This window comes from Rhodococcus aerolatus (genome assembly GCF_054783215.1).
Genome location: NZ_BAAGQZ010000029.1, coordinates 169,979 through 226,393, shown reverse-complemented (window position 1 = coordinate 226,393; position 56,415 = coordinate 169,979). Strand labels below are relative to the sequence as shown.

At 75.7% G+C, this 56,415-nt stretch carries 55 protein-coding genes and 2 pseudogenes (2 of these 57 only partly in view); 22 read left to right on the top strand and 35 right to left on the bottom strand.

The genetic code is table 11. The features are described 5' to 3' along the window. Window positions 1-490: the beginning of a radical SAM family heme chaperone HemW gene (gene hemW, locus ACYVOF_RS12245; RefSeq protein WP_460866882.1), read on the bottom strand. 707 nt of this gene lie to the left of the window's left edge; only the first 490 of its 1,197 coding nucleotides appear in the window; it begins with the start codon at window positions 488-490; its stop codon lies off the left edge, out of view. A 99-nt stretch (window positions 491-589) separates the two neighbouring features. On the opposite strand from hemW, the gene ACYVOF_RS12240 reads away from it, so the two are divergent. The 6 genes from ACYVOF_RS12240 (at window position 590) to ACYVOF_RS12215 (ending at window position 5,556) form a co-directional block, all read left to right on the top strand. After that, window positions 590-679, top strand: a complete 90-nt coding sequence (locus tag ACYVOF_RS12240; protein ID WP_460866817.1) for a putative leader peptide — start codon at window positions 590-592, stop codon at window positions 677-679. Window positions 680-779: 100 nt separating this feature from the next. Continuing rightward, window positions 780-2,471 (top strand): nitrite/sulfite reductase, encoded by a 1,692-nt coding sequence (locus ACYVOF_RS12235; RefSeq protein WP_460866815.1) that lies wholly within the window; start codon window positions 780-782, stop codon window positions 2,469-2,471. Window positions 2,472-2,481: 10 nt separating this feature from the next. Next, on the top strand, window positions 2,482-2,661 hold the full coding sequence (locus ACYVOF_RS12230; protein WP_460866813.1) for a hypothetical protein: 180 nt from the start codon (window positions 2,482-2,484) through the stop codon (window positions 2,659-2,661). Then, on the top strand, window positions 2,658-3,356 hold the full coding sequence (locus ACYVOF_RS12225) for a phosphoadenylyl-sulfate reductase (protein WP_460866811.1): 699 nt from the start codon (window positions 2,658-2,660) through the stop codon (window positions 3,354-3,356). The genes ACYVOF_RS12230 and ACYVOF_RS12225 overlap by 4 nt, the downstream gene beginning before the upstream one ends. A gap of 26 nt (window positions 3,357-3,382) precedes the next feature. Next, complete coding sequence (cysD, locus tag ACYVOF_RS12220) at window positions 3,383-4,270, top strand: sulfate adenylyltransferase subunit CysD (protein ID WP_460866881.1); 888 nt, start codon at window positions 3,383-3,385, stop codon at window positions 4,268-4,270. Continuing rightward, window positions 4,270-5,556 carry a sulfate adenylyltransferase subunit 1 gene (locus tag ACYVOF_RS12215; protein WP_460866809.1) on the top strand — a complete coding sequence of 429 codons (1,287 nt, stop codon included), beginning with the start codon at window positions 4,270-4,272 and terminating at the stop codon, window positions 5,554-5,556. Before cysD ends, ACYVOF_RS12215 begins: the two co-directional genes overlap by 1 nt. Before the next feature lie 2 nt (window positions 5,557-5,558). On the opposite strand, the gene ACYVOF_RS12210 is transcribed toward ACYVOF_RS12215, so the two are convergent. Continuing rightward, window positions 5,559-6,284 (bottom strand): hypothetical protein, encoded by a 726-nt coding sequence (locus ACYVOF_RS12210; RefSeq protein ID WP_460866807.1) that lies wholly within the window; start codon window positions 6,282-6,284, stop codon window positions 5,559-5,561. Window positions 6,285-6,355: 71 nt separating this feature from the next. Between ACYVOF_RS12210 and ACYVOF_RS12205 the strand changes: the two genes are divergently transcribed. After that, window positions 6,356-7,165 carry an enoyl-CoA hydratase-related protein gene (locus tag ACYVOF_RS12205; protein WP_460866805.1) on the top strand — a complete coding sequence of 270 codons (810 nt, stop codon included), beginning with the start codon at window positions 6,356-6,358 and terminating at the stop codon, window positions 7,163-7,165. 7 nt (window positions 7,166-7,172) lie between these two features. On the opposite strand, the gene ACYVOF_RS12200 is transcribed toward ACYVOF_RS12205, so the two are convergent. Together ACYVOF_RS12200 and ACYVOF_RS12195 are read right to left on the bottom strand one after the other, a co-directional pair. Beyond that, complete coding sequence (locus ACYVOF_RS12200; protein WP_460866803.1) at window positions 7,173-7,646, bottom strand: OsmC family protein; 474 nt, start codon at window positions 7,644-7,646, stop codon at window positions 7,173-7,175. A 44-nt stretch (window positions 7,647-7,690) separates the two neighbouring features. Then, window positions 7,691-8,587, bottom strand: a complete 897-nt coding sequence (locus tag ACYVOF_RS12195; protein ID WP_460866802.1) for a sulfite exporter TauE/SafE family protein — start codon at window positions 8,585-8,587, stop codon at window positions 7,691-7,693. 258 nt (window positions 8,588-8,845) lie between these two features. Between ACYVOF_RS12195 and ACYVOF_RS12190 the strand changes: the two genes are divergently transcribed. Beyond that, window positions 8,846-9,322 (top strand): RrF2 family transcriptional regulator, encoded by a 477-nt coding sequence (locus tag ACYVOF_RS12190; protein WP_460866879.1) that lies wholly within the window; start codon window positions 8,846-8,848, stop codon window positions 9,320-9,322. Between the two features lie 63 nt (window positions 9,323-9,385). On the opposite strand, the gene ACYVOF_RS12185 is transcribed toward ACYVOF_RS12190, so the two are convergent. Then, window positions 9,386-9,691, bottom strand: coding sequence for a hypothetical protein (locus tag ACYVOF_RS12185; protein WP_460866800.1), 306 nt, complete (start codon window positions 9,689-9,691; stop codon window positions 9,386-9,388). Between the two features lie 32 nt (window positions 9,692-9,723). On the opposite strand from ACYVOF_RS12185, the gene ACYVOF_RS12180 reads away from it, so the two are divergent. The 6 genes from ACYVOF_RS12180 to ACYVOF_RS12155 all read left to right on the top strand — a co-directional run bounded on the left by ACYVOF_RS12180 (window position 9,724) and on the right by ACYVOF_RS12155 (window position 17,431). Further along, on the top strand, window positions 9,724-10,689 hold the full coding sequence (locus tag ACYVOF_RS12180; RefSeq protein WP_460866798.1) for a quinone oxidoreductase family protein: 966 nt from the start codon (window positions 9,724-9,726) through the stop codon (window positions 10,687-10,689). A gap of 52 nt (window positions 10,690-10,741) precedes the next feature. Next, a complete protein-coding gene (locus tag ACYVOF_RS12175; protein WP_460866796.1) occupies window positions 10,742-12,718 on the top strand; it encodes a glycoside hydrolase family 15 protein in 1,977 nt (658 codons plus the stop codon). Window positions 12,719-12,773: 55 nt separating this feature from the next. Beyond that, a complete protein-coding gene (locus ACYVOF_RS12170; RefSeq protein ID WP_460866793.1) occupies window positions 12,774-14,030 on the top strand; it encodes a serine hydrolase domain-containing protein in 1,257 nt (418 codons plus the stop codon). Between the two features lie 2 nt (window positions 14,031-14,032). Further along, window positions 14,033-14,959, top strand: a complete 927-nt coding sequence (locus tag ACYVOF_RS12165; RefSeq protein ID WP_460866791.1) for an acetamidase/formamidase family protein — start codon at window positions 14,033-14,035, stop codon at window positions 14,957-14,959. Between the two features lie 72 nt (window positions 14,960-15,031). Further along, window positions 15,032-15,949, top strand: a complete 918-nt coding sequence (locus ACYVOF_RS12160) for a DNA-3-methyladenine glycosylase family protein (protein ID WP_460866789.1) — start codon at window positions 15,032-15,034, stop codon at window positions 15,947-15,949. Between the two features lie 96 nt (window positions 15,950-16,045). Beyond that, window positions 16,046-17,431, top strand: a complete 1,386-nt coding sequence (locus ACYVOF_RS12155; RefSeq protein ID WP_460866786.1) for an HNH endonuclease signature motif containing protein — start codon at window positions 16,046-16,048, stop codon at window positions 17,429-17,431. A 4-nt stretch (window positions 17,432-17,435) separates the two neighbouring features. On the opposite strand, the gene ACYVOF_RS12150 is transcribed toward ACYVOF_RS12155, so the two are convergent. Both ACYVOF_RS12150 and lepA read right to left on the bottom strand, forming a co-directional pair. Further along, the gene (locus ACYVOF_RS12150) at window positions 17,436-18,500 is read right to left on the bottom strand and encodes an NAD(P)H-dependent flavin oxidoreductase (RefSeq protein WP_460866784.1); all 1,065 of its coding nucleotides are present in this window, start codon (window positions 18,498-18,500) and stop codon (window positions 17,436-17,438) included. A 10-nt stretch (window positions 18,501-18,510) separates the two neighbouring features. Beyond that, a complete protein-coding gene (gene lepA / locus ACYVOF_RS12145; protein ID WP_460866782.1) occupies window positions 18,511-20,364 on the bottom strand; it encodes a translation elongation factor 4 in 1,854 nt (617 codons plus the stop codon). Between the two features lie 150 nt (window positions 20,365-20,514). On the opposite strand from lepA, the gene ACYVOF_RS12140 reads away from it, so the two are divergent. Continuing rightward, complete coding sequence (locus tag ACYVOF_RS12140) at window positions 20,515-21,054, top strand: type II toxin-antitoxin system PemK/MazF family toxin (protein ID WP_460866780.1); 540 nt, start codon at window positions 20,515-20,517, stop codon at window positions 21,052-21,054. A gap of 16 nt (window positions 21,055-21,070) precedes the next feature. On the opposite strand, the gene ACYVOF_RS12135 is transcribed toward ACYVOF_RS12140, so the two are convergent. From ACYVOF_RS12135 to ACYVOF_RS12120, 4 genes are all read right to left on the bottom strand, one after another. Next, a complete protein-coding gene (locus tag ACYVOF_RS12135; protein ID WP_460866779.1) occupies window positions 21,071-21,913 on the bottom strand; it encodes a transglutaminase family protein in 843 nt (280 codons plus the stop codon). Beyond that, window positions 21,910-22,881, bottom strand: a complete 972-nt coding sequence (locus tag ACYVOF_RS12130) for an alpha-E domain-containing protein (protein WP_460866777.1) — start codon at window positions 22,879-22,881, stop codon at window positions 21,910-21,912. Before ACYVOF_RS12130 ends, ACYVOF_RS12135 begins: the two co-directional genes overlap by 4 nt. Continuing rightward, window positions 22,881-24,413: a circularly permuted type 2 ATP-grasp protein gene (locus ACYVOF_RS12125; RefSeq protein WP_460866876.1), complete on the bottom strand. Its 1,533-nt coding sequence runs from the start codon at window positions 24,411-24,413 to the stop codon at window positions 22,881-22,883. Before ACYVOF_RS12125 ends, ACYVOF_RS12130 begins: the two co-directional genes overlap by 1 nt. A gap of 214 nt (window positions 24,414-24,627) precedes the next feature. Further along, entirely contained in the window at window positions 24,628-25,434 is an 807-nt protein-coding gene (locus ACYVOF_RS12120; protein WP_460866775.1) for a sulfite exporter TauE/SafE family protein, read from the bottom strand. Window positions 25,435-25,586: 152 nt separating this feature from the next. On the opposite strand from ACYVOF_RS12120, the gene rpsT reads away from it, so the two are divergent. Continuing rightward, window positions 25,587-25,850 carry a 30S ribosomal protein S20 gene (gene rpsT / locus ACYVOF_RS12115; RefSeq protein WP_460866773.1) on the top strand — a complete coding sequence of 88 codons (264 nt, stop codon included), beginning with the start codon at window positions 25,587-25,589 and terminating at the stop codon, window positions 25,848-25,850. A 159-nt stretch (window positions 25,851-26,009) separates the two neighbouring features. Here the strand turns inward: rpsT and holA are convergent, their stop codons facing one another. The 12 genes from holA to ACYVOF_RS12055 all read right to left on the bottom strand — a co-directional run bounded on the left by holA (window position 26,010) and on the right by ACYVOF_RS12055 (window position 38,482). Continuing rightward, window positions 26,010-26,969 (bottom strand): DNA polymerase III subunit delta, encoded by a 960-nt coding sequence (gene holA / locus ACYVOF_RS12110; RefSeq protein WP_460866874.1) that lies wholly within the window; start codon window positions 26,967-26,969, stop codon window positions 26,010-26,012. 91 nt (window positions 26,970-27,060) lie between these two features. Then, window positions 27,061-29,412: a ComEC/Rec2 family competence protein gene (locus ACYVOF_RS12105; RefSeq protein WP_460866771.1), complete on the bottom strand. Its 2,352-nt coding sequence runs from the start codon at window positions 29,410-29,412 to the stop codon at window positions 27,061-27,063. Beyond that, entirely contained in the window at window positions 29,409-30,389 is a 981-nt protein-coding gene (locus ACYVOF_RS12100; protein ID WP_460866769.1) for a helix-hairpin-helix domain-containing protein, read from the bottom strand. The genes ACYVOF_RS12105 and ACYVOF_RS12100 overlap by 4 nt, the downstream gene beginning before the upstream one ends. 87 nt (window positions 30,390-30,476) lie before the next feature. Further along, complete coding sequence (locus ACYVOF_RS12095) at window positions 30,477-31,436, bottom strand: DegV family protein (RefSeq protein WP_460866768.1); 960 nt, start codon at window positions 31,434-31,436, stop codon at window positions 30,477-30,479. Window positions 31,437-31,446: 10 nt separating this feature from the next. Beyond that, window positions 31,447-32,205: a diglucosylglycerate octanoyltransferase gene (octT, locus tag ACYVOF_RS12090; RefSeq protein WP_460866766.1), complete on the bottom strand. Its 759-nt coding sequence runs from the start codon at window positions 32,203-32,205 to the stop codon at window positions 31,447-31,449. Next, window positions 32,198-32,761 (bottom strand): histidine phosphatase family protein, encoded by a 564-nt coding sequence (locus ACYVOF_RS12085; protein ID WP_460866872.1) that lies wholly within the window; start codon window positions 32,759-32,761, stop codon window positions 32,198-32,200. Before ACYVOF_RS12085 ends, octT begins: the two co-directional genes overlap by 8 nt. Window positions 32,762-32,838: 77 nt before the next feature. After that, window positions 32,839-33,273 (bottom strand): ribosome silencing factor, encoded by a 435-nt coding sequence (rsfS, locus tag ACYVOF_RS12080; RefSeq protein WP_460866764.1) that lies wholly within the window; start codon window positions 33,271-33,273, stop codon window positions 32,839-32,841. Beyond that, window positions 33,270-33,938 carry a nicotinate-nucleotide adenylyltransferase gene (gene nadD / locus ACYVOF_RS12075; protein ID WP_460866870.1) on the bottom strand — a complete coding sequence of 223 codons (669 nt, stop codon included), beginning with the start codon at window positions 33,936-33,938 and terminating at the stop codon, window positions 33,270-33,272. The genes rsfS and nadD overlap by 4 nt, the downstream gene beginning before the upstream one ends. A gap of 79 nt (window positions 33,939-34,017) precedes the next feature. Beyond that, window positions 34,018-35,484 carry a vWA domain-containing protein gene (locus tag ACYVOF_RS12070; RefSeq protein WP_460866762.1) on the bottom strand — a complete coding sequence of 489 codons (1,467 nt, stop codon included), beginning with the start codon at window positions 35,482-35,484 and terminating at the stop codon, window positions 34,018-34,020. A gap of 30 nt (window positions 35,485-35,514) precedes the next feature. Continuing rightward, window positions 35,515-36,402: an AAA family ATPase gene (locus ACYVOF_RS12065; RefSeq protein WP_460866760.1), complete on the bottom strand. Its 888-nt coding sequence runs from the start codon at window positions 36,400-36,402 to the stop codon at window positions 35,515-35,517. A 43-nt stretch (window positions 36,403-36,445) separates the two neighbouring features. Further along, the gene (locus tag ACYVOF_RS12060) at window positions 36,446-37,738 is read right to left on the bottom strand and encodes a glutamate-5-semialdehyde dehydrogenase (RefSeq protein WP_460866758.1); all 1,293 of its coding nucleotides are present in this window, start codon (window positions 37,736-37,738) and stop codon (window positions 36,446-36,448) included. Window positions 37,739-37,774: 36 nt separating this feature from the next. Beyond that, the gene (locus ACYVOF_RS12055; protein WP_460866757.1) at window positions 37,775-38,482 is read right to left on the bottom strand and encodes a maleylpyruvate isomerase family mycothiol-dependent enzyme; all 708 of its coding nucleotides are present in this window, start codon (window positions 38,480-38,482) and stop codon (window positions 37,775-37,777) included. Between the two features lie 25 nt (window positions 38,483-38,507). Here ACYVOF_RS12055 and ACYVOF_RS12050 point away from each other — a divergent pair, with 25 nt between their 5' ends. Both ACYVOF_RS12050 and ACYVOF_RS12045 read left to right on the top strand, forming a co-directional pair. Continuing rightward, window positions 38,508-39,212 carry a GNAT family N-acetyltransferase gene (locus ACYVOF_RS12050; protein WP_460866756.1) on the top strand — a complete coding sequence of 235 codons (705 nt, stop codon included), beginning with the start codon at window positions 38,508-38,510 and terminating at the stop codon, window positions 39,210-39,212. Next, window positions 39,209-41,329 carry a RecQ family ATP-dependent DNA helicase gene (locus tag ACYVOF_RS12045; protein WP_460866754.1) on the top strand — a complete coding sequence of 707 codons (2,121 nt, stop codon included), beginning with the start codon at window positions 39,209-39,211 and terminating at the stop codon, window positions 41,327-41,329. The genes ACYVOF_RS12050 and ACYVOF_RS12045 overlap by 4 nt, the downstream gene beginning before the upstream one ends. A gap of 48 nt (window positions 41,330-41,377) precedes the next feature. On the opposite strand, the gene ACYVOF_RS12040 is transcribed toward ACYVOF_RS12045, so the two are convergent. From ACYVOF_RS12040 to rplU, 5 genes are all read right to left on the bottom strand, one after another. Continuing rightward, window positions 41,378-41,602 carry a DUF3072 domain-containing protein gene (locus tag ACYVOF_RS12040; RefSeq protein WP_460866753.1) on the bottom strand — a complete coding sequence of 75 codons (225 nt, stop codon included), beginning with the start codon at window positions 41,600-41,602 and terminating at the stop codon, window positions 41,378-41,380. A gap of 46 nt (window positions 41,603-41,648) precedes the next feature. Beyond that, window positions 41,649-42,749, bottom strand: a complete 1,101-nt coding sequence (gene proB, locus ACYVOF_RS12035) for a glutamate 5-kinase (protein ID WP_460866751.1) — start codon at window positions 42,747-42,749, stop codon at window positions 41,649-41,651. Next, a complete protein-coding gene (gene obgE, locus ACYVOF_RS12030) occupies window positions 42,746-44,200 on the bottom strand; it encodes a GTPase ObgE (protein ID WP_460866749.1) in 1,455 nt (484 codons plus the stop codon). Before obgE ends, proB begins: the two co-directional genes overlap by 4 nt. 111 nt (window positions 44,201-44,311) lie before the next feature. After that, window positions 44,312-44,587, bottom strand: a complete 276-nt coding sequence (gene rpmA / locus ACYVOF_RS12025; RefSeq protein WP_460866747.1) for a 50S ribosomal protein L27 — start codon at window positions 44,585-44,587, stop codon at window positions 44,312-44,314. A gap of 86 nt (window positions 44,588-44,673) precedes the next feature. Then, the gene (rplU, locus tag ACYVOF_RS12020; protein ID WP_460866745.1) at window positions 44,674-44,982 is read right to left on the bottom strand and encodes a 50S ribosomal protein L21; all 309 of its coding nucleotides are present in this window, start codon (window positions 44,980-44,982) and stop codon (window positions 44,674-44,676) included. Between rplU and ACYVOF_RS12015 the strand changes: the two are divergent. Next, a pseudogene (locus ACYVOF_RS12015) lies at window positions 44,927-45,625 on the top strand (hypothetical protein); the annotation flags it as partial. The gene rplU and the pseudogene ACYVOF_RS12015 overlap by 56 nt on opposite strands. A 561-nt stretch (window positions 45,626-46,186) precedes the next feature. On the opposite strand, the pseudogene ACYVOF_RS12010 reads toward ACYVOF_RS12015, so the two are convergent. The 5 genes and pseudogenes from ACYVOF_RS12010 to ACYVOF_RS11990 all read right to left on the bottom strand — a co-directional run. Then, a pseudogene (locus ACYVOF_RS12010) lies at window positions 46,187-48,445 on the bottom strand (Rne/Rng family ribonuclease); the annotation flags it as partial. A 243-nt stretch (window positions 48,446-48,688) separates the two neighbouring features. Then, entirely contained in the window at window positions 48,689-49,540 is an 852-nt protein-coding gene (locus ACYVOF_RS12005) for a TIGR03936 family radical SAM-associated protein (RefSeq protein ID WP_460866743.1), read from the bottom strand. Continuing rightward, window positions 49,537-51,519 carry a TIGR03960 family B12-binding radical SAM protein gene (locus ACYVOF_RS12000; RefSeq protein ID WP_460866741.1) on the bottom strand — a complete coding sequence of 661 codons (1,983 nt, stop codon included), beginning with the start codon at window positions 51,517-51,519 and terminating at the stop codon, window positions 49,537-49,539. Before ACYVOF_RS12000 ends, ACYVOF_RS12005 begins: the two co-directional genes overlap by 4 nt. Window positions 51,520-51,636: 117 nt before the next feature. Beyond that, complete coding sequence (locus ACYVOF_RS11995) at window positions 51,637-52,530, bottom strand: DUF559 domain-containing protein (RefSeq protein ID WP_460866739.1); 894 nt, start codon at window positions 52,528-52,530, stop codon at window positions 51,637-51,639. Window positions 52,531-52,660: 130 nt separating this feature from the next. After that, window positions 52,661-53,455, bottom strand: coding sequence for an alpha/beta fold hydrolase (locus tag ACYVOF_RS11990; protein WP_460866737.1), 795 nt, complete (start codon window positions 53,453-53,455; stop codon window positions 52,661-52,663). A gap of 30 nt (window positions 53,456-53,485) precedes the next feature. On the opposite strand from ACYVOF_RS11990, the gene ACYVOF_RS11985 reads away from it, so the two are divergent. From ACYVOF_RS11985 to ACYVOF_RS11975, 3 genes are all read left to right on the top strand, one after another. Further along, entirely contained in the window at window positions 53,486-54,016 is a 531-nt protein-coding gene (locus tag ACYVOF_RS11985; protein WP_460866736.1) for a hemerythrin domain-containing protein, read from the top strand. Window positions 54,017-54,093: 77 nt separating this feature from the next. After that, the gene (locus tag ACYVOF_RS11980; RefSeq protein ID WP_460866734.1) at window positions 54,094-55,062 is read left to right on the top strand and encodes an ATP-binding cassette domain-containing protein; all 969 of its coding nucleotides are present in this window, start codon (window positions 54,094-54,096) and stop codon (window positions 55,060-55,062) included. Beyond that, the gene (locus ACYVOF_RS11975) at window positions 55,059-55,931 is read left to right on the top strand and encodes an ABC transporter permease (protein ID WP_460866732.1); all 873 of its coding nucleotides are present in this window, start codon (window positions 55,059-55,061) and stop codon (window positions 55,929-55,931) included. Before ACYVOF_RS11980 ends, ACYVOF_RS11975 begins: the two co-directional genes overlap by 4 nt. Before the next feature lie 7 nt (window positions 55,932-55,938). On the opposite strand, the gene ndk is transcribed toward ACYVOF_RS11975, so the two are convergent. Both ndk and ACYVOF_RS11965 read right to left on the bottom strand, forming a co-directional pair. After that, window positions 55,939-56,367: a nucleoside-diphosphate kinase gene (gene ndk / locus ACYVOF_RS11970; RefSeq protein ID WP_460866731.1), complete on the bottom strand. Its 429-nt coding sequence runs from the start codon at window positions 56,365-56,367 to the stop codon at window positions 55,939-55,941. Window positions 56,368-56,393: 26 nt separating this feature from the next. Beyond that, window positions 56,394-56,415, bottom strand: partial view of a GNAT family N-acetyltransferase gene (locus ACYVOF_RS11965; RefSeq protein WP_460866728.1) — the final stretch only. 275 nt of this gene lie beyond the right edge of the window; 22 of the gene's 297 nt are visible here — the last part of the coding sequence; its start codon lies beyond the right edge, outside the window; the stop codon is at window positions 56,394-56,396.

Below are 56,415 nucleotides of genomic sequence, written 5' to 3'. Positions count from 1 at the left end.
CCGCGCGGCCCGGGGTGTGGGTGCGGTCCAGCGTGGCCAGCACGTGCGGGGCGGCGGACTGCATGCCCAGCGAGACCCGGGTGAACCCGGCCGCGCGCAGCCCGGCGAAGAAGGCGGGCGAGGTCGACTCCGGGTTCGACTCGGTGGTGACCTCGGCGCCCGCGGCCAGCCCGAGGGTGCCGCGCACCGCGTCGAGCACCGCGGCCAGCCCGTCGGCCCCGAGCAGCGACGGGGTGCCCCCGCCGACGAAGACGGTGTCCGCGGGGGGCGGGGCGCCGGTGGCCCCCAGGGTCGCCACGGCCAGCGCCAGCTCCGCGCGCACCCCGTCGAGCCAGGACCCGGTCGTCGCGGCACCGCCCAGCTCGGCCGGGGTGTAGGTGTTGAAGTCGCAGTAGCCGCAGCGCGTCGCGCAGAACGGGACGTGGACGTAGACGCCGAAGGGCCGCGTCCCCACCCCGTCCAGCGCGTCCGCGTCGAGCAGGGGGTCCACCGCGGCCGTCGTCACGCCCCCAGTGTCCCCCGCGGTCCCCGCCGCCGTCCCCGGCGGCCGCCGCGAGGCGTCCGTGCGGCGCGGGTCGGGCACCGTGGCATGATGGCGCCCGTGACCGGCAGCGGAGTTCCCCTCGTGGCGCGGCGCCACGTGGACCTGCTGCGCACGTCCAGCGCGCTCTGCCGCTGACCCTCCCCCGCCCGGCCGACGAGCGCTGCCCCGCAGCCCCGGCCTGGTCCTCGCCGCACGTCCCGGGCGCCGCCGCGCGCCCCACCTCGGAGGAACCACCGTGTCCAGCAGCGTCGACACCCGCCCGGCCCGCGCGCCCCGCAACGAGGGCCAGTGGGCCCTGGGCCAGCGCGAGCCGCTCAACAGCAACGAGCAGACCAAGCAGGACGACGACGCCCTGAACGTGCGGGCCCGCATCGAGGACGTCTACTCCAAGCAGGGGTTCGCGAGCATCGACAAGACCGACCTGCGCGGCCGCTTCCGCTGGTGGGGCCTCTACACCCAGCGCGTGCAGGGCCTCGACGGCACCCACACCGGGGACGACAACACCGACGCGCTCGAGGCCGACCGCTTCATGCTGCGGGTCCGCCTGGACGGCGGGGCGCTGACCACCGAGCAGCTCCGCGTCGTCGGCGGCATCGGCACCGAGTTCGCCCGCGACACCGCGGACCTGACCGACCGGCAGAACGTGCAGCACCACTGGATCCGCGTCGAGGACGTGCCGGAGATCTGGCGGCGGCTGGAGTCGGTGGGGCTGTCCACCACCGAGGCGTGCGGCGACTGCCCGCGCGTGGTGCTCGGCTCCCCGCTGGCCGGGGTGGCCGTCGACGAGGTGCTCGACCCCACGCCCGCCGTCGAGGAGATCGTCTCCCGCTTCGTCGGCGACCCCCGGTTCTCCAACCTGCCGCGCAAGTTCAAGACCGCGATCTCCGGGCTGCAGGACGTGGCCCACGAGGTCAACGACGTCTCCTTCGTCGGCGTGGTCCACCCCGAGCACGGCCCCGGCCTCGACGTGTGGGTCGGCGGCGGCCTCTCGACGAACCCGATGATCGCCCAGCGCCTCGGCGCGTGGGTCCCGCTGGCCGAGGTCCCGGAGGTGTGGGAGGGGATCATCTCGGTCTTCCGCGACTACGGCTACCGCCGGCTGCGCGCCCGGGCGCGCATCAAGTTCCTCGTCAAGGACTGGGGCGCAGCGGAGTTCCGCCGCGTGCTCGAGGAGGAGTACCTGCACCGGCCGCTGCTCGACGGCCCCGCCCCCGCGCCGCTGGACCGGCCGCGCGACCACGTCGGTGTGCAGCGCCAGCAGGACGGCCGCAACGCCGTGGGCGTCGCCCCCGTGGCCGGCCGGGTGTCGGGCACCGTGCTCACCGCGGTGGCCGACGCCGCCGAGCGGGCCGGGTCCGCCCGCGTCCGGCTCACCCCGCAGCAGAAGCTCGTGGTCCTCGACGTGCCCGACGACGCGGTGGAGGCACTGGTCACCGAGCTCGACGGCCTCGGCCTGCAGGCCCGGCCCTCGACGTGGCGCCGCCACGTCATGGCCTGCAGCGGGCTGGAGTTCTGCAAGCTCGCCTTCACCGAGACCCGGGTGCGGGCCCAGACGCTGGTGCCCGACCTCGAGGCCCGCCTGGCCGACCTCGACTCCGAGCTCGACGCCCCCGTCAGCGTGCACGTCAACGGCTGCCCCAACTCGTGCGCGCGGATCCAGGTGGCCGACATCGGGTTCAAGGGCCAGCTGGTCCCCGGTCCCGACGGCACCCAGGTCGAGGGGTTCCAGGTCCACCTGGGCGGCAGCCTGGGCCTCGGCGCCGGCGACGGGGCCGGGTTCGGCCGCAAGCTGCGCGGGCACAAGGTCACCACCGACGAGCTCGGCCCCTACGTCGAGCGGGTGGTGCGCGCCTTCGCCGCCGGCCGCGAGCCCGGGGAGCCGTTCGCCCGCTGGGCGGCCCGCGCCGACGACGACCTGCTCAAGTGAGGGAAGCAGCGTGAGGGCCGCGCCGTTGTACTGCCCGTACTGCGGAGAGCAGGACCTGCGGCCCGACGCGGCCGACGGCACCCCGCTGCCCCACGGCGGCTGGCGCTGCGGCGACTGCCGCGCCACCTTCCGCCTCACCACCCCGACCGCCACCACCACCAGCCCGACCACCCGAGAGGTGACCGCGTGAGCCCCACCGCCACCGACGACCTGCAGACCCTGGCGCAGCGCGGCGCCGCCGAGCTCGCCGACGCCCCCGCCGCCGAGGTGCTGCGCTGGACGGCCGAGACCTTCGGCGACCGGTTCGTCGTCGCGTCCAACATGCAGGACGCCGTGCTGGTCCACCTGGCCGCCCAGGCCCGTCCCGGCCTCGACGTGCTGTTCCTCGAGACCGGCTACCACTTCGCCGAGACCCTGGGCACCCGGGACGCCGTCGCCCAGGTCTACGGCGTGAACGTGGTCGAGGCCAAGGCCGAGCTCAGCGTCGCCCAGCAGGACGAGGCGTACGGCAAGGACCTCTTCGCCCGCGAGCCCGACCGCTGCTGCGCGATGCGCAAGGTGGCCCCGCTGACCACCTCGCTGGCCGGCTACGACGCCTGGGTCACCGGGGTCCGCCGCGTCGAGGCCCCCACCCGCGCGGGCACGCCGACCGTCACGTGGGACGACAAGTTCGGCCTGGTCAAGGTCAACCCCATCGCCGCCTGGACCGACGAGGACATGGACGCCTACATCGCCGAGCACTCGATCCTGGTCAACCCGCTCGTCGACGCCGGGTACCCCTCGATCGGCTGCGCGCCGTGCACGGTGAAGCCGCTGCCCGGCGCCGACCCACGCAGCGGCCGCTGGGCGGGGAAGAACAAGATCGAGTGCGGGCTGCACCAGTGACCGCCACGCTGCCCGCCGCGTCCACGATGGACGCCCTCGACGCGCTGGAGTCCGAGGCCGTCCACGTGATGCGGGAGGTCGCCGGGGAGTTCGAGCGGCCCGTCATCCTCTTCTCCGGCGGCAAGGACTCCACCCTGCTGCTGCACCTCGCGCTCAAGGCGTTCGCGCCCGCGCCCGTGCCGTTCGCCCTGCTGCACGTCGACACCGGGCACAACCTGCCCGAGGTCATCGAGTTCCGGGACCGGGTCGTGGCGCGGCACGGCCTGCGGCTGCACGTCGCCAAGGTCGAGGACTACCTCGCCGACGGCCGGCTGACCGAGCGGCCCGACGGCATCCGCAACCCCCTGCAGACCGTGCCGCTGCTCGACGCCATCACCGAGCACCGCTTCGACGCGGTGTTCGGGGGCGGGCGCCGCGACGAGGAGCGCGCCCGGGCCAAGGAGCGCATCTTCAGCCTGCGCAACGCCTTCGGCCAGTGGGACCCCAAGCGGCAGCGGCCCGAGCTGTGGAACCTCTACAACGGCCGCCACGCCCCCGGCGAGCACGTCCGGGTGTTCCCCATCTCCAACTTCACCGAGATGGACGTGTGGCGCTACATCGCCCGCGAGCAGATCGAGCTGCCCGACATCTACTACTCCCACGAGCGCGAGGTGTTCTCCCGCGACGGGATGTGGCTGACGCCGGGGCCGTGGTTCGGCCCGCGCGCCTCGGAGACCCTGGTGCGCAAGGCGGTGCGCTACCGCACGGTGGGCGACGGCTCCTGCACGGGCGCCGTGGAGTCGGACGCCGCGGACGTCGAGGCGGTGCTGGCCGAGGTGGCCGCGTCCCGGGTCACCGAGCGGGGCGCCACCCGCGCCGACGACCGCGTGTCGGAGGCCGCCATGGAGGACCGCAAGCGCGAGGGGTACTTCTGATGCTGGACCTGCTGCGCCTCGCCACCGCGGGCAGCGTGGACGACGGGAAGTCGACCCTGGTGGGTCGGCTGCTCTACGACACCAAGTCCGTGCTGGTCGACCAGATCGACGCCGTCACCCGTGCGTCCGTCGACAGGGGACTGTCCACGCCGGACCTGTCACTGCTCGTGGACGGCCTGCGGGCCGAGCGCGAGCAGGGCATCACCATCGACGTCGCCTACCGCTACTTCGCCACCCCGCGGCGCAGCTTCGTGCTGGCCGACACCCCGGGGCACGTGCAGTACACCCGCAACACCGTCTCGGGCGCCTCCACCGCGCAGCTGGTGGTCCTGCTCGTCGACGCGCGCAAGGGCGTCATCACCCAGGCCCGCCGCCACGCCGCCGTGCTGGCGCTGCTCGGGGTGCCGCGGCTCGTGCTGGCCGTCAACAAGATCGACCTCGTCGACGACCCGGCCGCCACCTACGCCGCCATCGTCGCCGAGTTCACCGCCATGTCCCGGGCGCTGGGGTGGTCCGACGACGCCGTGCAGGCCATCCCCGTCTCGGCGCTGCACGGGGACAACGTGGTCACCCCGTCGGAGCGCACCCCGTACTACGACGGCCCGACCCTGGTCGAGCACCTCGAGCAGGTGCCCACCGACGCCGAGCCGCACCGCGTGGGCCTGCGCTTCCCGGTGCAGTACGTCATCCGGCCGCGTACCGCCGAGCACCCGGACTACCGGGGCTTCGCGGGGCAGGTGGCCGCGGGCTCCGTCTCCCCCGGCGACGAGGTCGTGGTGCTGCCCTCGGGCACCCGCACCACCGTGGCCCGGGTCGACACCGCCGACGGGGAGCTCGACGCCGCGGGCACCGGGCGCAGCGTCACCCTGGTGCTCGCCGACGACGTCGACGTCTCCCGCGGCGACCTCATCGCCAGCCCCACCGACGCGCCCACCCCGCTCGCCGAGCTCGAGGCCACCGTGTGCTGGCTGGCCGAGGCACCGCTGCGCCCGGGCGCACGGCTGCTCGTCAAGCACGGCACCCGCACCACCCAAGCGATCGTCACCGCGATCACCGAGCGGTTCGACGAGCAGGAGCTCGTCGGGGTCGACTCCCCCGACACGCTGGGCCTCAACGACATCGGCCGCATCGGGCTGCGCACGGCGGAGCCGCTGGCGGTGGACGACTACGCCCTGAGCCGGCGCACCGGCAGCTTCCTGCTCATCGACCCCGTCCAGGGGAACACCCTGGCCGCCGGCCTCGTCGGCGACGCCCTCTCCGCGGTGGAGCGCAGCGTCGCCGGCTGAGGTCAGCCGGCGAGCCGGGTCACCGCGGTGGTGAACGCGGCCCGCACCAGCTCGGTGTCGAGCGGGTCCCGGGTGCCGCTGAGGCCCACCACGGAGACCAGGGCGCCCCGCACCTCGGCGAGCAGCTCGAGGCGCTCCAACGTCAGCGTCGTGCCCTGGTAGGTCGTGGTGCTGCGCTGCCGCACCCCCAGGCTCCGCCCGGACGGGGACGCCGGCGCGTCGACCACCTCGGTGGTCACGGTCTGCGGCTCCGGCGTGGACGGGTCGGTCTGGGTGAAGGTGGCGCACTGCCGCGCCCGCGCCTGCACCCCGTCCAGCGTGGGGTTGCCGGTGGGCGCGACGTACTCGAACAGGCTGTTGAAAGGGTCCACCCGGCTGAAGGCGACCAGGTAGGCGTTGCCGGCCGTGTCGGCCCGGGTCGCGCCGATCTCGGCGCAGGCCGGTGGGTCCACCACCGTGGTGCGCGGCGCCTGCGCGACCTCGGTCGCGGTGACGGTCGCGCCCATCCACCCCGCGGGCAGGTCGGTCAGGGTGAGCGCCAGCGGCTGGTAGGCGGTGCCCCCCGCGGTGACGGGCAGGGTGTCCTCGACCGCGGGTGCGCCCGGGGCGGGCGTCGACGGCGCCTCGGTGGCCGCGGTCCCCGCCACCGTGCTCGTCGCGCACCCCGCGGCGAGGGCGAAGGCCAGCACCGCCGCCGCCCACGCCCCGGCTCGTGATCCCTGCTGCACCGCGCTGCCCGCCCTCCGTCGACCCGGTCCGTCACCGTCTGCGACGCGTCACGGACGCCTAGGGTTCCCCCATGAGCGATGCACCGCAGCACGACCCGGCCGAGCTGGTCCACCTCGACGTCGCCGACGGGGTCGCCACCCTCACGCTCGACTCGCCCCGCAACCGCAACGCGCTCTCGGCCCGGCTGCGCCGCGAGCTGCTGGCCCACCTGAAGGCCACCGAGGCCGACGAGGACGTCCGGGTGGTCGTCCTGACCCACACCGGGACGGTGTTCTGCTCCGGCATGGACCTGCGCGAGACGGCCGGGGCCGGGGCGGACGAGCAGGGCGTCACCGAGTTCCCGCGGATCCTCACCCGCCTGCTGCGCCACCGGTGCCCGGTGCTGGCCGTGCTGCGCGGGCCCGCCCGGGCCGGCGGGGTGGGCCTCGTCGCCGCGTGCGACATCGCCGTCGCCGCCCGCGGCGCCACCTTCGCGTTCAGCGAGGTCCGCATCGGCGTGGTGCCCGCGGTCATCTCGGTGCCGCTGCTGCCGCTGCTCGACCCGCGCGCGGCGCAGGAGCTGTTCCTCACCGGGGACGTGTTCGACGCCGACCGGGCCGTGGCGGTCGGCCTGCTCACCGCCACCGCCGACCCCGAGGACCTCGACGCGCTCGTCGCCCGGTACACGGCCTCCCTGGCCCGGGGCGGGCCGACGGCGCTGGCCGCGACCAAGGCGATGCTGGCCGCCCGGGCCACGGCCGGCTCGGAGGAGCGGTTCGCCGAGATGCTCGAGCTCTCCGCCGGCTTCTTCGCCGCGGACGAGGCCCAGGAGGGGATGCGCGCCTTCGCCGAGAAGCGCCCCGCCGCCTGGGTCCCCGCCCCGCCCGCCGGGCCGGCCTGACCCCGGCTCAGCCCAGGGGCTCGGACGTCCAGGTGTTGCTGAACTCCAGGCCGCTGCGGATGAACAGCTGGCTGACGGGGCAGCGGCGCTCGGTCTCGCTGCGCAGCTGCTCGAACTGCTCGGCGGTGGCGTCGTTCTCGAGGTGGACCGTCAGCCGCACCGCGTCGAAGTTCGCGTTGCCCTGCGCCCCGCCGCCGATGACGGCGGTGTCGAGGTCACCGGTGGCCTCGGCGGTGATCCGGCCGAGGGTGATGCCGAGGTCCTTGGCGACGACGGCGGAGACGACCTGGGTGCAGGAGGTCAGCGCGGCCAGCGCGTAGGACAGCGGGCTGGGCGCGGAGTCCTCGCCGCCGAAGGACGGGTAGGTGTCGACGGCGATGGTGTGCTTGCCGTCGACGTCGACCTGCTGGGCGACGCCGGTGCCCGTGCCGGACACGTGGAACGGGACGACGGTCTGCTTCGGGCGGGTGGCGCTGGTCACGGGTGCCTCCGGGGCGGGGTCGGGGTGGGGAGCTGGGGGACGGGTCAGGACGTGGTGAGCGGGACGCGGTCGTCCTCGGCGGGACGGCGGCCGGGACGGGTGAGCAGCACGGTGACCAGGGCCGCGGCCAGCGCACCGGAGACGACCAGGGACGTGGGGGCCTTGAGCAGCGCCAGCGCGGAGGCCAGCAGCACGGCGGAGACCACCGGGCGGATGACGGTCGACGGCGCCTGGGCCGAGAGGCGGGCCCCGACGTAGATGGCGGGCAGGGCCCCGACGAGCAGGGACGCGGTGACGGCGAGCTGGACGTCACCGAAGAGCAGGTGGCCGAGCGCGGCCGCCCCGACGAGCGGGATGGCCTGCACGATGTCGGTGCCGACGAGCTTCGACGGGGTGAGACCGGGGTAGGCCAGCAGCAGCAGCGCGATGATGAGCGAGCCCGCCCCGACCGAGGTGATGCCGACGGCCAGCCCGCCGACCACGCCGATGGCCACGGTCACGCCCGGGCGCACCACGAGCGGACCGTGGTCCCGGGTGCCGCCGCGGCGGTCGAGCACCAGCCGGGTGAGCGTGGCGAGCAGCGAGACCACCAGCGCCGCACCGATCACCGTCTTCAGGGTGGACTGCACCCCGCTAGAGCGGCCCAGCGTGCCGACGAGGACGGCCCCGACGAACCCCGACGGCACGGCGCCGAGGACGAGCCACTTCACCAGCCCCGTCTGCACCGTGCCGCGGCGCAGGTGCACCGCGGCCCCGACGGGCTTCATGACCAGGCTGGTGACCAGGTCGGAGGAGATCGCGGCCAGCGGGGCCACGCCGAAGACGAGCACCAGGATCGGGGTGAGCAGCGCGCCGCCCCCCATCCCGGTGAGCCCGACGAGCAGGCCGACGAGCAGGCCGGCGACGACGAGCGAGGGGTCGATCGAGAGGAACGAGGACACGGCGAGCACCTGTCGTGAGGGGCGCGGCGCAGCGGCGCGCGCGAGGGGTCCGAGCGGGGCGGGACGGGGAGGGTCAGCTCTCCCGCGGACAGCAGCCGCTGGCGGACAGGCGCATCAGGTCCAGGTGCAGGCGTCGCACGAGCACGCCGGCGGCGGGCGCGAGCACGGTCCTGGACACGGCGGCCATCGTGGCATTGTCGACCGGACCGGTCAACTTGATCGGGAACGATGCTGGACGGGTGCGGCATGCTGGCCCGCGTGCAGATCTCGGCGAAGGCGGACTACGCGGTGCGGGCCGTGTGCGTGCTGGCCGCGGCCGAGCCGGGGTGCGCGATCAAGGCCGACGAGGTGGCGGCCGCGCAGGACATCCCGCGCACGTTCCTCGACGCGATCCTGGCCGAGCTGCGCCGCGGCGGCCTCGTGGTCAGCCGGCGCGGCCCCGAGGGCGGGCACCGGCTCGCCCGCCCGGCCGCCGAGATCAGCGTCGCCGACGTGGTCCGCGTCGTCGACGGGCCGTTGGCGCTGATCCACGGCCACCGCCCCGAGGCGGTCGACTACGGCGCACCGGCGACCCACCTGCGCGACGTGTGGGTGGCGGTGCGGGCCTCGCTGCGCGCGATCATGGAGGGAACCACCATCGCCGACGTCGTCGCCGGCGAGCTCCCGCCCGCGGTGAGCGGGCACACCGAGCAGCAGCGCTCCTGGTCCTCGGTGTGGCCGCCCCCGGCCCCGTGACACCCGCCCCGTGACACCCGCCCCGTGACACCGGCCCCGTGACACCGCCGCCGCGGTCCCCGCTCAGACGGCGCGCAGCAGCGACGCGAGGACGACGAGCACCAGCAGCCCGACCAGGGTCGCGGTGATCCGGAAGCGGGGCGAGGCGAGGCGAGCCCGCAGGGCGTCCGGGACGGACCGGCGGCGGGTGCTCACCGCGCCCAGGGTAGGCAGCCGGGCCGCGACCACGTCCGCCCCCCGGTCGAGGCCCACCGCGACCGCCCCGCAGAGCGGGACCACCACCCCGAGCACGACGGGGACCTGCAGCACGAAGGGCAGGCCGACGAGCCACAGCTCGACGGAGTCCCACCACGTGCCCAGCCAGCCCACACCGGCGAGGCTAGCCCGCTAGGTTCAGGCCCATGTTTGCCGTGCACGCAGCCGAGCCCAACGCCGACGACCCGATCGCGTCCCTGCGCGTCGGGGAGCGCGACGCCCCCACCGCCCCCGAGGGGTGGGTGACGGTGGACGTGGCGGCGGCCAGCCTGAACATGCACGACCTGTGGACGCTGCGGGGCGTGGGCATCAAGCCCGAGCAGTTCCCCATGACGCTGGGCTGCGACGGCGCCGGCACCCTGCCCGACGGCTCGCCCGTCGTCATCCACTCCGTGATCCCCAGCGACGGGTGGGTGGGGGACGAGACCCTGGACCCCCGGCGGACGCTGCTCACCGAGCTGCACCAGGGGACCATGGCCGAGCAGGTCGTCGTCCCGGCCCGCAACGTCGTCCCGCTGCCGGAGGCGATGACGCTCACCCAGGGCGCGGTCATGGGCACCGCCTGGCTCACCGCCTACCGCATGCTCTTCGTCAAGTCCGGCCTGCGCCCGGGGCAGACCATCCTGGTGCAGGGCGCCTCCGGCGGCGTCTCCACCGCCCTGGTGCAGCTGGCGTCGGCGGCCGGGTTCCGGGTGTGGGTCACCGGCCGCACCGAGGAGAAGCGCGCGCTCGCCTCCCGGCTGGGCGCCGACGCCACCTTCGAGTCCGGGGCGCGGCTGCCGGGCAAGGTCGACGGCGTGTTCGAGACCGTCGGCAAGGCGACCTGGGGCCACTCCGTGCGCTCGCTCAAGCCGGGCGGCGTCATCGTGGTGTCCGGGTCGACCTCCGGGCCCGACGCGGGCGCCGAGCTGCAGCGGGTCTTCTTCCTGCAGCTGCGCGTCGTCGGCTCCACCATGGGCACCCGCGACGAGCTGGCCGACCTGCTCTCCTTCTGCGCCCAGCGCGGCATCACCCCCGAGATCGGCTCGGAGGTCCCCATGACCGAGGCCGAGGACGCGTTCCGCGCCATGCTCGAGGGCCGCACCGCGGGCAAGATCGTGCTGACCCGGTAGGACCGGCGGCGGTGTTCACCGGGCCGTGACCTGGCCCGGGCATGATGCGCGGATGGACCAGTCCGCGCCCCTGGCCGCCGCCGTCCCCGTCCCGCGGCGCGTGTCGCCGGGCGGGGTCGGTCGCAGCGCGTTCCCGCCCATCGCGGACTACGCGTTCCTCTCCGACTGCGAGACCACCTGCCTGGTGGCGCCGAACGGCTCGGTGGAGTGGATGTGCGTGCCGCGGCCGGACTCCCCCAGCGTCTTCGGCGCGATGCTGGACCGGGGCGCGGGGCACTCCCGGCTCGCGCCCTACGGCGTCGCCGTGCCCGCGTCGCGGCGCTACATGCCGGGCAGCCTCATGGTGGAGACCACGTGGCAGACCGACACCGGCTGGCTCATCGTCCGCGACGCCCTGGTCATGGGCAGCTGGCACAACACCGACGAGCGCTCCAAGACCCACCGGCGCACCCCCACCGACTGGGACGCCGAGCACGTCCTGCTGCGCACCGTGCGCTGCGTGTCGGGCACCGTGGAGCTGGCGCTGAGCTGCGAGCCCGCCTTCGACTACCACCGGCGCGGAGCCACGTGGGCCTACACCGGGCCCGCCTACGGGGAGGCAGTGGCCACCTGCACCCCGGAGGTGGTCGAGGGCGAGCCGGCGATGCCCACCCTGAAGCTGACCACCGACCTGCGGCTGGGCCTGGAGGGCCGCGAGGCCCGCGCCCGCACCCGGCTCACCGAGGGCGACGACGTCTTCGTGGCCCTGAGCTGGTCAGACCTGCCCGCCCCGCAGACCTACGCCGAGGCCGCGGAGAAGATGTGGCGGACCCAGGAGTCGTGGCGCCAGTGGATCGCCGCGGGCCGGTTCCCCGACCACCCCTGGCGGAGCTTCCTGCAGCAGAGCGCGCTGGCCCTCAAGGGCCTGACCTACTCCCCCACCGGCGCGCTGCTCGCCGCGGCCACGACCTCGCTGCCGGAGACCCCGGGCGGGGAGCGCAACTGGGACTACCGCTACGCCTGGGTGCGGGACTCCACATTCGCCCTGTGGGGGCTCTACACCCTGGGCCTGGACCGGGAGGCGAACGACTTCTTCTCCTTCATCGCCGACGTGTCCGGCTCGGGCAACGGCAAGCCGCACCCGCTGCAGGTGATGTACGGCGTCGGCGGGGAGCGCTCGTTGACCGAGCTGGAGCTCGAGCACCTCTCCGGCTACGAGGGCGCGGCCCCCGTCCGCATCGGCAACGGGGCCTACGACCAGGAGCAGCACGACATCTGGGGCACCATGCTGGACTCGGTGTACCTGCACACCCGCTCCCGCGAGCAGGTGCCCGAGCAGCTGTGGCCGCTGCTCAAGGCGCAGGTCGAGGAGGCCATCGCGCACTGGCGGGAGCCCGACCGCGGCATCTGGGAGGTCCGCGGCGAGCCGCAGCACTTCACGTCGTCGAAGGTCATGTGCTGGGTCGCGCTGGACCGCGGCGCCAAGCTGGCCCGGCTGCACGGCGAGGCCGGCTTCGCCGAGGACTGGCAGAAGATCGCCGACGAGATCCACGCCGACGTCCTCGCCCACGGCGTCGACGAGCGCGGCGTGCTGGTGCAGCGCTACGGGTCGACGGCCCTCGACGCCTCGCTGCTGCTGGTGCCGCTGCTGCGCTTCCTGCCCGCCGACGACGAGCGGGTGCGGGCCACGGTGCTGGCGATCGCCGACGAGCTGACCGTGGACGGGCTGGTGCTCCGCTACCAGGTCGAGGAGACCGACGACGGGCTGACCGGCGAGGAGGGCACGTTCACCATCTGCTCGTTCTGGCTGGTCTCCGCCCTGGTCGAGATCGGGGAGACCCGCCGGGCCCGCCACCTCTGCGAGCGGCTGCTCTCCTTCGCCAGCCCGCTGCAGCTCTACGCCGAGGAGATCGACCCCGCCACGGGCCGGCACTGGGGCAACTTCCCGCAGGCCTTCACCCACCTCGCGCTGATCAACGCGGTGGTGCACGTCATCCGCAGCGAGGCCGACGAGCTGGGCTCGTTCCAGCCCGCGCACGGCGGCGCGTGACCGCCGGCGGGTCCGTGAGCCGCGCGCACGACCTCGCGGTGCTTGACTGGGGGACGTGACGGACACCACGGCGACGACGACCACGGCGAACGACCTGCAGGTGAGCACCGACCCCGCGGCGGTGGGTCTCGACGCGGCGCGGCTGCGCCGCCTCGACGCCCGCTGCCAGCGGTGGGTCGACGAGGGGCAGCTGCCCGGATTCCTCGTCACCGTGGCCCGCCACGGCGAGCTCGTCCACGTGGGCACCGGCGGGCAGCGCGACGTCGAGGCCGGCCTGCCCGTCACCCCGGACACCCTCTGGCGCATCTTCTCCATGACCAAGCCGGTGACGTCGGTGGCGGCGATGTCGCTGTACGAGGAGGGCGCGTTCGAGCTGACCGACCCGATCAGCCGCTGGATCCCCGAGTTCGCCGACACCCGCGTCTACGTCGCCGGGTCCGACCAGAAGCCCGTCACCGAGCCGGCCACCGAGCCGATCCGGGTGTGGCACCTGCTCTCCCACACCTCGGGGCTGACCTACGGGTTCCACCGCACCCACCCCGTCGACGCGATGTACCGCGCGGCCGGCCACGAGTGGGGCACCCCGCCGGGCGCGGACTCCGCCGAGGTGTGCCGGCAGTGGGCGGCGGTGCCGCTGGTGTTCCAGCCGGGCCGGGAGTGGAACTACGGCGTCTCCACCGACGTGCTCGGCCGCCTCGTCGAGCTGTGGGCGGGCAAGCCCCTCGACGAGGTCTTCGCCGAGCGCATCTACGCGCCGCTGGGCATGACGGAGACGTCGTTCGGCCTCGCCTCGCCGGACGACGCCGGCCGCCTCGCCCAGCTCTACGGCGCCGGCGTCACCCCGCTGACCGCATTCGCGGCCGCCGCGCACCAGAAGCCCGCGTTCCTCTCCGGCGGGGGTGGGCTGGTGTCCTCGGCCGGGGACTACCTGAGCTTCGTGGAGATGCTGCGCGCCGGTGGGTCCACACCGGACGGGGGACGTGTCCTGGGGCCCCGCACCCTGGCGCACATGGTCCGCAACCACCTCCCCGGCGGGGCCGACCTCGAGACCTACGGCCGCCCCCTGTTCGCCGAGACCCCGCTGCGCGGAGTCGGTTTCGGCCTCGGGTTCTCGATGGTGCTCGACCCGGCCGCGTACGGGGTGGTCAGCTCGGTGGGCGACTACTCCTGGGGCGGCGCGGCGTCGACCGCGTTCTACGTCGACCCCGTCGAGGATCTCACCGTCACCTTCTACACCCAGCTGCTGCCCAGCTCGACGCTGCCGATCCGGCCCTTCCTGCGCCAGCTGGTCCACCAGTCGATCGTGGACTGACGGTGCCCCGGCTGCCCGCGGACGAGCGCACCCTGCACGGCTGGTTCGACCCCGCGCTGGCGCCGGTGCTCACCGTCGACCCCGGCGCGACCGTCGTCGTGGACTGCCTCGACTCGGGCTGGTCGGCCGGGCCGTGGGACGGCACCGGGGACGTGCTGGCCCGGCCGCGCCACCCCGCGTGGCGGCCGGGCCACGGCCACGCGCTGACCGGGCCGGTCGCGGTGCGCGGCGCCCGTCCCGGTGACGTGCTGGCCGTCCGGGTCGACGCAGTGGTGCCGGGGACGTTCGGCACCACCTACGCGGGGATGCGCGACACCCCGGTCAACCGCCGCCTGGGCGTGGTCGACGACCGCGCGGTGCTGCGCTGGACCATCGACGGGGCCACGGCCACCACCCAGCACGGGCACACCGTGGCCACCCGGCCGTTCCTCGGCGTCGTCGGGCTGCCCCCGGCGGAGCCCGGCAGGCACTCGACCGTCCCGCCGCGGTGGCACGGCGGCAACCTCGACTGCCGCGACGTCGTCGCCGGGTCCACCCTGTACCTGCCCGTCACCGTGCCGGGCGCCCTGCTCTCCGTCGGGGACGCGCACGCCGCGCAGGGGCACGGGGAGGTCTCCGGGACGGCGATCGAGTGCCCGGCCACCGCGACGCTCACCCTCGACGTGCTGCCCGAGCTGCACGGCCTCGCGCTGCGCACCCCCGTCGCCGACACCCCCGCCGGCTGGGTCGTCCTGGGCGTCGCGGACGACCTCGACACCGCCACGGGCCACGCCCTGGACGGGGTGCTCGACCTGTTGGGCGCGCTGCACGGGCTGGGCCGGGCCGAGGCGCTCGCGCTGGCGTCGGTGGTCGTCGACCTGCACGTCACCCAGGTGGTCAACCAGGTCGTCGGCGTGCACGCGCTGCTGCCCCACGACGCGCTGCGCTGACCGGGCCCGGACCTGTCGGGGGTCGGTGCCACGGTGGGCCCGACCCGTCCGGACGACCCACCGAGGTGCCCCGTGCCCACCACCCTCGCCGCTCCCGCCACCCGCACACACACCCTGCGCGGCGCGTTCGACCTGACCCGCAGCGCCGCCTTCGGCTTCGGCCAGCGCGACGCCGCCGCCGACCCGTCGGTGATGCGGCTGGGCTTCCTGCTCGAGCCCGGCTGGACCCCCGTCGGGGTGCAGGTCCGCCAGCCGGACCCGGGGACCCTGCACCTGGAGGTGACCGGCGCAGGCGCGGACCCCGACGGCGCCACGGTGGATGCCGCGGTCGCCCAGGCGCTGCGGGTGCTCTCGGCCGACGTCGACGCCCGGCCCTGGGACGCCCTCGCCGCGGCCGACCCGGTGCTGGCGCGCTTCGTCGCGGCCGTGCCCGGGCTGCGGCCGCCGCTGTTCCACTCCGCCTACGAGGCACTGGCCTGGTGCATCCTGTCCGCCCGTCGGCCGGCCGCCCAGGGCGCGGCGCTGCGGGAGCGGCTGTCGCGGGCCCACGGCACGGTGCTGACCGTCGGGGGTGAGGTGGTGCCCGTGCTGCCGACGCCGGAGCAGCTGCTGGCGGTCGACGCGTTCCCCTCGCTGCCCGAGGTCAAGCTGCGCCGGCTGCACGGTCTGGCCCGTGCGGCGCTCGACGGCCGGCTCGACACCGCCGCGCTGCGTGCCCTGGACCCGGCCGAGGCCGCGGCCCGGCTGCGCGAGCTGGAGGGGATCGGGCCGTACTACGCCGAGCTCGTCGTGGTCCGTGCGCTCGGCGACCCCGACGTGGTGCCCGTCCTGGAGCCCGCAGTGCTGGCCGTCACCGGGGCGCTGCTGACCGGCAACGGCCCGCTCACCCCCGACGGTCTCGCCGAGCATCTGGCCCCGTGGGCACCCTGGCGCGCGTGGGCCTGCGTGACGATGCGCTCCGCGGCGCCTGCGCTGCTCGGCCCCGCCTGAGCCGCCGGTTCCTGTCGGTCCCCCCGGGGATGCTCCCGGTCAAACGACACCGCGCTCGCACGACACCCCGCTCGAACGACATCCCCGGGGGACGCCATGACCACCGCCGCCGCACGGCCGGACCACACACCCGACGACGCGCCGCAGGGCGCACCCGGCACGAGCACGGGGCCCGGGTCGGTCACGGCGCTGCGCTCGGTCGAGCAGGTCGGGGACGAGGTGGTCACGCTCGCGGGTCAGATCGCCGCCGCCACCGGCCGTTTCCTGCGGCTGCTGGCGGACTTCGACGCCCGCGAGGGCTGGGCCGGACCCGGGTTGGCGTCCTGCGCGCACTGGTTGTCCTGGCGGTGCGGCACCGACCTGCGGACCGCCCGGGAGCACGTCCGGGTCGCCCGCGCGCTCACCGCCCTGCCCCGCACCGCCGCCGAGCTCGACCACGGCCGGCTCAGCTACTCGAAGGTGCGCGCGCTCGCCCGGGTCGCGACGCCGGGCACCGAGGACGACCTGGTCGACGTCGCGCTCGCCGCACCGGCCGCCCACGTGGAGCGCCTCGTCCGGGGGCTGCGGACCGCCGCGGCGCAGCAGGACGGCCCCGCGGCGGAGCAGCAGCGACGCGAGCAGGACCGGGAGGACCGCCGACGGGTCCAGTGGCGGTGGGACCCCGAGACCGGCGACCTGGTCGTGTGGGGTCGGCTCGCCGCCCAGGACGGCGCCGCGGTGCTCGCCGCGCTGACGCGGGCCGAGCACGAGCGCACCCGCACCGACGGTTCCGCGGAACCGCCCGACCTCATCGCGCCGCCGCCGTCCGACCTCGGCCCGGCGCTGGTCGCGGCCGCGTCGGTGGTCTGCGACGCCGTGGCCGCACCGGCGCACGCCGTCGCCGCCGAGGTCCTCCTCCGCGTCGACGAGCTCGGGTCGCACCTGCAGGACGGGCCGCCGCTCGAGCCCGCCGCCGCGGCCGAGCTGCAGTGCGGCGCGACCCGGCGCGCGGTCGTCGTCGACGCCGCCGGACGCCCGCTCGGTGCCCGGGGCGGGCCGGTGCTGGCCTTCGGCCGCGCCCGCCGGGTGCCGTCCCCGGCCCAGTTGCGGGCCCTGCTGCTGCGCGACGGCGGGTGCCGCGCCCCGGGGTGCGGCCGCACCCGCTTCCTGCACGCCCACCACGTCGTCCCGTGCAGCCGCGGCGGCCGCACCGACCTCGACAACCTGCTGCTGCTCTGCGGCGGCTGCCACCGCTCGCTGCACCTCGGCCGGTTCACCGTGACCGCGCTCGGCGGGCAACGCTTCGAGCTGCACCGCGACGGGCGACCGTGGTTGGCCGCACCCGGCCCCGACGGTCCCGCGGAACACCTCGCGGACGACCGCGTGCGACCGGACGCGACGGCGCCCGCCTGGCACGGCGAGCCCTTGGACGTCGGCTACGCCACCGAGGTGCTGCGACGCGCGTGGTCGGCCCCCCGCACCCCCGGGCCCGGAGCCGCGTGAGCGGTCAGCGCAGCCGGGAGGTGGCCGCCGACAGCGCGTCCCGGGCCTCGGCCACCAGCAGCGCCACCACCTCGGCCGCGGGCAGCACCCGCGCGAGGTGGTGGGTCTGGCCGGCCCACAGCGCCACGGCCGAGTCGTCCTCGCGCTGCGCGGCCGCCGCCCGCACGGGGCCCGACGCGCGGTTGAGGTGCGGGTAGGCCGCGGGCGCACGGTCGGTCAGCTCGTCGAGCAGCGCGTTGCGGACCCCGCGCGCGGGGCGACCGGAGAACGCCCGGGTGGTGGCGGTGGGGCGGTCGGCGGCGGCCGCGGCGCGGTGCACTGACGACGTCCCCGCCTCGGGGCAGCCCAGGAACGCGCTGCCGCACTGGGCCGCTGAGGCCCCGGCCACGAGCACGGCCGCGACGTCGGCGCCGTGCACCAGCCCGCCGGCGGCGACCAGCGGCAGCTCCGTCACCGAGGACACCAGCCGCAGCAGCGCCAGCAGGCCGGGCTCGTCGTCGGGGTCGACCGCGCCGGCGTCGTTGCCGTGGGTGCCGCGGTGCCCGCCGGCCTCGCGGCCCTGCACCACCAGCGCGTCCACCCCGCCCGCGGTCGCGGTGCGGGCCTCGGCGCGCGAGGTCACGGTCGTCCACACCTCGGAGCCGACGCCGTGCAGCGCGTCGACCACGTCGCGCGGCGGGCAGCCGAAGTGGAACCCGACCACGGGCACCGGGTCCGCCAGCAGCACGTCGACCTTGGCCCGCCAGGCGTCGTCGTCCCAGGTGGCCGCCCCGCGGCGAACGTCGTACCGGGCCGCCCAGCGGTCCAGCGCGGCGAGGTGCGCCGCCAGGTCGAGCAGCGGCGGCTCCGCGGTCGGCAGGAACAGGTTCACCCCGAACGGCCGCTCCCCCAGCACGTCCCGCAGCTCGCGCACCCGTCCGGCCAGCGCGTCCACCGCCAGGTTCGCCCCGGCCAGGAAGCCCAGACCACCCGCGCCGGACACCGCCGCGGCCAGCGCCACCGTGCTCGGCCCACCGGCCATCGGCGCCCCCACCACGGGCGCGGCCAGGCCGGCCAGGACGGCGCTCACGCCGGGCTCCTCACTTCTTCGGCTTGTCCCCGGCCTCGGAGCTCAGCGCGGCCACGAAGGCCTCCTGCGGCACCTCGACGCGACCGATCGTCTTCATGCGCTTCTTGCCCTCCTTCTGCTTCTCCAGCAGCTTGCGCTTGCGGCTGATGTCACCGCCGTAGCACTTGGCGAGCACGTCCTTGCGGATGGCGCGGATGTTCTCGCGCGCGATGATCTTGGCGCCGATCGCGGCCTGGATAGGCACCTCGAAGCTCTGCCGCGGGATGAGCTCGCGGAGCTTCGAGGTCATCTTGTTGCCGTAGGCGCCCGCGTCGTCGCGGTGCACGATCGAGGAGAACGCGTCGACGGGCTCGCCCTGCAGCAGGATGTCGACCTTCACCAGGTCCGCCTCCTGCTCGCCGGACTCCTCGTAGTCCAGGCTGGCGTAGCCCTTGGTGCGCGACTTCAGGGCGTCGAAGAAGTCGAACATGATCTCGCCCATGGGCATCTGGTAGCGCAGCTCCACCCGGGACTCGGAGAGGTAGTCCATGCCACCGAGCTCGCCGCGCCGCGACTGGCACAGCTCCATGATCGCCCCGATGTACTCGCTCGGGGAGATCACCGTGCACTTGACCACGGGCTCGTGGACCTCGCGCAGCTTGCCCGGCGGCCAGTACGACGGGTTGGTGACGTCGAGGGAGCTGCCGTCCTCGGTGACGACGCGGTAGACCACGTTGGGCGCGGTGGAGATCAGGTCGAGGCCGAACTCGCGCTCGAGGCGGTCGCGGGTGATCTCCATGTGCAGCAGGCCGAGGAAGCCGCAGCGGAAGCCGAAGCCCAGCGCCACCGAGGTCTCCGGCTCGTAGGCCAGCGCCGCGTCGTTGAGCCGCAGCTTCTCCAGCGCGTCGCGCAGCACCGGGTAGTCCGAGCCGTCCATCGGGTAGAGCCCGGAGTAGACCATCGGCTTGGGGTCGCGGTAGCCGACCAGCGGCTCCGTCGCGCCCTTCTTCGTCGTGGTCACCGTGTCCCCGACGCGGGACTGGCGGACGTCCTTGACCCCGGTGATGAGGTAGCCGACCTCGCCCACCCCGAGCCCGGTCGTGGCCTTGGGCTCCGGGGAGATGATGCCGACCTCGAGCAGCTCGTGGGTGCTGCCGGTCGACATCATGGTGACCTTCTCGCGCGGCCGGATCTCGCCGTCGACCACGCGCACGTAGGTGACCACGCCGCGGTAGGCGTCGTAGACGGAGTCGAAGATCATCGCGCGGGCGGGGCCGTCGGCGTCCCCGACGGGCGGTGGCACCTTGCGGACGACCTCGTCGAGCAGCTCGGCCACCCCGGCGCCGGTCTTGCCCGAGACCCGCAGCACGTCGGATGCCTCGCAGCCGACGATGTGGGCGATCTCCTCGGCGTAGCGGTCGGGGTCGGCCGCGGGCAGGTCGATCTTGTTCAGGACCGGGATGATCGTGAGGTCCTTGTCCATGGCCAGGTACAGGTTGGCCAGGGTCTGCGCCTCGATGCCCTGCGCGGCGTCGACAAGGAGGATCGCGCCCTCGCACGCCTCGAGCGCCCGGGACACCTCGTAGGTGAAGTCGACGTGGCCGGGGGTGTCGATGAGGTGCAGCACGATCTCCTCGCCCGCACCCTCGCCCTCCTCGATGACCCAGGGCAGCCGCACGTTCTGGGCCTTGATGGTGATGCCGCGCTCGCGCTCGATGTCCATCCGGTCGAGGTACTGCGCGCGCATCTGGCGCGGGTCGACGACCCCGGTCAGCTGCAGCATCCGGTCGGCCAGCGTCGACTTGCCGTGGTCGATGTGGGCGATGATGGAGAAGTTCCGGATCCGCGCGGGCGGGGTGAACGTCGTCTCGGCAAAGCTGGGCACTGAGCTCCCTGGTCGGGCTGGGGTCGCGGCGCAGGTCGGAGGACCTGCGCCGGGGACCTGGTCGGTGCGCCGGGCCGGCCCACCTCGTCGAGGTCCATCGTCTCACGGCGGCGGGTGGTCCCGACGTCCCCGCAGGTAGGGTGCCCGCTCGTGGCAGGTTTCCTCTCCCAGGTCGGCGCGCTGGCCCGTCGCTACGGTCCGACCGCGCTGCGCCTGGCCCAGCGCGAGGGCCCCCGGGCGCTGCGCGCCATCCAGTCCTCCCGCAGCGGCTCCACCGGCACCGGCCGGCCGACGACGACGCGGAGCCGTCCGTCGGTGCAGCGGGCCCGGCGCCTGGAGTACTCCCCGCAGCTCGACGGCCGGGCCGACCCCGGCGAGGTCGTGTGGACGTGGGTGACCTACGAGGAGGACGCCAGCCAGGGCAAGGACCGCCCCGTGCTCGTCGTGGGCCGCGAGGGCGACACCCTGCTGGGGCTGATGCTCAGCTCGAACGCCCGCCGCGGCGATCAGGCGGGCTGGCTGGCGCTGGGCACCGGACCGTGGGACGCCGAGCGCCGACCCAGCTTCCTGCGCCTCGACCGGGTGCTCGACGTCCCCGAGGCGGGCATCCGCCGCGAGGGCGCCGTGCTGGACCGGGCGCGCTTCGACACCGTCGCCGAGCGGCTGCGCCGCGACTACGGCTGGAGCTGACGCCCGGCCCCGGGGCTCAGGCCAGCCGGGTGATCTCCACGACGACGTCGAGCTCGGTGGACCCGCCGCCGGAGTAGATGCCCTTGAGCGGGGTGACGTCGGCGTAGTCCCGGCCCAGCGCGACGGTGACGTGCTGCTCGGTCACCTCGACGTCGTTCGTCGGGTCCCAGCCCCACCAGCCGCCCGTCCAGACCTCGACCCAGGCGTGGCTCTGGCCCTGCACGGTGTCGCCCACCTCCGCGGTCCGCACGGGGTGCAGGTAGCCGGAGACGTAGCGCGCGGGGATCCCCATGGCGCGCAGCAGGACCAGCGACAGGTGGACGTAGTCCTGGCAGACGCCCTTGCGCTCCTGCCACGCCTCGACCGCGGAGGTGTGCACCCCGGTGGTGCCCGGCACGTAGGCCATCTCGCCGTGCACCCAGGCCAGCGCGGCCCGCGCGGCCTCGACCGGGGAGCGGCCCTTGGCCAGGCCGCGGGCGACCTTGCGCAGCTCGCGGTTCGCGGGGACGAACCCGGTGGCGCTGAGCATCTCGGTGAAGCGGTCGAGGACGTCCTCGGAGGCCAGGCGCTCGAAGTCGACCTGCTCCTCGGGCATCACCGTGGCGTCGGTCTCCACGACGGACGACCCGACCACCTCGAGGCCCGTGTGGGGGGCGTGCAGGTCGAACGCGGTGACGACCGTGCCCCAGTAGTCGGTGTAGCGGTAGGACCGGGTCGACGGCGAGGTCTCGACGCGGTTGAGGATGACGTTCTGCCTGCTGTCGTTGCGCGGGGTGAGCCGGGCCTCGTTGTAGGACGACGTCACCGGGGTCGCGTAGTCGAACCCGGTGGTGTGCACCACCCGCATGCGCCAGCTCACAGCTCTCCCTGGTCGTCGTTGAGGACCTCGCCCGCGCGGGCGTCGGTCCAGGCCACCCACGGCGCGGCGTGGAAGTACTGCAGCGAGATCGCCTCGCCGAGGTCGCGGCAGATGGTCTGCAGCGCCATCAGCCGCTCCGGCAGGTCGTCGAGCAGCTCGCCCGGGCGCAGGTACTCCAGCTCGCTGCGCGCCCGGCCCAGCAGCCGCAACGACTCCGAGCGCTCCCCGACCCGGCTCGACGGGTGCGGGTCGAGCTCCTCGAGGCACTGCTCGGCCTGGCGCAGCGCGGAGAAGATGGACCGCGGGAAGAGCCGGTCGAGCAGCATGAACTCCACGACGCGGGTCGCGTCGAGCGCGCCGCGGTAGGTGCGCAGGTAGGTGTCCTGCGCGCCGGCGGAGCGCAGCACGGCCACCCACGCGGGGCTCGACGTCCGGTCCCCGGCCCGGGAGAGCAGCAGCCGCACCATCATGTCGACGCGCTCGACGGTGCGCCCCAGCAGCAGGAAGCGGTAGCCGTCGTCGCGGCTCAGCGTGGAGTCGGCCAGCCCGGCGAACGTGGCCGCGCGGTCCTCGACGAAGGCGAAGAAGCCGTGCGGGCCCACCCGCTTGGCCACGCGCTGGCGCTCGGGCAGCGCGTTGTAGGTGGTGTTGAGGCACTCCCACATCTCCGAGGACGTGACCTCCCGTGCGCCGCGGGCGTTCTCGCGCGCCCCGGCGATCGAGTCCACGATGGACCCGCCCTGGCTGCGGTCGTAGGCGACGATGTCGGTCAGCGACCAGACGTCGAGCTCGGTGTCCGGCTCGGGGATGCCCAGCACCCGCAGCAGCACCCGGGAGGTGCGGTCGGGGTCGACGGTGGCGTCCTCGAGCAGCCGCTGCACGGTGACGTCGAGGATCCGGGCGGTGTCGTCCGCACGCTCGACGTAGCGGCCGATCCAGTAGAGGGACTCGGCGTTGCGGGCCAGCATCAGCGGGCACCTCCCAGCTGGGTCTGCTGCTGCTGCTGTTGCTGCTCCTGCATGAGGGTCAGCTCCGGCCCGTGCTCCGCCTCGTGAGCGGTGCGGACGTCGCCGCTGACCAGCTCGTCGCCGGCGAGCTCGCGCTCCTCGGCCGAGGCGCGGCTGGCCAGCACCCAGGTGTCCTTGCTGCCGCCGCCCTGGCTGGAGTTGACCACCATGCTGCCCTCGGGCAGGGCGACCCGGGTGAGCCCACCGGGCAGCACCCACACGTCCTCGCCGTCGTTGACCGCGAACGGGCGCAGGTCGACGTGGCGCGGCGCCAGCTCGTCCCCGATCTTGGTGGGCACGGTGGAGAGCTGCACCAGCGGCTGGGCGATCCAGCCGCGCGGGTCGGCCTTCACCTTGCGCCGCACCGTCTCCAGCTCCTTGGCCGTGGCGTCGGGGCCGAACACGATGCCGTAGCCGCCCGAGCCCTCGACGGGCTTGATGACGAGCTCGTCGAGCCGGTCGAGCACCTCGGTGCGCTCGTCGTCGAGCCAGCAGCGGAAGGTGTCCACGTTGGCCAGCGACGGCTTCTCGCCCAGGTAGTACTCGATCATCGTGGGCACGTAGGTGTAGATGAGCTTGTCGTCGCCGATGCCGTTGCCCACCGCCGAGGAGATGACGACGTTGCCTGCGCGGGCGGCGTTGAGGATGCCCGCCACCCCCAGCACCGACTCCGGCTTGAACTGCATCGGGTCGAGGAAGTCGTCGTCGATGCGGCGGTAGACCACGTCGACCTGGCGCTCGCCCTCGGTGGTGCGCATGTAGACGGTGTTGTCGCGGCAGAACAGGTCCCGGCCCTCGACCAGCTCGACGCCCATCTGCCGGGCGAGCAGCGAGTGCTCGAAGTAGGCGGAGTTGGCCACGCCGGGGGTCAGCACGACGACGGTCGGGTCGGCCTCGTTGCTGGCCGCCGACGCCCGCAGCGCGCGCAGCAGGTGCGCGGCGTAGTCCCCGACGGCGCGGACCCGGTGGTTCGCGAAAAGGTCCGGGAAGACGCGCGCCATCGTCCGGCGGTTCTCCATGACGTAGGAGACGCCCGACGGGGAGCGCAGGTTGTCCTCCAGCACCCGGAACGTGCCCTGCGCGTCGCGGATGAGGTCGATGCCGGCCACGTGGATGCGGACCCCGTTGGGCGGCACGATCCCGGCGGCCTCCCGGTGGAAGTGCTCGCTGGAGGTGACCAGCCGCCGCGGGACGACGCCGTCGCGCAGGATCTCCTGCTCGCCGTAGACGTCGGCCAGGAACATCTCCAGCGCCCGGACGCGCTGCACGATGCCCTTCTCCAGCCGGCTCCACTCCGAGGCGGAGATGACCCGGGGCACGACGTCGAGCGGGAACGGCCGCTCCTGGCCGGACAGCGAGAACGTCACGCCCTGGTCGAGGAAGGCGGCGTCGAGGGCCTCCGAGCGCGCGGTGAGGTCGGCGGGCGAGGCCGGCCCCAGGGTGGTGTGCAGCCCGCGGTAGGGGGTGCGGACCCCGCCCTGGGCGTCGAACATCTCGTCGTAGGCGCCGGGGTACCGGGCGGCCTGGCCGTAGCCGTCGAAGAGCGACGCCGCGGCCTTCCCGCGCGACCCGCGCTGCGCGCGTCCCCCCGTCCCCGACGGGCCGGCGGACCGGTTGCTGAGGCTCGTCACCCGGCCCATCCTGTCCGACCGACGGCCCAGATCCCACTCGGGTGGCCCGGTCCGCGTGTTCCGGGCGGGCACCCGGTCAGGTCAGCACGCCCACCAGCCGCACCGCGAGGCTGGCCGCGAGGACCACCGCGACCACCAGGAACACGCGCCGCACGAACCCGGCGCCGCGGCGCACCGCCAGCCGCGCCCCCAGCACCGCCCCGGTGAGGTTGGCCGCCGCCATGAGCAGGCCGACGCCCCACAGCACCGCCCCGGACGGGATGAAGTAGGCCAGGGCGCCGACGTTCGTGGCCACGTTGACGAGCTTGGCGATGGCCGAGGCGGGCACGAACGTCGTGCCGACCACGGCCACGAGGTAGAAGACGAGGAACGAGCCGGTGCCCGGGCCCGCCAGGCCGTCGTAGCCGCCGATGACCGCCCCGCCCAGCAGCATCGCCACCAGCCGGGCGCGGGGCGTGCCCCGGGGCCGGTCGACGGTGCCCACCTGCGGCCGGCGCCACGTGTAGGTGCCCACCCCGACCACGGCGACGAGCACCACCACCAGCAGGGCGGTGGGGGGCAGCCGGTCGGCGAGGCGGGCACCGCCGACGGCGCCGACCCCCGCGGCGAGGGCCATGGCCAGCGCGGGTCGCCACGGCACCGGGGTCGAGCGGGCGTAGGTGACCGTGGCGGCGGTGGTGCCGACGACCGCGGCGACCTTGTTCGTCGCCACGGCGACCACCGGGGCCCCGGGCAGCAGCAGCACCAGCGCCGGCAGCTGCACCAGGCCGCCCCCGCCGACGACGGCGTCGACCGCGCCGGCCACCGCCGCGGCCACGAGCAGGGCGAGCAGCGCCCACACCGCCACCCCGCCGAACCCGGCCCAGTCCAGCGTCTGCGTCACGGCGGGGCACGCTAGTCCTGCGCCGACGTCGTCCCGGGCGCCGTTTGGGCCGGGGCCACCCGGCTGCTAGCCTTGGAGGTCGGCGCTGCGCGGACACTCGTCCCGGTGCAGTCGAGAACCATCTCCCAACGGCGAAACAGAGGGTGTCACGCGTGGCCAACATCAAGTCCCAGGTGAAGCGGATCCGCACCAACGAGGCGGCGCGCCTGCGCAACCAGTCGGTGAAGTCCTCGCTGCGCACGGCCATCCGCAGCTTCCGCGAGGCCGCCGCCACCGGTGACAAGGACGCGGCCGCCACCCGGCTCGCCGCCGCCAGCCGCGCGCTCGACAAGGCCGCCAGCAAGGGTGTCATCCACCGCAACCAGGCCGCGAACAAGAAGTCGGCCATGGCCTCGGCGGTCAACCGGCTCGGCTGATCCCCCGCGGCGGGCACCACGCCCCGCCGCACCCCGTCAACGCCCTCGGCCACAGGCCGGGGGCGTTCGTCGTGCGCAGGGTCCCGGCAGCTGCGCAGGGTCCCAGCAGCTGCGCAGGGTCCCGGCAGCTGCGCGGGGTCCCAGCAGCTGCGCTGAGGCTCAGTGGCGGCGGCCGTCGCGCAGCGCCACCACCGCCAGCACGGCCCGCTCCACGGCGTAGTCGGCGTCGGCCGCACCGCCCTTGACGTCGGCGTTGAGCGTCGCCACCACCTGCAGGGCCGCCGGCAGCGCGGCCAGGTCCCACAGCCGTGACTGCTCCATCGCCTTGCTGATCTTGAACGGGGCGATGCCGAGCCGACCCGCCAGCTGGTTGGGGTTGCCCCGGGCGGTGCCGACCCGGGCCAGCACCCGCACCGACTCGGCCAGGGCGTCGGCCAGCAGCACGTGGGGCACCCCGGCGTCGGTCGCCCACCGCAGCGTCTCCAGCGCGTGGCCCCGGGTACCCGTCATGGCGGCGTCGGCCACGTCGAACCCGGACACCTCGGCCAGACCCCGGTGGTAGCGGCGCACCGCGGCCTCGTCCACCCGGCCCCCGGTGTCGGCGGCCAGCTGCGAGCAGGCGGCGGCGAGCTCGCGCAGGTCGTTGCCCACGGTGTCGAGCACGGCCTGGGCGGCCTCGCGGTCGGTCGTGGCCCCGGCCCGCCGCAGCTCACCGCGCACGAAGTCGAGGCGCTCGCCCCGGCCGAGCTTCTCGCAGCGGTGCACCACCGCGCCCGCCCGGCGCACCGCCTCGGCGATGGCCGCGCCGCGCTTGCCGCCGGCGTGGACGACCACCAGCGTGATCCCCGGCGGCAGGTCGGCGGCCGCGTCGACCACCAGCGCGGCGGGGTCCTTGCCCGCCTCGTGGGCCGCCTCGAGCACGACGACGCGGGCGTCGGCGAACAGCGACGGGCTCAGCAGCTCGGCCAGCTCGGGTGCGGTGACCTCGCCCGCGCGCAGCCGCCGCACGTCGGTGGCGGGGTCGGCGGCCACCGCGTGCGCCACCACGGCGTCGACGGCGCGGGACACCAGCAGCTCCTCGTCGCCGAGGACGAGGTGCAGCGGGGCGCCGAGGTCCACCTCCGCCGGCGCGCCCCGGGTCGCCGGCCGGGTGCTGCGCTGCGGGCGGGTCGGGGGCACGGGCCGATCGTCGCACGCGGGCCCGACACCCTCAGCCCGGTCCCGGGTGGCCGCGGGCGACGACGCGGGGCCCGTCGGGCCCGGGCAGCACGGCGACGTCACCGCGCTGGTCGGTGCGCAGCACGGTCGCGCCGCCGGCCGCGAGGTGGTCGAGCACGCCCGCGTTGGGGTGGCCGTAGGTGTTGCCCGCGCCCACCGAGACCAGCGCGACCCGCGGGTGCACGGCGTCGAGGAAGGCCGGGTCGGAGTAGCGGCTGCCGTGGTGGGGCACCTTGAGCACCACGGCCCCCAGGTCCACCCCCGCGCGGACGATCGCCTCCTGCGCGTCGGTCTCGACGTCCCCGGTCAGCAGCACCCGTCCCACCGTCGTCCCGGCCGCGATCACCAGCGAGGAGTCGTTGAGCTCCGTGCCCGGGTCGCCGCCGAGCGTGCGCGGGGGCGGGGTGACCGGCGCGAGGACCTGCAGGTCGAGCCCGGGCCACTGCAGCCGCACGCCCCGCGCGAGGTCGACCAGCGGCACGCCGTGCGCGGTGGCGGTGCGCCGCACCCGGGCCAGCGTGGTGTCGGGCAGGTGCAGCGGGCCGACGGCGACGGCGCCGACCTCCCGGCCGTCGAGGGCGGCGGCGAGCCCGTCGACGTGGTCGGCGTGCAGGTGGGTGAGCACCACCAGCGGCAGCGACCTCACCCCGAGCCGGTCCAGGCAGCCCCGCAGCGCCGCCGGGTCGGGACCGGTGTCGACGAGCACCGCCCGGCCCGGCCCCACCGACAGCACCAGTGCGTCGCCCTGGCCGACGTCGCACGCCACCAGCGCCCAGCCCGGCACCGGCCACCCGGGGTCGACAACGCGGACCGGCACCCACACCAGCACGACCCCCAGCACGACGGCCGCGAGCAGGGCCTGGACCCGCCGGTGCCGGACGAGCAGCAGCACCACCACCGTCACCGCGGCCAGGCCGAGCGCACCGGTGAGCCCGCCGGGGACGGCGACCGCGGCGTCGGGCAGCGCGGCGCAGCGGGTGCCCACCTGCACCAGCCACCACACGGCGGGGCCGGCCAGCCGGACCAGCAGCTCCCCGGCCGGGGTCCAGGCGGGCAGGGCGAGCACCGCCGCCACCCCGAGGACCGTGGCCACCCCGACCGCCGGCGCGGCGAGCAGGTTGGCCAGCACCGCCACCAGGCTCAGCCGCGCCGAGAGCCCGGCGATGACCGGTGCCGTCACCACGTGGGCCGCCAGCGGCACCGCCAGCAGCTCGGCGAACCCGGCGGGGACCCCGCGGTCCCGCAGCGCCGCCGCCCAGCGGGGCGCCAGAAGCACCAGGGCACCGGTGGCCAGCACGGACAGCGCGAACCCGACGTCGACCCCGAGGCCCGGGCTCAGGGCCAGCAGCCCCACCACCGCTGCGCACAGGGCGGGCACGGCCTGCCTGCGCCGGGCCGTGACCAGCCCCAGCAGGCCGATCGCCCCCATCACGGCGGCGCGCAGCACGCTGGGCGAGGGCCGCGCCAGGACCACGAACGCCACCAGCGCCACCCCGGCGAGCGCCGCGGCGGTGCGCGGCCCGGCCCCGGCGAGCAGGGCCAGGCCGAGCACGGCGACGCACACGATCGTCACGTTGGTGCCGGACACGGCCGTGAGGTGGGTCAGGCCGCTGGTGCGGAAGGCGTCGGTCAGGTCGGCGGGCTGCGCGCTGGTGTCGCCCACGACGAGACCGGGCAGCAGGCCGGCCTCCCGCTCGCCGAGGACCCGCCCGGCCGCCTCGCGCAGCCGGGTCCGCAGCCCGGCGGCCACCTGCTGGTAGCCCGGCGGAGCGCCCACCAGCCGGGGTGGGTCGCCGGTGCGCAGGTCGGCCACGGTGAGGTCCGCGCGTCGCGGGGCCGCGACCGCGGCGCTCAGCGCGACCCGCTGACCGGGCACGAGCGCTGCCCAGCTCGCGGCGGGTGCGGTGACGACGACCCGTCCCCCGGTGGTGAGCCGCTCCCCCGCCACGGCGAGCACGGCCAGGTCGGCCCGCACCAGCACCCGCGGCTCCCCCAGCACACCGCGCAGCGGCACCGGGTCGTCGGTGACGGTCACCTCCACCCGGGCGGTCGCGCCCACCCGGTCGGCCAGGGGGTGCTCCTGCGCCGCGCGGGCCCGGGTGGCGGCGCCGAGCCCGACGAGGGCGAGCACGACGAGGGCGGCTGCGGCGCCCGCGGTCCACGCCCGGCCGGCACCCCAGCGCAGCACCCCGAGCAGCCCCAGCCCGGCCAGGACGGTGACGACGACGGACCACCGCCACCCGCCGAGCAGCGCGACGAGCACACCCGCCCAGGCCAGCAGCGCGGCCGGGACCAGCCGGGCGTCGACCCTCGGCTGCTCGGCCGGCGGGGCCGCAGCGGTCACACGGTGACCAGGTCGCGCAGGCTCGCCAGCCGCGCGTCACCGATGCCGGGCACCTCGGTGAGCTGGTCGACGCTGGTGAACGGCCCGGTGCTGGTGCGGTGGTCGACGATCTTCTGTGCGGTCACCGGGCCGACACCGGGCAGGGTGTCCAGGGCGGCGACGTCGGCGGTGTTGAGGTTGACGGGTCCCCCGGCGGGGGCTGCGCCCGCCGAGGTGCCCGTGCCCGCGGCCGCCGCTGCGGGGGACGGCGGTCCGGCCGCGCCGGTGGCCGGGGGGCCCGGTGCCCCGACGACGACCTGCTCCCCGTCCGCGACGGGCGCGGCCAGGTTGAGGCTGAGCAGGTCGGTGCCCGGCACCGCGCCCGCGGCGGCCGCGATCGCGTCGGCCACCCGCGAGCCCGGGGGCAGCCGCACCAGTCCCGGTGCGGACACCGCCCCGACCACGCTGACGACGAGCTCGGGCGGGGTCGTCGCGGCGGCGGGCGCCACCGTCGGCACAGGGGTCGGGCCGGGGGTGGCGCTGGGGGCGGCGGTGCTCGCCACGACCGGCAGCGGGGGCACCGTCTCGGCCACGGGCCGGTCGCGCCACACCCCCACCGCCGCGAGCACGGCCGCCACCGCGGCCGTCGCCGCCAGGGCGAGGCACCCGCCACGGCCGGGGTCCCAGCGGTGCCCGCGCCAGCCGGCGGGCACCCACCGCTCCTGCCAGCCCCGGCCCGGCCGGGGCCGCAGCACGCGCACCCCCGCGGCCGGCTCGTCGCCCGGGTCGGCAGCGGGCTCCGGGACCTCCGACGCCGCCGTGGGCTCCGGGAGCGGCGGGCGCCACGCGTGCCGGCCCCGCGGCTCGTCGGGGCCTCCGGACGGGGCTGGACCGCTGCCGGACGGGTCCGGGGCGTCCGGCCGGTCCGGCGGCGGGTCACCGACCGTCAGGGACGCCAGGCGTCGGCGGGTCAGGAGCAGGTCGTCTCGGGCAGCCACGGCGCCGACGCTAGGGACGGCCTCACCGGTGCGGAACGGCGTCGGCCGGGCTGTGGACAACCCCGCCGACCGCCTGTGGACAACCTCTCAGCCGTCCGCGTCGTCCCCCGGCTCGCCCGCCCCACCCGGGCAGACGACCACGCCGAGCACGCCCGGCCCGAGGTGCGCACCCAGCACCGCCCCGACCTCGCGGACGTGCAGCTCGAGCACCCCCCGCAGCCGGGTGCGCAGCGTCTCGGCGAGGTCGTAGGCCCGCTCCGCGGCCGCCAGGTGGTGCACGGCCACGGCGACCGGGCCGGGGCCCGCGGCGTCGACGGCGAGCTCGGTCAGCCGCGCCACGGCCCGCGCGGTGGTGCGCACCTTCTCCGCGGTCTCGATGCGCCCGTCGACGACGTGCAGCAGCGGCTTCACCGACAGGGCGGTGCCCAGCAGCGCGGCCGCCCCGCCCACGCGACCACCCCGGCGCAGGTGCTCCAGGGTCTCCACGCAGAACAGGGTGCGGCAGCGCCCGGCGACCTCGACCGCGGTGCGGAACGCGGCGTCGAGGTCCGCCCCGGCGGCGACCGCCCGGGCTGCGGCCAGCACCGGGAAGCCCAGGCCCATGGCGGCGGACCCGGCGTCGACCACCCGGACCCGCACCCCGCGCCGGGTCGCGGCCGCCGCGGCCGTGCGGGCGGAGTCCCACGTCCCGGACAGCTCCCGGGACAGGTGCAGCGCCAGCACCCCCGCCGCGGGGTCCGCGGCGCCCGCCGCGAGGTAGGCCTCCTCGAGCTCCAGCGGCGAGCACATCGAGGTGCTCACCGGCACGCCGTGGCGCAGCGGCAGGTCGAGCTGGCGCGAGCCGAGGTGCAGCCGGGCCCGGGGGGCGTCCGCCCCGCGCAGCGCCGCGGTCAGCTCGGCGGGCCCGACGTCGACCCCGTCGCGGCCGGTCACGTCGCCGACCCGGACGTGCAGCGGCACCACCCGGATGCCGTGGCGCCGGGCCAGGCCGGCGGGCAGGTCGGCGGTGGAGTCGGTGACGACCGCGGCACCCCCGGAGACCCCCACGGCGGCGACCCTACTGACCGGCCGCGGGGTGGTGGCCGGTCCGTGGGGCCACGGCCCGGAGCACCGGCACCACGGCGTCGGCCACCGCGGCGTGGCCCTCCCAGCCCCAGTGCATCCCGTCGGGGTTGCCGCGCCCGGCGAGCACGTGCTCCCCCACCGCCGCGCCCAGGTCGACCATCGGCACGCCGCTGCGCCGCGACCACGCCGTCAACGCCCGCACCGCCGGCTCCCGGCCGGCGTGGACGTAGCCGTAGTCGTGGGCGCGGTGGTGGGCCGGCAGGGTGGCCACCACCGGCAGCCGGGGGTGCAGCGTCGTGATCGCCACCCGGCACTGCTCCAGGTAGTCGACGCTGAGGTGCGGGGGCAGCGCGACGGGACGGCCGAGCCGGGCCAGGCGGGGCTGTGCGGCCCGGTAGGCGGCCCGGGCCGCGCGGCGCAGCGGGGGTGGCCGCAGGTAGCGCAGCTGCTCGCGCAGCGCGGTGGGCAGCGGCGAGGGCAGGGTGTCCATGCCACCGACGGCGAGGACGACCGCGCCGGCCCGGGGCAGCACCGCCCACACCCGGGGGTCCTGGGTGAGCGCCCACCAGGCGTCGCGCGTGGTCCAGCCGACCCGGGCGACGAGCTCGAGGTCCCAGCCCAGGCGCTCGGCGGCCAGCACCGGCCAGATGCCGGGGTGGTCGGCCGGGTGCGGCCCGTCGGGGCCGTGGTGGGCCAGGGAGTCCGCCAGCACGAGCAGGGTGGGCCGCGCGGGGGCAGCCGGGTCAGCCACCCAGGTTCCAGCCCTCGAGCGACCACCCGGGGCAGCCGGCCACGGTGCGGGTGCGCAGCTCGACGCGGCGCGTGTTGCCGATGCCGCCCAGCACGGCCCAGCGCTCGACCGGCAGCCCGAGCAGGTCCGCGGTGAGCGCCGCGATGAGCCCGCCGTGCGCGACGAGGACCAGCGGACGGGCCCCGGCGTCGTCGGGGGCCCCGGCCAGGGCGTCGAGCAGGGCGGCGCGGCCGCGGGCGGCGACCTCCACCTTGGTCTCCCCGCCCGGCGGCCGGAACGTCGGCTCGGCCCGCCACCGGGCCAGCGCGCCCGGCTCGTCGGCCTCGATCTCGCCGTGGGTGCGGCCCTGCCACGCCCCGAGGTGCGTCTCCCGCAGCCGCGGGTCGTGGCGCAGCGGGCCGGCCCCGGCCGCCACGACCTGACCGGCGGTGTCGGCCGCGCGGGCGAGGTCGGAGGTGACCACCAGCCACGGGTCGCGGGCGGCGACGACCGGGCCCGCCGCGGCGGCCTGGCCCCGGCCCCGCTCGTTGAGCGGGGTGTCGAGCTGGCCCTGCATGCGCAGGCCCGCGTTGTGGTCGGTCTCGCCGTGGCGCAGCAGGACGAGGTGGCGGACGGCGGGCTCCTGCGCCCCGCTCACGCCCCGCCGGCCGAGGTGCCCGCGTCAGTGCCGCCGTCGCCCGCGGCCGCGCCGGCCCCGGCCGGGTGGACGAGACCCTCCGGCAGCGGCACCACCGGGCAGTCCTTCCACAGCCGCTCCAGGCCGTAGAAGCTGCGCTCGTCGGCGTGCTGCACGTGGACCACGACGTCGACGTAGTCCAGCAGCACCCAGCGGCCCTCCTTGGTGCCCTCGCGGCGCACGGGCTTGCTGCCGGCCTCGCGCATCTTCAGCTCGACCTCGTCGACGATGGCCCCCACCTGCCGCTCGTTGGGCGCGGAGGCGATGACGAACAGGTCGGTGATGACGAGCTGGTCGGACACGTCGAGGACGACGACGTCGGTGGCGAGCTTGTCCGCCGCCGCGGCGGCCGCCACGAGGGCGGCGCTGCGGGCGGTGTCGGTTGCGGTCACGGGGTTCTCCTGCGGCTGGGGGGAGCGGGGTGGTGGTGCGCGGGGGCGGGGTCCGACGTCGGCACGGCCGCGGCGGTGCCCGGCGGGGACGTCTCGGACGCGTAGAGGCCCCGCTTGGAGATGTACTGCACCACGCCGTCGGGGACGAGGTACCAGACCGGGCGGCCCTCGCGGGCGCGCACGCGGCACTCGGTGGAGCTGATGGCCAGCGCCGGGATCTCCACCAGCGTCAGCGCCCCCTCGGGCAGGTGCGAGAGGTGGGTGGAGTCGAGCTCGTAGCCGGGCCGGGTCACCCCGACGAAGCGGGCCAGGGAGAACAGGTCGTCCACCTGGTGCCAGGACAGGATCTGGGCCAGCGCGTCGGCCCCGGTGATGAAGTACAGCTCCGCGCCGGGGTGCTGCTCGCTGAGGTCGCGCAGCGTGTCGACGGTGTAGGTGATGCCGCCCCTGTCGATGTCGACCCGGCTCACCGAGAACCGCGGGTTCGACGCGGTGGCCACCACGGTCATGAGGTAGCGGTCCTCGGCCGGGCTGACCCGCCCGGTCTGCTTCTGCCACGGCACGTTGGTGGGGACGAAGACGACCTCGTCGAGGCCGAACCGGTCGGCCACCTCGCTGGCCGCCACCAGGTGGCCGTGGTGCACGGGGTCGAACGTGCCGCCCATGACGCCGATGCGGCGGACGGGGGTCCCCCGCGTCGGTGCTGGTGTCACGACGCCCGAGCCTAGGCCAGCGCGTCGGGCGTCAGACCGGCAGCAGCCGGGACACCACCGTGGCCAGCTGCTCCGCGGTGCGGCACTCGTGCATGTCGAGCACGGCGGCGTACCGGTCCGCTGCGGAGTCCCCGCTGCCCCACTGCGACCGCGGCTCGGGGTTGAGCCAGTGGGCGTGGCGGGCCTGCCCGACCAACCGGCGCAGCGTGGTCAGCTCCGGGTCCCGGTAGTTGTTGCGGGCGTCGCCGAGCACGATGAGCGAGGAGCGCGGGGTGAGGGTCTCGGCCCAGCCCTCGGCGAAGCTGGTGAACGCATTGCCGTAGTCGGAGTGCCCGTCGAAGCTGACCAGCTTGGCCTCCCGGGTCATCCGGGCCATGGCTTGCGCCAGGTCGTTGCCCGGGTCGAAGAACCGGGTGACCTCGTCGGTGGTGTCGACGAACGCGAACACCCGCACCCGGGAGAACTGCTCGCGCAGCGCGTGCACGAGCAGCAGGGTGAAGTGGCTGAACCCGGCCACCGAGCCGGAGACGTCGCACAGCACCACCAGCTCCGGCCGGCCGGGCCGCGGCCGGCGCAGCTCCAGGTTGACCGGCACCCCGCCGGTGGACATCGACCGGCGCAGCGTGCGGCGCAGGTCGATCGCCCCGTGCCGCGACCGCCGCCGCCGGCTCGCCAGCCGGCTGGCGAGCCGGCGGGCCAGCGGGGTCACGGTGCGGCGCAGCTCGGCCATCTCGTCGCCGCGTGCGCGCAGGAAGTCGACCTGCTCGGCGATGCGGGCCACGCTGGACGCGGCCACTCGCTCCTTGCCGATCTTCTCCGCCGAGCGCCGCCGCACCTCCTCCTCGACGTCGCGGCGGAACTCCGCGATCCGCTCGCGCGCCGTCCGCCGGGCCACCTCGGTCTCGAAGTCGCTGGGGCCGCCGTCCTCCCCCGCCCCGGGACCGCCGCCGAGCAGGCCCTCGAGGATGCGGGCGAGCAGCGTGTCCGGGGAGACGTCGCGCAGCGCCTGGTACGCGGAGTACGACGGGCCGTTGCGGGTCTCGTAGCGGCCGAGCTGCTCGGCGACCTCGCGGGCCAGCATGCGCAGCAGCTCGCGGCTCTCCGGGCTGCCGTCGGCGAGGAAGTCGGCCAGCAGGTCGCGGACGGCGTCGACGTCGACCTCGCCGTCCTCGGTGCGCGGCAGCTCGGTGTCCACCCCGTCCTGGGTGCGCTCCCCGATCACCGCGGGGAACCACAGGTCGAACAGCCCGTCGAAGGTCCGGCGGTGGGTGGGTCGGCGCAGCAGGGCCGCGGCCAGGCCCTCGCGCAGCCCCTCCCGGTCGAGCAGGTCGAGCACCGAGACCACCTCGCCGGCGTCCACGGTCTCCGACGGGCCCACCGGGATGCCGCGGTCGCGCAGCGCGCCGACGAAGTCGACCAGGTGCCCGGGGATGCCGTGGGGGGCGATCGGCCGGTCGGGCACCGCCCAGGGCCTGGGGGGCAGCGGGGCTGGGCTCACGGGGTCACCACCTCCTCGGGGTCGGGCCGGTCAGTTCAGCCGCAGCTCGGCCGCGGCGCGCTGCTGGTCGGTCTGGTGCTTGAGCACCACCCCCAGCGTGCTCCGGACCGCGGCGTCGTCCAGGGTGTCCAGGCCCAGCGCCAGCAGGGTGCGACCCCAGTCGATGGTCTCCGACACCGACGGCAGCTTCTTGAGCTGCATGCCGCGCAGCACCCGGATGGTGCGCACCAGCTGCTCGCCGAGCGCCTGCGGCAGGTCCGGCACCCGGCTGGCGAGGATGCGCCGCTCGAGGTCGGCGTCGGGGAAGTCGAGGTGCAGGAACAGGCAGCGCCGCTTCAGGGCCTCCGACAGCTCGCGGGTGGCGTTGGAGGTCAGCACGACGAACGGCTTGCGGGTGGCGGTGATGGTGCCCAGCTCGGGCACGGTGACGGCGAAGTCGCTGAGCACCTCCAGCAGCAGACCCTCGATCTCGACGTCGGCCTTGTCGGTCTCGTCGATCAGCAGCACCGTCGGGTCCTCGCGACGGATCGCGGTCAGCAGCGGGCGGGTGAGCAGGAACTCCTCCGAGAACACGTCCTCCTTGGTCGAGTCCCAGTCCGCGCTGTCCCCGCTCCCCGCCTGGATGCGCAGCAGCTGCTTGGCGTGGTTCCACTCGTAGAGCGCGCGGGCCTCGTCGACGCCCTCGTAGCACTGCAGCCGCACCAGGCCCGCCCCGGTGGCCTCGGCGACGGCGCGGGCCAGCTCGGTCTTGCCCACCCCGGCCGGGCCCTCCACGAGCAGCGGCTTGCCCAGGCGGTCGGCCAGGAAGACCGTGGTGGCGGTGGCCTTGTCGGCCAGGTAGCCCGTGGTGGCGAGCTTCTCGACCACGTCGTCCACGCTGCGGAACAGCGGGGGCGTGCGGGGCAGGGCGCGGTCCACGGGCAGCTCCAAGCAGTCGGGGGTCGGGGTCGATCCTGCCCGGTCAGCCCCGCACGTGCCCGTCGCCCCAGACGACCCACTTCGTCGACGTCAGCTCCGGCAGGCCCATCGGGCCGCGGGCGTGCAGCTTCTGGGTGGAGATGCCGATCTCGGCGCCGAACCCGAACTGCTCGCCGTCGGTGAAGCCGGTGGAGGCGTTGACCACCACGGCGGCGGCGTCGACCCGGGCGGTGAACTCCCGCGCCGCGGCGAGGTCCCCGGTGACGATCGCCTCGGTGTGCCCCGTGCCCCACTCGTCGATGTGCTCGACCGCGGCGTCGAGGCCGTCGACCACCCGCAGCGCGACGTCGTGCGAGAGGTACTCGGTGCCCCAGTCCGCGTCGGTGGCGGGCACGACGCCGGGCAGGTCCACCTCGGCGTGCACCGTCACCCCGGCCGCCTGCAGGGCGGTGACCAGCGCCGGCACCGCCGCGTCGGCGACCGCCGCGTCCACGAGCACGGTCTCCGCGGCGTTGCACACGCTGACCCGGCGGGTCTTGGCGTTGAGCACGACGGCCGTGGCCATGGCGAGGTCGGCCGCGGCGTGGACGTAGACGTGGCAGTTGCCCACCCCGGTCTCCAGCGTGGGCACGGTGGCCTCGCGGACCACGGTGGCGATGAGCCCGGCCCCGCCGCGGGGGATGACGACGTCGACCAGGCCGCGGGCGCGGATGAGGTGGGTGACGGTGGCCCGGTCCTCGCTGGACAGCAGGGTCACCGCGGCCTCAGGAAGCCCCTGCGCGACCAGGGCGCTGCGCAGCGCGGCCACGAGCGCGGCGTTGGTGCGGGCGGCGCTGGAGGAGCCGCGCAGCAGCACCGCGTTGCCGGACTTGCACGCGAGGCCGAACGCGTCGACGGTGACGTTGGGCCGGGCCTCGTAGACCATGCCGAGCACCCCGAGGGGCACCCGCAGCTGGCGCAGCTCGAGGCCGTTGGGCAGCGTCGAGCCGCGCACCACCTCCCCGACCGGGTCGGGCAGGCTCGCGACCTGGCGCAGCCCCGCCGCGATCCCGTCGAGCCGCTCGGGGCTGAGCCGCAGCCGGTCGACGAGGCCCTCCTCGGTGCCGGCGGCCCGGGCCGCGGCGACGTCCTCGGCGTTCGCGGCCAGCACCACGTCCGCGGCGGCGAGCACCGCGTCCGCCGCGGCGTGCAGGGCCGCGTCCTTGGCCGAGCGCGGCAGCTGGGCGAGCACCCGGGCGGCGGTCCGCGCCGCGCGGGCGGCGTCGTGCACCGCCACCTCCAGCGGGTCGCGGGCGTCGGCGGCATCGGTGACATGCGGGGCGTCGGCCAGCGTCATGGCCCCAGGCTAGGGCAGCGGCCCGACGGGACCGCCCTAGGGCGTCAGCGCCGCCGCGAACGCCTCCTCGGCGACGGCCCGGTCCCCCGAGAGCGTCACCGCGGCCCCGGCCAGGGGCACCCGGCGCCACGCGAGCAGCAGCAGCTCCGCGGCCGGGCCGACCAGCTCGGCGCGGGGGTCGCCCACGCCCAGCACCACCCGGCCCTCGGCGTCGTCGGGGGCCAGGGCGACCGGGGCGGGCAGGTCGAGCCGGCCGTGGCGGGTCTGCACCGGGACGAACACCGACGCGACCTCCGCCAGGCCGTCCACGGCCACCTCGGTGCTGATGACGCCCGACGCGTCCTCCCCCAGCGCGGTGAGCGCGTCCCAGTGGTGGACGGCGTGCTCCTGGGCCATCCGACGCACCCAGAACCCGGCGATGCGGGGCTTGGGCCCGAAGCCCCAGCACGGCGCGTCCGGCGCGACGGCGTCCAGCGCCGCGCGCAGCTCGGCGGCGGTCACGGCCACCTGCGCGAGCGCGTCGGCGGGGTCGGCGGGCGGCTCCGGCGCGCGGGCCGGCTCCCGGGTGGTGAGCACCTCGGTCGCCCACCGGTGCACGGCGGAGAGGTGGCCCAGCAGGTCGGCCACGGAGTAGCCGGGGCAGCCCGCGACGGGGGCCACCAGCGCGGCGGGCCCCCGGTCGGCCAGGGTGAGCAGGGCGGTGAGGTGCTCGTCGAGCACGGGGCGCAGCGCGGTGACGTCCACGCGGGGCACGCTAGCGTCGGGCGCCGTGGACGACGTGGCACCCCTGGGCGAGCCGACCGACTTCCGCGGCGCGGCTACCCCCGCCCCGGTGGTGCTGACGGGCCGGTGGGTCCGCCTGGAGCCTGTCGACCCCGAGCGGCACGGGCCGCAGCTCGCGCCCACCGTCGACGACGCCCGCTACACCTACCTGCCCTACGGCCCGTTCGGCGCCGCCGGGCTGACCGAGCAGCTCGCGCGCCTGGTGGCGGACCCCGACGCGGTCCCGCTCGCGGTGTGCGACCGCGCCGGCGGCCGCGCGGTGGGCGCCCTGTCGCTGCTGCGGCTGCGCCCGGAGGACGGCGCGTGCGAGGTCGGCCATGTGCTGCTGGGGTCGGACCCGGCGCGCACGACCGCCGCCACCGAGGCGTTCTCGCTGCTGGCCCACCACGTCTTCGACGAGCTCGGGATGCGCCGGTACGAATGGAAGTGCGACACCCGCAACGCCGCCTCGCAGCGCGCGGCCCGCCGGCTCGGCTTCGTCGGAGAGGGGGTGTTCCGGCAGGACCGGGTGGTCAAGGGCCGCAACCGCGACACCGCGTGGTTCTCCGTGCTGGACACCGAGTGGCCCGTCGTCGGGGCGGCGTACCGGGCGTGGCTGGACGACGCGAACCAGGTCGACGGCGCCCAGCGGCGGACGCTGGAGCAGGTCCGGGCGGACCTGTCGGGGGGTGCGGGGACACTCACGGCATGACCGCCGCCGCGACCACCGACCTGCGCGCCCGTGCCGAGGCGCTGCTCACCGACCTGGCCGGGCCCGGGGCGGTGCTGCGCGAGGACCAGTGGACCGCGATCGAGGCGCTGGTCGCCGACCACCGCCGGGCGCTGGTGGTGCAGCGCACCGGGTGGGGCAAGTCGGCGGTGTACTTCATCGCCGCCAAGCTGCTGCGCCAGGAGGGCCGCGGGCCGGCGGTCATCGTCTCCCCCCTGCTGGCCCTCATGCGCAACCAGGTGGCCGCGGCGGCCCGGGCGGGGGTGCGCGCGGCGACCATCAACTCGGGCAACGTCACCGAGTGGGACGAGGTCCGTGCCCAGGTCGTCGCGGGTGAGCTCGACGTGCTGCTGGTCAGCCCCGAGCGGCTGAACAACCCCGACTTCCGCGAGCAGGTGCTGCCCGGCCTGGCCGCCGACGCCGGCCTGGTCGTCGTCGACGAGGCGCACTGCGTGTCGGACTGGGGCCACGACTTCCGGCCCGACTACCGCCGCATCCGCACCCTGCTGGCCGACCTCGGCGACGACGTGCCCGTGCTCGCGACCACCGCGACGGCGAACGACCGGGTGGTCTCCGACGTCGCCACCCAGCTCGGTGTCGGGGCGGGCCTCGGCGGCGGGGACGGGCAGCGCGGGACGCTGGTGCTGCGCGGCGGTCTCGACCGGGAGTCGTTGCGGCTGTCGGTGGTCGAGGTGGCGGGCCAGGCCCGTGCGGCGTGGCTGGTGTCGCACCTGGCCGAGCTGCCCGGCTCGGGGATCATCTACACCCTCACGGTGGCGCAGGCCGAGGAGGTCGCGGGCCTGCTCGCCGACCAGGGCCACGCGGTCGCGGCCTACACCGGGCGCACGGAGTCCGCGGACCGCGAGGCCCTCGAGGCGGACCTGCTGGGCAACCGGGTCAAGGCGCTGGTGGCGACGTCGGCGCTGGGGATGGGCTTCGACAAGCCGGACCTGGGGTTCGTGGTCCACCTCGGCGCGCCCAGCTCGCCCATCAGCTACTACCAGCAGGTGGGCCGCGCCGGGCGCGCGACCGAGCGGGCCGAGGTGGTGCTGCTGCCCGGCCCGGAGGACCGCGCGGTGTGGGCGTACTTCGCCTCCGTGGCCTTCCCTGCCGAGCCCGTGGTCCGGGCCGTGCTCGACGCCCTGGGCGGGTCGGAGAAGCCGCTGTCCACGGCTGCTCTGGAGCCGCTGGTCGACCTGAACCGCAGCCGGTTGGAGATGGTGCTCAAGGTGCTCGACGTCGACGGCGCGGTGCAGCGGGTCCGCGGCGGGTGGACCGCGACCGGGCAGCCGTGGACCTACGACGCCGAGCGCTACGAGGGCCTGGCCCGGGCCCGGGAGTCCGAGCAGCGGGCGGTGCTGGAGTACGTGCGCACCGAGGGCTGCCGCATGGCGTTCCTGCGCCGCGAGCTCGACGACCCCGAGCTGACCGAGGGCTGGCGGTGCGGCCGCTGCGACCGCTGCACCGGGGAGGGCTGGACCACCGACGTGGCCGCGGCGGCGATGACCTCGACGCGCGAGCGGCTCGACCAGCCGGGGGTCGACCTGCCGCAGCGACGGCAGTGGCCGACCGGGATGAGCCGGCTGGGGGTGTCGCTGTCCGGCAAGGTGACCGAGGGCCCGGAGCCCGGGCGCGCGGTGGGCCGGCTGACCGACCTGGGCTGGGGCCTGCGGCTGCGGGCCCTGCTCGACGGGCCCGACGACGTCGCCGACGAGTCCCTGGTGCGGGCCTGCGTCGCGGTGCTCGCGTCGTGGCGGTGGGCGGTGCGCCCGACCTCGCTGCTCACCCTGGCCTCCGAGACCCACCCTGTGCTGCTGACCAGCGTGGGCGAGCGCCTGGCCGAGCTGGGCCGGCTCGCCGACCTGGGCACCCTGCACCACCGACCCGACCACCCCCCGGTGCGGGCCGTCAACTCCGCGCACCGGGTGGCCGGGCTGATCGGGTCCTGGGAGGTGCCCGACCTCGGCGGGGTCGACGGCCCGGTGCTGCTGCTCACCGACCGGGTGGACACCGGGTGGACGACGACGGTGGCTGCCCGCGAGCTGCGCGCGGCCGGCGCGGACGCGGTGCTGCCCTTCGCCCTGGCCGCCACCACCTGAGACGGCGACGGACCGCCCGGTGGGGCGGTCCGTCGGGTCGGGCAGCGGCTACCGCCCGCGGCCCGTCTTGGCCTGCAGCTCGTCGATCATCTTCGAGGCCTCGGCCTTGTCCAGCGTCTCCGGCAGCTCGACCCCGGCCTCCTGGGCGAGGGTGGACAGGTAGCTCTTCTGCGCCCCCGTCATCGGCTCCTCGCCGGTCACCCACTGGTCGGGGTCCTTGACCGCGTTCTGGTCCACGGCGTCGTCGTTCGGGCTGGTCGGCTGCTCGCTCATGTGTTCGACGCTAGCGCGCGGTGGGCGCGGGTGCACGACGAGCCGGTCAGACGGGGACGAGGTCGTCCGCGTGCACCACGGGCCGCTGCAGGTCCGCCGGCAGCTCCGAGGTCGAGCGGCCCAGCACCCCGCCCAGCTCGGCGGCGTCGTAGGCCACCACGCCGCGGGCCACGACGTGGCCGTCGGGCCCGTGCAGCTCGACCACGTCACCGGCGGAGAAGTCACCGGTGACGCCGAGCAGGCCCGCGGCCAGCAGGGAGCGGCGCCGCTCGACGACGGCCCGGACCGCGCCGGCGTCCAGGGCGACCGAGCCCGTCGCGTCCGCGGCGTGGCGCACCCAGAAGCGGCGGGCGGTGAGGCGCTGGGCGCGGGCCGCGAACGCGGTGCCCACGACGGCCGCCGCCAGCGCGCGGTGGGCGTCGGCCGCGGCCGCGAGCAGCACCGGCACCCCGGCGTCGGCGGCTAGCCGGGCGGCGGAGAGCTTGGAGGCCATGCCCCCGGTGCCCAGCGCTCCCCCGGACCCGGCCCGCACGCCGTCGAGGCCGTCGGACACGGCCACCTCGGGCACCAGGGCGGCGTCACCGCGGCGGGGATCGCCGTCGTGGAGGCCGTCGACGTCGGACAGCAGCACCAGCGCGTCGGCACCGACGAGGTGGGCCACCAGCGCGGCCAGCCGGTCGTTGTCGCCGAAGCGGATCTCGGTGGTGGCCACCGTGTCGTTCTCGTTGACCACCGGCACCACCCCCAGCGACCGCAGCCGGTCCAGGGTGCGCTGGGCGTTGCGGTGGTGCCCGCGGCGGCTGACGTCGTCCGCGGTGAGCAGCACCTGCCCCACGGTGCGGCCGTGCCGGGCGAAGCCGGCCGACCACGCCTGGGCCAGCGCCAGCTGCCCGACGCTGGCGGCGGCCTGCTGGGTGGCGAGGTCGCGGGGCCGGCGGGTGAGCCCGAGCGGGGCCAGCCCGGCCGCGATGGCCCCCGAGGAGACCACGACGACGTCCGACCCGGCGGCGCGCCGGGCCTCGACCGCGTCGACCAGGGCATCGAGACGGGTGGTGTCGAGCCCGCCGGCCAGGCTGGTCAGCCCGGAGGAGCCCACCTTGACCACGACGCGCCGGGCGGCGGCGACCGCCCGACGGGTCTCGCTCACTCGTCCTCCACCACGTCCAGACCGCGGCGCACGCGGTGGGCGGCCTTGCGCTCGGCGGCGCCGATCCGGTCGACCTGGTCGATGCGGGCGTCGGTGCCGCGTCCGGTCATGGTCAGCGCGACCCCGGCCGGGGTGGAGGGCTCCCAGTCGAAGGTGATGCCCCGGATGGTCACCGGGGTGCCGGGCTGCGCCCCGCGCTTGGCCAGCGCGTCCTCCACGCCGAGGCGGGCCAGGCGGTCGGCCAGGTAGCCCACGGCCTCGTCGTTGTCGAAGGCGGTCTGGGCGATCCACCGCTCGGGCCTCGCCCCGCGCACCACGAAGCCGCCTGGGATGTCCGGGTCGGCGACGATCTCGAAGCCGGAGTCGTCGACCGCGACGGGACGCAGCACGGGCCGGGTGCGCTCGGCCGGGGGGTGCGCGGCGCGGAACGCGGTGACGGTGGCGGCCAGCGCGAAGGTCAGCTCCCGCAGCCCGTCGTGGGTGGCGGCGGAGATGGTGAACACCGGCCAGCCGCGGGCCTGCAGGTCGGGGGTGACCAGCTCGGCCAGCTCGGCGGCCTCGGGCACGTCGGCCTTGTTCAGCACGACGACGCGGGGCCGGTCCGGGAGGCCGCCCAGCTCGACGTCGCCGGTGAGCACCGGCTTGTACGCCGCCAGCTCGGCCTCGAGGGCGTCGACGTCGGAGAGGGGGTCGCGGCCGGGCTCGAGGGTGGCGCAGTCGACGACGTGCACTAGCACGGCGCAGCGCTCGAGGTGGCGCAGGAAGTCCAGGCCGAGGCCGCGGCCCTCGCTGGCGCCCGGGATGAGGCCGGGCACGTCGGCCACGGTGAAGGTGGTGTCGCCCGCGCTGACCACGCCGAGGTTGGGCACCAGCGTGGTGAACGGGTAGTCGGCGATCTTCGGCTTGGCCGCGGAGAGCACTGACACCAACGAGGACTTGCCCGCCGACGGGAAGCCGACCAGGCCCACGTCGGCCACCGACTTCAGCTCGAGGACCAGGTCGTGGACCTCACCGTCCTCGCCCAGCAGGGCGAAGCCGGGGGCCTTGCGGGCCCGGGAGGCCAGCGCGGCGTTGCCCAGGCCGCCGCGGCCGCCGGCGGCCGCGACCAGCTCGGTGCCCTCACCGACGAGGTCGGCGATCATGCGGCCCTGGGCGTCGTGGACCACGGTGCCGTCGGGGACGCTGAGCACGAGGTCCTCGCCGTTGGCCCCGTTGCGGTGCGCACCCATGCCCTGGGTGCCGCGGCCGGCCTTGGCGTGCGGGTGGTGGTGGAAGTCGAGCAGCGTGTGCACGCCGCGGTCGACGCGGAGCACGACGTCACCGCCCCGCCCGCCGTTGCCGCCGTCGGGCCCGCCGAGGGGCTTGAACTTCTCGCGGTGCACGGAGGAGCAGCCGTTGCCGCCCGGCCCGGCCTGGGCGTGGACCACGACCCGGTCGACGAAGCGGGACACGACGATCTCCTGACGGTGGTGCGGGTGGTGCGGGGGTGAACGCCGACGGGGGCGGGCGGAGCACCGGGTGACCCGGTTGCCCTGCCCGCCCCCGTCGGGGAGTGCTGGTGGTCAGACCGCCGCGGGCTCGGCCTCGGCCGGGACGACGATGTTGACGGTCTTGCGGCCCCGCTTGGCGCCGAAGGCGACCTCGCCGGCCGCGAGCGCGAACAGGGTGTCGTCGCCGCCGCGGCCCACGTTCACGCCGGGGTGGAAGTGGGTGCCGCGCTGGCGGACGATGATCTCGCCGGCGCTGACGACCTGGCCGCCGAAGCGCTTCACGCCCAGGCGCTGGCTGTTCGAGTCGCGGCCGTTGCGGGAGCTGGAAGCACCCTTCTTGTGAGCCATCGCGGTCCTCCGGAGGTGGTGGTCGAGCGCTGTCGGGTCGAGCGCTGTCGGGTGGTGCGGGACGGGCCGCCGGCGCGGCCCGGGTGCTACTTGGAGATGCCGGTGACCTTCACGCGCGTCAGCTTCTGGCGGTGGCCCTGGCGCTTGTGGTAGCCGGTCTTGTTCTTGAACTTGTGGATCCGGATCTTCGGGCCCTTGGTGTGCTCGACGACCTCACCGGTGATCGACGCGGCCGCGAGGGCGGCGGCGTCGGTGGTGAGGTCGGTGCCGTCGACGAGCAGCACGGCGGGCAGTGCGATCTCGGCCCCCGGCTTGCCGTCGATCTTCTCGACCTCGACGGTGTCGCCGACGGCGACCTTGTACTGCTTGCCGCCGGTCTTGACGATCGCGTACATCGGAGGGGATCTCCTGCCACTCGTGCTGCTGCGTCCCGGCTCGTCGGTCCCGGCGCTGCGCGCGCCGGCCCCCGTCGAGCGGACCTGGTCTTGTCGGCCTCTCGGCCACGGTCGCCGCGGGGCTGCCGCCCGGCGCGAGGTGCGCACGGGAGCACAGCCGCCTGACGACGACCGCCCAAGGTTACGGGGCCCGTCGCGGGGAGGTCAAACCAGGTCCGACCTCCCCGCGGGGCACTCCTCAGGCGTCGGCCCCGACCGGGGGCCCGGCGGGCCGCCCGGCGGCGCGGCGACGGCGGGGCCGGACCGGTGCCACCACGGGCTCCGGGGCCACGGGCTGCTCGGCCACCGGCTGCTCGGCCGCGGCAGGCTCGTCGTCGGCGGGGACGCTGGAGTCGGCGGCCTCGGCCACGACGACCTCGGCCTCCACCTGCGACTCCCGCTCGGACTTCGACTCGGTGCCGGGGGCCGGCTCGTCGGGGGTCACCGGGTCGGGGGTCACCGGGTCGGGCGCAGCCGTGGGCCGCGACGCCCGGCGGGAGCGTCGAGCCCGGGTCGGGGCGGCCGGCGGGGTCTCCGCCGCGGGCCCCGCGTCGACCTGCGCCGTGCCGACCTGCGCGGTGCCGTCCTGCGCTGGGTCGACCTGCGCCGTGCCGTCCTGCGCTGCGTCGCCCTGCGCCGCGTCGACCTGCGCCGTGTCGTCCGGCTCCGGGGCGTCCGGCACGGTCGCGTCGACGACCTCGGTGACCGTGTCCGGGGCCGCGGTGGGCCGCGACGCCCGGCGGGACCGTCGTGCCCGGGTGGGGGCGGCCGCCGGCGCGTCCGCGCCGGGCTCGGTGGCCACGACGGTGGACGGGTCCGCCTGCGGGGCGGAGCCGGTCGTGACCGCCGCGGTGGCGCCGTTCTCCGCCGTCCCCGCGGTGTCCGTGCCCCCGGTGACGACACCGCTGTCGTCACCGTTCTGGGCGGCGCTGGCCTTGGCCGCCGCGAGGAACGCCGGGTGCGGACCCTTGGGCACGACCCGCGCGGGCGGGGTCTCCGGCACCGGCTCGGCGCGACCGCCGCGCCGCGAGCGCCGGCCCCCGGTGTCGCCGCCCGAGCTGCCGCCCGAGCTGCCGTTCGACCCGCCGCCCGAGGAGTCGGTGGCCTGCACCGGCTCGGACTGGATGACCACGCCCCGGCCGTGGCAGTGCTCGCAGGGGGTGGAGAACGACTCGACGAGGCCCTGGCCCATCTTCTTGCGGGTCATCTGCACCAGGCCGAGCGAGGTGACCTCGGAGACCTGGTGGCGGGTGCGGTCGCGGCCCAGGCACTCGGTCAGGCGGCGCAGCACCAGCTCGCGGTTGCCCTCGAGGACCATGTCGATGAAGTCGACGACGATCATGCCGCCGATGTCGCGCAGCCTCATCTGCCGCACGACCTCCTCGGCGGCCTCGAGGTTGTTCCGGGTGACCGTCTCCTCGAGGTTGCCCCCGGAGCCGGTGTACTTGCCGGTGTTGACGTCGACGACCGTCATGGCCTCGGTGCGGTCGATGACGAGGCTGCCGCCCGAGGGCAGCATGACCTTGCGCTCGAGCGCCTTGGTCAGCTGCTCGTCGACGCGCATCTCGGCGAACACGTCGCCGCCGCCCTCGTGGTGGCGCAGCCGGTCCTCGAGGTCGGGCGAGACGTCGTGGACGTAGCTCGACACGGTCCGCCAGGCGTCGTCGCCGGAGACCACGACCTGCTCGACGTCGGAGTTGAACAGGTCGCGCACGACCTTGACCAGCAGGTCCGGCTCCTCGTACAGGCTGTGCGGGGACTTCTGGCCGGAGGCCTTCACCGTCTCCGCCTCGGCCGAGATGGCCTCCCACTGCGCCTGCAGCCGGTCGACGTCGCGGGCCAGCTCCTCCTCGGCCACGCCCTCGGACGCGGTGCGGATGATGACGCCGGCGTCCTCGGGCACGATCTTCTTGAGGATGGCCTTGAGCCGGCTGCGCTCGGTGTCGGGCAGCTTGCGGCTGATGCCGGCCGAGGTGCCCCCGGGGACGTAGACCAGGAAGCGGCCGGGCAGCGAGATCTGGGTGGTCAGCCGGGCGCCCTTGTGCCCGACCGGGTCCTTGCTCACCTGGACCAGCACGAGGTCACCGGAGCTCAGCGCCTGCTCGATCTTGCGCGAACGCCCGCCGAGGCCCGCGGCCTCCCAGTCGACCTCGCCCGCGTAGAGCACGCCGTTGCGGCCGCGGCCGACGTCGATGAACGCGGCCTCCATGCTGGGCAGCACGTTCTGCACCCGGCCGAGGTAGATGTTGCCCACCATCGACGGGGTGCCCGACGAGGTGACGAAGTGCTCGACGAGGACGCCGTCCTCGAGCACGGCGACCTGGGTGAGCGCGTCGTCCCCGTGGCCCGGGCGCTCCCGGACGACCATGGTGCGGGCGACGGCCTCGCGGCGGGCCAGGAACTCCGCCTCCGACAGGATCGGCGGGCGCCGCCGGCCCTGGTCGCGGCCGTCCTTGCGCCGCTGCCGCTTGGCCTCGAGCCGGGTCGAGCCGGTGATGCCCTGCACCTCGTCGGCCGAGCCCGAGCCGGACGAGCCCCCGCGGGAGCGGCGGGACTTGCTGCGGGGCTCGCGCTCCGCGGCGGTGTCGGCGCCGGCGTCCTTGTCGCCGTCCGCGCCGTCACCCGAGCCGTCTGAGCCCGCGCCGTCGGCGTCCCCGCCCCGGCGGCGACGACGGCGGCGGCGGCGACGGCTGCCCGAGCCCGCGTCGTCACCGTCGTCGGACCCGTCGCCGTCCTGCTCGCCCGTGGCGCCGTCGGCCTGCTCGGCATCGGCGGCGGGGGCGTCCACGTCCCCGGCGCCGGCGTCCGGCGCGGTGGTCGCGGCGGCGGCGGACTCGCTGTCGCTCGACCCGGTGTCGGTCGACCCGGTGGTGTCACCGGTCGCGTCGTCCTCGCTGGTGTCGTTCTCGCCGTCGGCGGGACCGCGGCCGCGACCGCGGCCCCGGCGGCCCCGGCGGCGGCGGCGGGGACCGGAGTCGTCGTCCGCGTCGTCCCCCGCAGCGCTGCTGCTGCCGTCGGTGCCGGTGTCGGTGGTGTCCGTCTCGGTGGGCTCGGCGGTGGTCGCGCCCGCCACCTCGGCGTCCTCGGCCCCGGTGTCGGCCGGGGCGGCCGCGGCGCGGGTGGCGCGGCGGCGACGCGGCGGGGCCTTGACCGGCTCGGGCGGGAGGAAGAGCGGGACCACGGCCGGGTCGGTCGGCCCGTCGGTGTCGGGCTCGGCGAGGTCGGGCAGCGGCGCCGGGCCGGAGTCGACCTGCGCGGTGGGCAGGGCGGCGTCCGTGCCAGCGTCCGTGCCGACTGCAGGCTCGCCGGCGGGGGCCTGCTCGGCGGGGGCGAGCGCGTCGCGGACCTGCTCGGCCGTGGCGCGGTCGACGCTGGACTGCGCGCTCTTGACCTCGAGCCCGCGGCCCGCGAGGTCGGCGAGCACCTGCTTGCTGGTCACCCCCAGCAGCTTGGCCAGGGCGTGGACGCGGAGGCGGGCGGGCAGCTCGGTCGCGGTGGTGGGCGGGGTGGTCGTCTCGGTGGTGGCCACGGGGGTCTCCTCCGCCCCCGGGCGCGTGCACCGGTGGAGCAGGTGCGAGGCGGCCACGCGGGGGCGCGTGTGTAGTTCTGGTGGCCGGCGCCGGGATGGCGCCGGTGGGTGAAGCGGGTGGGTCGGTGGAGCTGGCGGTCAGGGGGTCATCAGGTGCTCGTCGACGACGCCGGGCCCGCGCCTGCCCGGAGCACCGGACCCTGCCGGTGCCGCTACCCGGTCGGGAGCGAGCGGATCACCGAGCTGACCGTCGCCGTCGAGCGGACCCTGCGCCACCCTGGTCGCCCGGACGGGCGAGGGCGGCTCCAGGTCCGCGACGGCACGCAGCGCGCTCATGACGTCATCCGGTCGTACCGCAGGGCTCACCTGCCGTACCACTGCCGTCAGTATCCCACACACCGTGGACGGACCGTCCGGGCTCGCCGGATCGCGACCCGGCTCGGAGGTGACGACGAGCGACACGACGGGGCCCCGGACGTCCACGGCGCGGCGTCCGCCCTTGGTCATCCGCTCCACCTCGACCACCTCGGTGGCCCGGAACACCTCGACCGCCGCGGCGAGCACGTCCTCGGCGACCCCGTCCAGCCGCAGCTCCCAGCAGCTGGCCTCGACCCGGTCGGGCAACGAGCCCGGACCTGCGGTGACGGCGTCGACGACGTCGAGGCCCGGAGGCAGCGCACGGTCGAGCTCGCGGGCCAGGACGAGGGGGTCGAGCACCCGCACCAGGGACAGCTCGACGTACTCCGCCTCGCTGGCGACCCCGGTCGGCGACGCCCCCACCCACGACACCTTGGGGTGCGGGTTGAACCCCTGCGAGTAGGCCATCGGCACCCCGGCGCGCCGCAGCGCCCGCTCCATGGCCCGGGCGACGTCGCGGTGGGAGGTGAAGCGCAGCCGCCCGCGCTTGGCGTAGCGCAGCCGCACCTTCTGCACCGGCGCCGCCGACGGGTTCGGCTCGTGGCCGCTGCGCGGGGCGGCCGGGCCGCTCACTCCCCCGCCAGCGCCGGGTTGGTGATGGGGCTGCCGGTGCTGACCGGGGCGATGGGCAGCAGGGTCCGCCCGGTCGGCCCGACCTCGATGTCGGTGCCCATCGACGGGCACACCCCGCAGTCGAAGCACGGCGTCCAGCGGCAGTCGTCCTGCTCCTGGCTGTTCAGCGCGTCCTGCCAGTCGTCCCAGAGCCACTCCTTGTCCAGCCCCGAGTCGAGGTGGTCCCAGGGCAGCACCTCGGTGCGCTCGCGCTCGCGGGTGGTGAACCAGTCCAGGCTCACCCCCAGCGGCTCCAGCTCGGCCGCGGCGGCGCCGACCCAGCGGTCGTAGGAGAAGTGCTCGCTCCAGCCGTCGAACCGGCCGCCCTCGCGCCACACCCGCTCCACGACCTTCCCGACGCGGCGGTCGCCCCGGCTGAGCAGGCCCTCGACCAGGCTGGGCTTGCCGTCGTGGTAGCGCATGCCGATGGCGCGGGCCATGCGGCGGTCCTTCCCGACCTCGGCGCGCAGCTGGCGCAGCCGGTCGTCGACCACGTCGGGGTGGCACTGCGCGGCCCACTGGAACGGGGTGTGCGGCTTGGGCACGAAGCCGCCGATGGAGATGGTGGCGCGGATGTCGGAGTGCCCCGCGGCCGCGCGGCCGGCGAGGATGACCTCGCGCGCCATGCGGCCGATCTGCAGGACGTCCTCGTCGGTCTCGGTGGGCAGGCCGCACATGAAGTACAGCTTCACCTGCCGCCAGCCGTTGGCGTACGCGGTGGTGACCGTCCGGATGAGGTCCTCCTCGGACACCATCTTGTTGATCACCTTGCGGATGCGCTCGCTGCCGCCCTCGGGGGCGAACGTCAGCCCGGACCGCCGGCCGTTGCGGCTGATCTCGTTGGCCAGGTCGACGTTGAACGCGTCGACCCGGGTGCTGGGCAGGCTCAGCCCGGTGCCGGTGCCCTCGTAGCGGTCGGCGAGGCCCTTGGTGACCTCCGCGATCTCGGAGTGGTCGGCGCTGGACAGGCTGAGCAGGCCCACCTCCTGGTAGCCGGTGCTCTCCAGCCCGCTCTGCACGATCGCGCCGATGCCCTCGATGCTGCGCTCCCGCACCGGGCGGGTGATCATCCCGGCCTGGCAGAAGCGGCAGCCGCGGGTGCAGCCGCGGAAGATCTCGACGCTGGCCCGCTCGTGGACCGTCTCCGCCAGCGGCACCAGCGGCTTCTTCGGGTACGGCCAGGCGTCGAGGTCCATCGTGGTGCGCTTGAACACCCGGAACGGCACCCGCGGGTCGGTCGGCACCACGCGCTGGATGCGGCCGTCGTCGAGGTAGTCGACGTCGTAGAACTTGGGCACGTACACCCCGCCGGACTCCGCGAGGCGCAGCAGCAGCTCGTCGCGCCCGCCCGGGGAGCCCTCCGCCTTGTGCGCGCGGATGACGTCGGTGACCTCGAGGACGGCCTCCTCGCCGTCGCCGAGGACGGCCGCGTCGAGGAAGTCGGCGATGGGCTCGGGGTTGAACGCGGCGTGACCGCCGGCGAGGACGATCGGGTGCCGCTCGTCGCGGTCGCGGGCGTGGATCGGGATGCCCGCGAGGTCGAGCGCCGCCAGCAGGTTGGTGTAGCCCAGCTCGGTGGCGAAGCTGACGCCGAGGACGTCGAAGTCGACCACCGGGCGGTGCGCGTCCACGGTGAGCTGCGGGACGCCCGCCTCGCGCATGAGCGCCTCGAGGTCCGGCCACACCGCGTAGGTGCGCTCGGCCAGGACGTCGGGCTGCTCGTTGAGCAGCTCGTAGAGGATCATGACGCCCTGGTTGGGCAGGCCGACCTCGTAGGCGTCGGGGTACATCAACGCCCAGCGGACCGTCGTCGCGTCCCACTCCTTGAGGGTGGCGTTGAGCTCGCCGCCGACGTACTGGACGGGCTTGGTGACCCGGGGCAGCAGCGGCTCGAGCTCGGCGAACAGCGACTGTCCCGGCGTGCGTGCTGGTGCGGACATGCCGGACACGGTAGTCGCGCCCGTCCACCCCCCACCCGCGCGCCGCCACCGTTCCGGGGTGTCTGCAAGTACCCCCGGGAGCGCCCACGGCGTCTGCAACCACCACCAGGACCCCGGTCAGGCGGCTGCGCGCGCCACGGCGGAGCGGACCACGGCCACGAACCCGTCGGTGTCGTGCACGACGTCCCACCAGGTGAAGCGCAGCACCCGCCACCCCAGCGCCTCGAGCGCGTTCTGCCGACGACGGTCGCGGAAGACGGCCGCGGGCGCGGAGTGCACCGACCGGCCGTCGAGCTCGAGGGCCAGCCGCAGCTCCGGGTAGCCGCCGTCCAGCCGGGCCACGGCCGCACCGGAGGCGTCTCGGACCACCAGCTGCGGCACGGGGAGCGGCACCCCGGCGTCACCGAGAGCCAGCCGGGCCGCGGTCTCGAGGATCGACTCGGCCAGGCCGTCGGCGCGCGCGACCCGCGATCCCACCCCGGGCAGCCCGCGACCCCGCGCGGCGGCCTGCAGGTCCGTGCGGGTGACCAGCCCGCGCCGCAGGGCGTCGTCGAGGCACCACACCGCCTCGAGGCGCGGCAGCGCCGCCGCGAGGTCGACCAGGGTGCGCACCACGGCGGTGACCGGGACGCCGCCGGGCGCGACGACGTCGCCCAGGGCGAGCGGCCGGCCGTGGAAGACCAGGTCGCGGCGGCGGGTCCGGCGCAGCTCGCGGGGCACCGTCACGTGCTCGGTCCGCGGCCGGTCCGGGACGGCGAGCCGGTGCACGCGCGCAGCGGTGGTGTGGCTGGCCACCGCGCGGTCGACGCCGCACGACAGCACCGCGGCGCGCGCCAGGGCCAGGGCAGCGGGCGGCGCACCCCGCTGGGCGTAGACGCCGCGCTGCACCCGCACGAGCCGTCCGGTGCGCAGCGCCACCACGAGCTGGTCGGGGTCGACGCCGCTGCCGAGCACGCGGTCGCGCAGGACGAGCCCGTCGTGCTCGGCGAGGTCGGTCCACCACTGCTCCACGTCCGCGACGGTGCCGTGCCGCGCCCCGTCCGGGAAGCCCTCGGGCGCGGGCTGTGGACAACGTGGACGTGGTGGCGGTTGCAGACGGCTGGGGGCGTCCGGGGGGTACTTGCAGACACCCCCGCAGGCGTCAGGCCGACCGCGCCGCCAGGCGGGTGAGCGCGGCGGCGACCTCGGCGGGCCGCTCCAGGCACGTGAGGTGGCCGGTCGCGGGCAGCAGCACCAGCTCGGCGTCGGGGCGCAGCGCGGCCAGCTCGTGGGCGCGGGCCGGCGGGGTGGCCGTGTCCTCCTCGCCGAACAGCAGCAGCACGGGCACCGGCACCCCGCGCACCGCGTCGGAGGTGTCGCTGCGCGCGGCCACCGCCCGGGCCACCCACGCCACCCCGGCCGGGTCCTGCGAGGTCAGCACGGTGCGCACCCGGTCCTCCAGGTCGGGCCGGTGCGCGTGCGCCGTCTCCCCCAGGCCCTCCTGCACGGAGTCCGACACCGGGTCCAGGGACCCGGTGCGCTCGACCTCGTCGGCGACGTCGCGGCGGCCGGCGGGGACGTCGGGGGCCATCACCCGCGTCGTCGTCGAGCACAGCCCCAGCCCGGCGAGGCGGCCCGGGTGGTCGCGGGCGAGAACGGCGGCGACGTAGCCCCCGGTGGACAGGCCGACCACGACGGCGCGCTCGACGCCGAGGTGGTCGAGCACCTCGAGGACGCCGTGGGCCGCGTGCTCCAGCGACGGCGGCTCCCCAGGCACCGAGGAGCCGCCCAGCCCGGGCAGGTCCACGGAGACCGCGCGGACCGCGCCGCCCAGCTCGGCCACGACGTCGTCCCAGGTCCGCGAGTCGAGCGGGAACGCGTGCAGCAGCACGACGGGCACGCCGTCGCCCCCGTGGTCGGTGTGGGCCAGCACGGCCACCTCGCTCTCCCCCGGCACGGCCGGGACGATCTTCGTAGGCTCGCCGGCATGACCGACCAGCTGCCTGACATCGCCACCGCCGACATCACCGCCCTGATCATGGACGACCACGAGTGGCTGCGCCGCGCGTTCGCCCGCCTCGACGACTGCTCCACCCCGGACGAGCTCTCCGCGGTGTGGGAGCCGCTGGCCCAGCGCCTGGAGACCCACGCCCAGGCCGAGGAGGAGGTCTTCTACCCCGCGCTGCTGCGCAAGGGGGACGACGAGACCTCCGAGGACGAGACCGACGACGCGATCGGCGACCACAACGACATCCGGGACGCGGTGGCCGACTCCCGCACGCACGAGGTGGGCAGCCACGAGTGGTACGAGGCCGTGGGCCGCGCCCGCACCGAGAACTCCGACCACCTGGCGGAGGAGGAGGACGAGGGCCTGCCGAACTTCCGCAAGAACGCCCCCCGGGAGCTGCGGGCCGAGCTGGCCCAGCAGTGGATCGCCTTCTACGCCGCGCACCCGGGCGGTCGGGGCGTCGACGACTCCGACAAGGACCCGCAGAGCTACATCGAGCAGAACAGCTGACCTCTCCGGGCGGCCCGGGGCACCACCGGGCAAAACCGGCGTGAGAAGTGTCGGACCGGCTCGATACCCTCCACCTCGTGAGCGACGCGTCGGTGGTGGCCGAGGACCTGGTCAAGGTCTACAAGGGTGACGTGCGGGCCCTGGACGGGGTGAGCTTCACCGTCCCCGAGGGCACCGTGCTGGGCCTGCTCGGCCCGAACGGGGCGGGCAAGACCACGTCGGTGCGCGTGCTGAGCACCCTGCTCAGGCCGACGTCCGGGCGCGCCCGGGTCGCCGGGGTCGACGTGCTGGCCGACCCGGAGGGCGCGCGCCGGGTGATCGGCCTCGCCGGGCAGTACGCCGCCGTCGACGAGGCCCTGACCGGGGCGGAGAACCTGCGGCTGGTGGGCCGGCTGAACCACCTGTCCCGGTCCGAGGGCCGCTCCCGGGCGGACGTGCTGCTGGAGCGCTTCGAGCTGGCCGACGCGGCGGACCGGCCGCTGAAGACCTACTCCGGGGGCATGCGGCGCCGCCTCGACCTGGCCGCGGCCCTCGTCGCCCGGCCCCCGGTGCTGTTCCTCGACGAGCCGACCACCGGGCTGGACCCGCGCAGCCGCATCGAGCTGTGGGGCGTGATCGAGGAGCTCGTCGCCGACGGGACCACCCTGCTGCTGACCACGCAGTACCTGGAGGAGGCCGACCGCCTCGCCGACCGCATCTGCGTCGTCGACCACGGCCGCGTCATCGCCGAGGGCACGTCCACCGAGCTCAAGGACACCCTCGGCGGCACGGTCGTGGAGGTCGAGCTGGCCGACGAGGACGCGGCCGGCCGCGCCGCGACCGCGCTGGACGGGGTGGCGTCCTCGCCCCCGTCGCGGCACGGGACCACGGTCCGGGTCTCGGCCTCGGGCGGGGTGGCGACGATGACCGAGGTGGTGCGCCGCCTCGACGACGCCGACCTCGAGCCCACCGGCCTGGCCATGCGCCAGCCCAGCCTGGACGACGTCTTCCTCTCCCTGACCGGACGCGACACCAGCCCCGCCGAGACCGCCGAGGACGCCTCATGAGCACCGCCGACACCGCCCTGGCCCCCGCCACCGGGGACGACCGCCCCGAGCGGCCCACCCACTCCCGGCTGGGCTGGGCGCTGCGGGACACCGGCGCCATGGCCGGGCGCAACCTGCGCCGGCTCTCCCGCGCGCCCGACCAGGTCGTGTTCACGGTGGTCTCGCCGATCATGTTCACGCTGCTGTTCCGCTACGTGTTCGGCGGGGCCATCGGCGGGCTGGGCCCGATCGACTACGTCAACTACCTCATCCCGGGCATCGCCGTGCAGACCGCGATCTTCTCCGCGGGCAATACCGGCTTCGCCCTCGCCGAGGACCGCGGCCGCGGCTTCATCGACCGGCTGAAGTCGCTGCCGATGGCCCGCAGCGCCGTCCTCGCCGGCCGGGTGGTGGCCGACACCCTGACCAACGCGGTCGGCCTGGTGGTGCTCGTGCTGGTCGGCTTCGCCGTCGGCTACCGGCCGTCGAGCTACCCGGGGCTGCTGCTGGGCCTGCTGCTGCTCCTCGCCTTCGCCCTGGCCGTGTCGTTCATCATCGCCATCGTCGGGCTCTACGCCAGCAACGTGCAGACGGTCAACGCGGCGACGTTCCCGGTGATCTTCCCGCTGACGTTCGCCAGCAGCGCCTTCGTCCCCACCTCGACGCTGCCGTCGTGGCTGCGGGCGTTCGCGGACAACCAGCCGGTGAGCATCGTCATCAACGCGGTGCGGTCGCTGACGATCGGCGATATCCCGCCCGAGCTGCGCGAGCAACTCTTCGCCGGCCGCAGCACGAGCAGCCTGATCGTGCTGTCGCTGGTGTGGACCGTGGTCATCGCCGCGGTGTTCGGCTCGCTCGCCGTCCGCCGCTACAACAACCAGGACTCCTGAGGCCTGCTCAGCCCAGGCCGGGGAACCACAGCGCGATCTCGCGGGCGGCCGACTCCTCGGAGTCCGAGCCGTGCACCAGGTTGCGCTGGGTCTCCAGGCCGAGGTCGCCGCGGATCGAGCCCGGCGCGGCCTTCTCGACGGGGTCGGTGCCGCCGGCGAGCTGGCGGAATGCCGGGATGGCCCGCGGGCCCTCGACCACCGCGGCCACGAGCGGGCCGGAGGTGATGAAGTCCAGCAGCGAGGCCAGGAACGGCTTGCCCTCGTGCTCGGCGTAGTGCTCCTGCGCCACCTCGCGCTCGACGGTGCGCAGCTCGAGGGCGACCAGCCGCAGGCCCTTGCGCTCGATGCGGGCGAGGATCTCCCCGGTGAGGCTGCGGGCCACCCCGTCGGGCTTGACGAGGACGAGGGTGCGCTGGGTGTCTGTCGCCTGGGTCACGCGCGGCAGCCTATCGGTCGCCCCGCTCAGGTCGGGGGGTCGGCCACC

Coding starts and splice junctions, on each gene's coding strand:
- rplU (WP_460866745.1), bottom strand. CDS start 44,982: ATGTACGCGATCGTCAAGACCGGCGGCAAGCAGTACAAGGTCGCCGTC.
- ACYVOF_RS12215 (WP_460866809.1), top strand. CDS start 4,270: ATGCTGGACCTGCTGCGCCTCGCCACCGCGGGCAGCGTGGACGACGGG.
- ACYVOF_RS12045 (WP_460866754.1), top strand. CDS start 39,209: ATGACCGCCGCCGCGACCACCGACCTGCGCGCCCGTGCCGAGGCGCTG.
- ACYVOF_RS12205 (WP_460866805.1), top strand. CDS start 6,356: ATGAGCGATGCACCGCAGCACGACCCGGCCGAGCTGGTCCACCTCGAC.
- ACYVOF_RS12130 (WP_460866777.1), bottom strand. CDS start 22,881: ATGCTGGCCCGCAACGCCGAGTCCCTCTACTGGATCGGCCGCTACGTC.
- ACYVOF_RS11985 (WP_460866736.1), top strand. CDS start 53,486: ATGACCGACCAGCTGCCTGACATCGCCACCGCCGACATCACCGCCCTG.
- ACYVOF_RS12155 (WP_460866786.1), top strand. CDS start 16,046: ATGACCACCGCCGCCGCACGGCCGGACCACACACCCGACGACGCGCCG.
- ACYVOF_RS12060 (WP_460866758.1), bottom strand. CDS start 37,738: ATGACGCTGGCCGACGCCCCGCATGTCACCGATGCCGCCGACGCCCGC.
- nadD (WP_460866870.1), bottom strand. CDS start 33,938: ATGGGCGGCACGTTCGACCCCGTGCACCACGGCCACCTGGTGGCGGCC.
- ACYVOF_RS12040 (WP_460866753.1), bottom strand. CDS start 41,602: ATGAGCGAGCAGCCGACCAGCCCGAACGACGACGCCGTGGACCAGAAC.
- ACYVOF_RS12175 (WP_460866796.1), top strand. CDS start 10,742: ATGGACCAGTCCGCGCCCCTGGCCGCCGCCGTCCCCGTCCCGCGGCGC.
- ACYVOF_RS12085 (WP_460866872.1), bottom strand. CDS start 32,761: ATGCAGGGCCAGCTCGACACCCCGCTCAACGAGCGGGGCCGGGGCCAG.
- ACYVOF_RS11975 (WP_460866732.1), top strand. CDS start 55,059: ATGAGCACCGCCGACACCGCCCTGGCCCCCGCCACCGGGGACGACCGC.
- ACYVOF_RS12240 (WP_460866817.1), top strand. CDS start 590: ATGATGGCGCCCGTGACCGGCAGCGGAGTTCCCCTCGTGGCGCGGCGC.
- cysD (WP_460866881.1), top strand. CDS start 3,383: ATGGACGCCCTCGACGCGCTGGAGTCCGAGGCCGTCCACGTGATGCGG.
- ACYVOF_RS12125 (WP_460866876.1), bottom strand. CDS start 24,413: ATGTTCGACGCCCAGGGCGGGGTCCGCACCCCCTACCGCGGGCTGCAC.
- ACYVOF_RS12180 (WP_460866798.1), top strand. CDS start 9,724: ATGTTTGCCGTGCACGCAGCCGAGCCCAACGCCGACGACCCGATCGCG.
- ACYVOF_RS12000 (WP_460866741.1), bottom strand. CDS start 51,519: ATGTCCGCACCAGCACGCACGCCGGGACAGTCGCTGTTCGCCGAGCTC.
- rpmA (WP_460866747.1), bottom strand. CDS start 44,587: ATGGCTCACAAGAAGGGTGCTTCCAGCTCCCGCAACGGCCGCGACTCG.